The organism is Brevibacterium gallinarum (assembly GCF_014836885.1).
Lineage (GTDB): Bacteria > Actinomycetota > Actinomycetes > Actinomycetales > Brevibacteriaceae > Brevibacterium > Brevibacterium gallinarum.
On the sequence record NZ_JACSPY010000008.1, the window covers coordinates 112165 to 159693 of the forward strand.

At 67.8% G+C, this 47529-nt stretch carries 45 protein-coding genes (1 of these 45 only partly in view); 23 read left to right on the forward strand and 22 right to left on the reverse strand.

The annotated features are described in order from the left end of the window. The 3 genes in view from nagA to H9634_RS09630 are tightly spaced (each overlapping or abutting the next) and all read left to right on the forward strand, a layout consistent with a single transcriptional unit that may run on beyond the window. On the forward strand, positions 1-720 hold the 3' portion of the coding sequence (gene nagA / locus H9634_RS09620; RefSeq protein ID WP_191726448.1) for an N-acetylglucosamine-6-phosphate deacetylase. Its footprint begins 522 nt before the window's first position; only the last 720 of its 1242 coding nucleotides appear in the window; the start codon falls outside the window, past its left edge; the stop codon is at positions 718-720. Further along, positions 720-1505, forward strand: coding sequence for a glucosamine-6-phosphate deaminase (locus tag H9634_RS09625; RefSeq protein ID WP_191726449.1), 786 nt, complete (start codon positions 720-722; stop codon positions 1503-1505). The genes nagA and H9634_RS09625 overlap by 1 nt, the downstream gene beginning before the upstream one ends. After that, positions 1505-2152 carry an HAD-IA family hydrolase gene (locus H9634_RS09630; RefSeq protein ID WP_191726450.1) on the forward strand — a complete coding sequence of 216 codons (648 nt, stop codon included), beginning with the start codon at positions 1505-1507 and terminating at the stop codon, positions 2150-2152. The genes H9634_RS09625 and H9634_RS09630 overlap by 1 nt, the downstream gene beginning before the upstream one ends. A gap of 136 nt (positions 2153-2288) precedes the next feature. On the opposite strand, the gene H9634_RS09635 is transcribed toward H9634_RS09630, so the two are convergent. Next, the gene (locus H9634_RS09635; protein ID WP_191726451.1) at positions 2289-3410 is read right to left on the reverse strand and encodes a pirin family protein; all 1122 of its coding nucleotides are present in this window, start codon (positions 3408-3410) and stop codon (positions 2289-2291) included. Positions 3411-3564: 154 nt separating this feature from the next. Continuing rightward, positions 3565-4104 (reverse strand): YceI family protein, encoded by a 540-nt coding sequence (locus tag H9634_RS09640; RefSeq protein ID WP_191726452.1) that lies wholly within the window; start codon positions 4102-4104, stop codon positions 3565-3567. Between the two features lie 189 nt (positions 4105-4293). Between H9634_RS09640 and H9634_RS09645 the strand changes: the two genes are divergently transcribed. Then, entirely contained in the window at positions 4294-4770 is a 477-nt protein-coding gene (locus tag H9634_RS09645) for a fluoride efflux transporter FluC (RefSeq protein WP_318245063.1), read from the forward strand. After that, a complete protein-coding gene (locus H9634_RS09650) occupies positions 4767-5159 on the forward strand; it encodes a fluoride efflux transporter FluC (protein WP_191726454.1) in 393 nt (130 codons plus the stop codon). The genes H9634_RS09645 and H9634_RS09650 overlap by 4 nt, the downstream gene beginning before the upstream one ends. Here H9634_RS09650 and H9634_RS09655 read toward each other — a convergent pair. From H9634_RS09655 to H9634_RS09685, 7 genes are all read right to left on the reverse strand, one after another. Next, a complete protein-coding gene (locus H9634_RS09655) occupies positions 5104-6318 on the reverse strand; it encodes a phenylacetate--CoA ligase family protein (protein WP_191726455.1) in 1215 nt (404 codons plus the stop codon). The genes H9634_RS09650 and H9634_RS09655 overlap by 56 nt on opposite strands. A gap of 25 nt (positions 6319-6343) precedes the next feature. After that, positions 6344-7195 carry an ABC transporter ATP-binding protein gene (locus H9634_RS09660; protein WP_191726456.1) on the reverse strand — a complete coding sequence of 284 codons (852 nt, stop codon included), beginning with the start codon at positions 7193-7195 and terminating at the stop codon, positions 6344-6346. After that, entirely contained in the window at positions 7192-8382 is a 1191-nt protein-coding gene (locus H9634_RS09665; RefSeq protein ID WP_175293888.1) for an ABC transporter substrate-binding protein, read from the reverse strand. Before H9634_RS09665 ends, H9634_RS09660 begins: the two co-directional genes overlap by 4 nt. A gap of 159 nt (positions 8383-8541) precedes the next feature. Next, positions 8542-9606: a branched-chain amino acid ABC transporter permease gene (locus H9634_RS09670; RefSeq protein WP_225210789.1), complete on the reverse strand. Its 1065-nt coding sequence runs from the start codon at positions 9604-9606 to the stop codon at positions 8542-8544. A gap of 3 nt (positions 9607-9609) precedes the next feature. Further along, a complete protein-coding gene (locus H9634_RS09675; RefSeq protein WP_175293889.1) occupies positions 9610-10482 on the reverse strand; it encodes a branched-chain amino acid ABC transporter permease in 873 nt (290 codons plus the stop codon). Then, positions 10479-12533 carry an AMP-binding protein gene (locus tag H9634_RS09680; RefSeq protein ID WP_191726457.1) on the reverse strand — a complete coding sequence of 685 codons (2055 nt, stop codon included), beginning with the start codon at positions 12531-12533 and terminating at the stop codon, positions 10479-10481. The genes H9634_RS09675 and H9634_RS09680 overlap by 4 nt, the downstream gene beginning before the upstream one ends. Further along, positions 12530-13447, reverse strand: a complete 918-nt coding sequence (locus H9634_RS09685; RefSeq protein WP_318245064.1) for an ABC transporter ATP-binding protein — start codon at positions 13445-13447, stop codon at positions 12530-12532. The genes H9634_RS09680 and H9634_RS09685 overlap by 4 nt, the downstream gene beginning before the upstream one ends. Before the next feature lie 219 nt (positions 13448-13666). Between H9634_RS09685 and H9634_RS09690 the strand changes: the two genes are divergently transcribed. The 6 genes from H9634_RS09690 to H9634_RS09715 all read left to right on the forward strand — a co-directional run bounded on the left by H9634_RS09690 (position 13667) and on the right by H9634_RS09715 (position 21938). Further along, complete coding sequence (locus tag H9634_RS09690; RefSeq protein ID WP_191726458.1) at positions 13667-14452, forward strand: IclR family transcriptional regulator; 786 nt, start codon at positions 13667-13669, stop codon at positions 14450-14452. After that, positions 14445-16289 (forward strand): acyl-CoA synthetase, encoded by a 1845-nt coding sequence (locus H9634_RS09695; protein ID WP_191726459.1) that lies wholly within the window; start codon positions 14445-14447, stop codon positions 16287-16289. The genes H9634_RS09690 and H9634_RS09695 overlap by 8 nt, the downstream gene beginning before the upstream one ends. Before the next feature lie 48 nt (positions 16290-16337). Continuing rightward, the gene (gene fabG / locus H9634_RS09700) at positions 16338-17099 is read left to right on the forward strand and encodes a 3-oxoacyl-ACP reductase FabG (RefSeq protein WP_191726460.1); all 762 of its coding nucleotides are present in this window, start codon (positions 16338-16340) and stop codon (positions 17097-17099) included. A gap of 167 nt (positions 17100-17266) precedes the next feature. Continuing rightward, complete coding sequence (gene adhP, locus H9634_RS09705) at positions 17267-18295, forward strand: alcohol dehydrogenase AdhP (RefSeq protein WP_191726461.1); 1029 nt, start codon at positions 17267-17269, stop codon at positions 18293-18295. Between the two features lie 219 nt (positions 18296-18514). Further along, complete coding sequence (locus tag H9634_RS09710) at positions 18515-19642, forward strand: SPFH domain-containing protein (RefSeq protein WP_191726462.1); 1128 nt, start codon at positions 18515-18517, stop codon at positions 19640-19642. A 790-nt stretch (positions 19643-20432) separates the two neighbouring features. After that, entirely contained in the window at positions 20433-21938 is a 1506-nt protein-coding gene (locus H9634_RS09715; protein WP_404801683.1) for an NCS2 family permease, read from the forward strand. A gap of 57 nt (positions 21939-21995) precedes the next feature. Here H9634_RS09715 and H9634_RS09720 read toward each other — a convergent pair whose 3' ends face one another. Continuing rightward, positions 21996-23036 (reverse strand): ketopantoate reductase family protein, encoded by a 1041-nt coding sequence (locus tag H9634_RS09720; RefSeq protein ID WP_191726463.1) that lies wholly within the window; start codon positions 23034-23036, stop codon positions 21996-21998. A gap of 306 nt (positions 23037-23342) precedes the next feature. Here H9634_RS09720 and H9634_RS09725 point away from each other — a divergent pair, with 306 nt between their 5' ends. Together H9634_RS09725 and H9634_RS14900 are read left to right on the forward strand one after the other, a co-directional pair. Further along, on the forward strand, positions 23343-24617 hold the full coding sequence (locus H9634_RS09725) for an amidohydrolase (RefSeq protein ID WP_191726464.1): 1275 nt from the start codon (positions 23343-23345) through the stop codon (positions 24615-24617). Between the two features lie 93 nt (positions 24618-24710). Then, positions 24711-26837, forward strand: coding sequence for a threonine/serine exporter family protein (locus H9634_RS14900; RefSeq protein WP_191726465.1), 2127 nt, complete (start codon positions 24711-24713; stop codon positions 26835-26837). Positions 26838-26846: 9 nt separating this feature from the next. Here H9634_RS14900 and H9634_RS09735 read toward each other — a convergent pair whose 3' ends face one another. Beyond that, entirely contained in the window at positions 26847-27515 is a 669-nt protein-coding gene (locus tag H9634_RS09735) for a uracil-DNA glycosylase (RefSeq protein ID WP_191726466.1), read from the reverse strand. A gap of 111 nt (positions 27516-27626) precedes the next feature. Here H9634_RS09735 and mmsB point away from each other — a divergent pair, with 111 nt between their 5' ends. The 9 genes from mmsB to H9634_RS09780 all read left to right on the forward strand — a co-directional run bounded on the left by mmsB (position 27627) and on the right by H9634_RS09780 (position 35619). Further along, on the forward strand, positions 27627-28523 hold the full coding sequence (gene mmsB / locus H9634_RS09740) for a 3-hydroxyisobutyrate dehydrogenase (RefSeq protein ID WP_191726467.1): 897 nt from the start codon (positions 27627-27629) through the stop codon (positions 28521-28523). An 84-nt stretch (positions 28524-28607) separates the two neighbouring features. Continuing rightward, positions 28608-30074 (forward strand): aldehyde dehydrogenase family protein, encoded by a 1467-nt coding sequence (locus tag H9634_RS09745; RefSeq protein ID WP_191726468.1) that lies wholly within the window; start codon positions 28608-28610, stop codon positions 30072-30074. 165 nt (positions 30075-30239) lie between these two features. After that, entirely contained in the window at positions 30240-30494 is a 255-nt protein-coding gene (locus H9634_RS09750) for a DUF3263 domain-containing protein (RefSeq protein ID WP_165883619.1), read from the forward strand. A gap of 3 nt (positions 30495-30497) precedes the next feature. After that, positions 30498-31103, forward strand: a complete 606-nt coding sequence (locus H9634_RS09755; protein WP_191726469.1) for a LytR C-terminal domain-containing protein — start codon at positions 30498-30500, stop codon at positions 31101-31103. A 250-nt stretch (positions 31104-31353) separates the two neighbouring features. Then, positions 31354-31557 (forward strand): cold-shock protein, encoded by a 204-nt coding sequence (locus H9634_RS09760; RefSeq protein WP_191726470.1) that lies wholly within the window; start codon positions 31354-31356, stop codon positions 31555-31557. 271 nt (positions 31558-31828) lie between these two features. Next, positions 31829-33454 (forward strand): chaperonin GroEL, encoded by a 1626-nt coding sequence (groL, locus tag H9634_RS09765; RefSeq protein WP_191726471.1) that lies wholly within the window; start codon positions 31829-31831, stop codon positions 33452-33454. Positions 33455-33688: 234 nt separating this feature from the next. Next, positions 33689-34432: a sulfite exporter TauE/SafE family protein gene (locus tag H9634_RS09770; RefSeq protein WP_225210790.1), complete on the forward strand. Its 744-nt coding sequence runs from the start codon at positions 33689-33691 to the stop codon at positions 34430-34432. 110 nt (positions 34433-34542) lie between these two features. Then, entirely contained in the window at positions 34543-35376 is an 834-nt protein-coding gene (locus tag H9634_RS09775) for a hypothetical protein (protein WP_191726472.1), read from the forward strand. Between the two features lie 3 nt (positions 35377-35379). Next, positions 35380-35619 (forward strand): RNA-binding S4 domain-containing protein, encoded by a 240-nt coding sequence (locus tag H9634_RS09780; protein ID WP_191726473.1) that lies wholly within the window; start codon positions 35380-35382, stop codon positions 35617-35619. An 87-nt stretch (positions 35620-35706) separates the two neighbouring features. Here the strand turns inward: H9634_RS09780 and pspAB are convergent, their stop codons facing one another. The 10 genes from pspAB to H9634_RS09830 all read right to left on the reverse strand — a co-directional run bounded on the left by pspAB (position 35707) and on the right by H9634_RS09830 (position 45690). Beyond that, the gene (pspAB, locus tag H9634_RS09785; RefSeq protein WP_191726474.1) at positions 35707-36306 is read right to left on the reverse strand and encodes a PspA-associated protein PspAB; all 600 of its coding nucleotides are present in this window, start codon (positions 36304-36306) and stop codon (positions 35707-35709) included. A 47-nt stretch (positions 36307-36353) separates the two neighbouring features. Further along, a complete protein-coding gene (gene htpX, locus H9634_RS09790) occupies positions 36354-37256 on the reverse strand; it encodes a zinc metalloprotease HtpX (RefSeq protein WP_191726475.1) in 903 nt (300 codons plus the stop codon). Between the two features lie 40 nt (positions 37257-37296). After that, positions 37297-37599, reverse strand: a complete 303-nt coding sequence (pspAA, locus tag H9634_RS09795; RefSeq protein ID WP_191726476.1) for a PspA-associated protein PspAA — start codon at positions 37597-37599, stop codon at positions 37297-37299. A 2-nt stretch (positions 37600-37601) separates the two neighbouring features. Further along, on the reverse strand, positions 37602-38399 hold the full coding sequence (locus H9634_RS09800; RefSeq protein WP_191726477.1) for a PspA/IM30 family protein: 798 nt from the start codon (positions 38397-38399) through the stop codon (positions 37602-37604). A 223-nt stretch (positions 38400-38622) separates the two neighbouring features. Next, the gene (locus tag H9634_RS09805; RefSeq protein WP_191726478.1) at positions 38623-38913 is read right to left on the reverse strand and encodes a WXG100 family type VII secretion target; all 291 of its coding nucleotides are present in this window, start codon (positions 38911-38913) and stop codon (positions 38623-38625) included. Between the two features lie 162 nt (positions 38914-39075). Further along, positions 39076-40743 carry a trypsin-like peptidase domain-containing protein gene (locus H9634_RS09810; RefSeq protein ID WP_191726479.1) on the reverse strand — a complete coding sequence of 556 codons (1668 nt, stop codon included), beginning with the start codon at positions 40741-40743 and terminating at the stop codon, positions 39076-39078. Then, complete coding sequence (locus H9634_RS14905; protein ID WP_404801684.1) at positions 40727-42523, reverse strand: sensor histidine kinase; 1797 nt, start codon at positions 42521-42523, stop codon at positions 40727-40729. The genes H9634_RS09810 and H9634_RS14905 overlap by 17 nt, the downstream gene beginning before the upstream one ends. Positions 42524-42568: 45 nt before the next feature. Then, positions 42569-43330: a response regulator transcription factor gene (locus H9634_RS09820; RefSeq protein ID WP_175293912.1), complete on the reverse strand. Its 762-nt coding sequence runs from the start codon at positions 43328-43330 to the stop codon at positions 42569-42571. Between the two features lie 73 nt (positions 43331-43403). Beyond that, complete coding sequence (locus tag H9634_RS09825; protein ID WP_191726480.1) at positions 43404-45062, reverse strand: FMN-binding glutamate synthase family protein; 1659 nt, start codon at positions 45060-45062, stop codon at positions 43404-43406. A 76-nt stretch (positions 45063-45138) separates the two neighbouring features. Beyond that, complete coding sequence (locus tag H9634_RS09830; RefSeq protein WP_191726481.1) at positions 45139-45690, reverse strand: CGNR zinc finger domain-containing protein; 552 nt, start codon at positions 45688-45690, stop codon at positions 45139-45141. A 183-nt stretch (positions 45691-45873) separates the two neighbouring features. Between H9634_RS09830 and H9634_RS14910 the strand changes: the two genes are divergently transcribed. Continuing rightward, positions 45874-46899, forward strand: a complete 1026-nt coding sequence (locus H9634_RS14910) for an EamA family transporter (protein ID WP_318245065.1) — start codon at positions 45874-45876, stop codon at positions 46897-46899. Between the two features lie 12 nt (positions 46900-46911). Here the strand turns inward: H9634_RS14910 and H9634_RS09840 are convergent, their stop codons facing one another. Further along, complete coding sequence (locus tag H9634_RS09840) at positions 46912-47424, reverse strand: MFS transporter (RefSeq protein ID WP_225210791.1); 513 nt, start codon at positions 47422-47424, stop codon at positions 46912-46914. Positions 47425-47529 lie beyond the last annotated feature (105 nt).

Genomic DNA, 47529 nt, shown 5'->3' on the forward strand with positions numbered 1-47529 from the left:
CAGACGCCGAGCACGCAGCTCATCGACCGCTTCGCCGAGGCCGGCGACGGCTGGCTGCGCTACATCACCATCGCCCCGGAGCTGCCCGGTGCACTCACCGCGATCCAGCACGCCGCAGACCGCGGCATCCGGATGGGCGTCGGGCACACCATCGCCGACTACGCCACCACCCGCGCGGCCTTCGACGCCGGAGCGACGATCCTCACCCACGCCTTCAACGCCATGCCCGGCATCCACCACCGCGACCCCGGCCCACTCATCGCCGCCCTCGACGACGACCGGGTCACCATCGAGCTGATCCTCGACGGCGTGCACGTCGTCGAACCGGTCGCAGCGCACCTGTGGCGGTCCTGCCCCGGACGCCTGGCGCTCATCACCGACGCGATGTCAGCCGCCGGATTCGGCGACGGCTCCTACCGCCTCGGCGGGCTCGCCGTCACCGTCGCCGGCGGGGTCGCCCGCCTGACCGGCACCGATACGATCGCCGGCTCCACGCTCACTCTCGACGCTGCGCTGCGCCGGGCGGCACACCTCGGGGTCGGACTGCAGGAAGCCGTCGGTGCGGCCACCCACGTCCCGGCGGCCAGCCTCGGGCTCGGCGACAGGCACGGGCTGCTTGCGCCGGGACAGTCGGCTGACTTCGTACTATGGGATGACGACATGCACATTGCCGGCGTCTGGCGCGACGGCTGCCAGCTCAGCAGGGGAGAGATCCGATAATGCAGATTGTGACCGCCGAGGACAGTGCCTCCCTCATCTGCCAGGCCGCCGACCAGATCGAGGCGCTCGTGTCTGCGAACCCCGAGGCGGTCATCGGGATCGCGACCGGCTCGACGCCCGAACCGCTGTACGCCGAACTCACCGCCCGCGCCGGCCGCGGTCTCGACCTCAGCTGGCTGCGCATCACCTGCCTCGATGAGTACATCGGCCTGCCGGCCCAGCATCCGCAGAGCTACCGCCACTACATCGCCGAGCAGATCCTCACCCCCTGGGGCATCGACCCGGCCCACACGGTGCTGCCGGAAGGCGACGCCGCTGACCCGCACGCCGCAGCCGCGGCCTTCGAGGACGGGATCCGCCGGCTTGGGGGCGTCGATATGCAGATCCTGGGCATCGGACCCAACGGCCACATCGCATTCAACGAGCCCGGCTCGGCCCTCGACTCCCGCACCCGGGTCGTCGAGCTGACCGCCGATACCCGGCAGGCGAACTCCCGGTTCTTCGAGCGCCTCGACGAGGTGCCCCGCCAGGCGCTGACACAGGGCATCGGCACGATCCTCGAATCCCGTGCCGCGATCATGCTCGCCTTCGGCGCAGGCAAGGCCGAGGCGGTGGCGGCGATGATCGACGGTCCCGTCGACCCCGCCGTGCCCGCCAGCGCGCTGCAGCGCCACCCGAACGCCACCGCCTACCTCGACACCGCCGCGGCAGCCGGCTCTTCGGCTGCCAGCGCCACCGGCGCCTCGGGCGCGGACTCGTCAGACGACGCCGCGGAGCGACGCTGATGCTGCTGCGCTGCGAGGCGATCCTCTTCGACATCGACGGCACGCTCGTCGATTCGACCGCCTCGGTTGAACGCGTCTGGCGGGCCTGGGCGCCTGAGTACGGCCTCGATGCCGACACGATCCTGCGCACCAGCCACGGCAGGCGCAGCCAGGACGTCGTGCCCGACTATCTGCCGGCCGCGCAGGTGCCTGCCGCGCTGCGCCGGCTCGGTGAGATCGAGGTCGGCGACACCGATGGCGTCGTGGCGCTGCCGGCCGTGGCCGAGGTGCTGGCCGGCCTGCCGGCTGCGCGCTGGGCTGCCGTGACCTCGGGGGAGCGCCATGTCATGGTGCCGCGGCTGCAGCGGGCCGGGCTGCCGGTGCCCGAGGTGCTCGTCACCGCCGATGACGTCTCCTCCGGCAAACCCGATCCGGAGGGCTACCTCGCGGCAGCACGCGCGCTCGGGGTCGATCCTGCGCGCTGTCTGGTCGTCGAGGACGCCCCTGCCGGCATCGCCGCGGGCCAGGCGGCTGGTGCTCAGGTGCTGGCGGTCGGCACCTCGCATCCGCGTGCAGAGCTCACCGCCGCCGAGGCGGTGGTCGCCGATCTGACCGGCTGCCGGTTCACCGTCGGTCAGGCGGGCATCGAGGTCGAGATCACCGGCTGAACCTGACCAGGCGCAGCCTGGCAGGAGCCGGTCGCTCTCGCCGCAGAGCGTACCCGCCGCATGGGGGGGACCCAGTTGGGCAGGGGTTTCCCCGTGCGGAGGCTCAGCCGCGTGGGGTCTTGAGCCGCACGGAATCTCAGCCGCGTGGGCGCAGGCGGGCGTTGGGCAGGCGCGGGGCCGGCAGCGGGTCGGGGGTGTCGGCCGGGAACGGCCCGAAGTCCATGTCAGCGGGCACCGCAGCATCTGACTGGTCCGCGCGGCCGGTGTCCGATGCGCCAGCCTCACCGGTGTGCGCGGGGCTCTCCTCGCGGCCGATCTCTGCCTGCCATTCCTGCCGGAAGGCGATGATCTCGTCATGGCTGCGGCCGACGAAGTTCCACCACATGACGATCTGCTCACCCAGCGGCGGACCGCCGATGAGCACGGCGCGCACCGGCTCATCACCGCGGGCAGTGACGGTCAGGCGCGTGGCACCGGGCGGGATGTAGGCCAGTTCGCGGGCAACCACCCGGCGCGCGGTCTCCTGCTCGCCCGCCTCAGATGCCGCCTCCCCGGCACCAGCGGACTCGACTGCCGCCTCGGCGCCGGTCGCGCAGATCTCAGCGTCACCGGTGTCGATGAGCACGCCGTGCTCGCTGTCGGGGTCGAGCTCCAGCTCCAGCGTCGCACCCGGTTCGACATCGAGCTGCGCGGCGACTGCCGGCGTGCGGGTCTCCACCGGTGAGGTCAGGCCCGCGCAGCTGCCCAGGAACGTCGAGACCCGGCCGCCGGGCACAGTGGCGGAGTCGGCGACATGATGCTGGGAGCCCGGCGTGCCGAAGCGCTGTGCACTCGGCAGCGCGTACCACAGCTGCACGCCGTGCAGGATCCGCTCCTCGGGCCGGGAGAACTCCGAATGCGAGATCCCGGAGCCGGCGATCATGAGGTTGACCTCGCCGGGGCGCACGGTGTTGGCGAAGCCGGAGGAGTCGATGTGCTCGATCTCCCCGGCGAAGAGCAGCGTCACCGTCGCCAGGCCGGTGTGCGGGTGCCGGGGCACGGCCATCCCGCCGGTGGCGGTGACGTCATCGGGGCCGAAGTGATCGGCGAAGCACCACGGTCCGATGAGCGAGCGGCTGCGCTGCGGCAGGGTGCGGTGGACGGTCATCGCCCGCGGCCCGCCGAGCGGCACCGCCCGGGCGCCGAGGATCTCGACGCCGCAGGCCTCCTCGGCGCCGGTGCAGATGTGCTCACGCGGGTCGGTCTCTGTATTGCTCATCTCAATCCTCTCCGGGCCACCGGCATCCGTGCGCCAGTCGTGTGCTCTCAGTGTAGGGAGACAGCACGGCCCTGGAACAGGGTCTGCTCCAGGGCCGTGGCAGTCATGTGCGCGGTGCGCGCCGGAAGCGCCGGGCGCCGCGCATGGGCGGGCTTCAGTCCTCGCTGCGGACGAAGGCGGCGTCGATCGAGATCGTCACCTTGTCGCTGACGAGCACGCCGCCGGCCTCCAGGGCGGCATTCCACGTGATGCCGAAGTCCTTGCGCGAGATCTGGGTCGTGGCCTCGAAACCAGCGCGGGTGGCGCCGAACGGATCGACAGCCGCACCGCCGAACTCGACGTCGAAGGTGACCGGGCGGGTGGTGCCCTTGATCGTCAGGTCGCCGGTGAGCGTGAACTCCTCTTCGGTGCCCTCGATGCCGGTGGAGACGAAGGTCATCTGCGGGTGCTGGGCGGCGTCGAAGAAGTCCTCGCCGGTGACGTGGGCGTCGCGGTTCTCATCGCCGGAGTCGAACGAGGCGACCTGCACGGCGGCCTCGACGCGGGAGTCGGCGATCGAGTCGCCGACGGTCAGGGTGGCGTCGGCGTCGTTGAAGCTGCCGCGCACCTTGCTGATGCCAGCGTGGCGGACGGTGAAGCCGATGAGCGTGTGCGACATGTCGAGCTTCCAGATGCCAGGGGTCAGAGTCGTCATAATGCTCCTTCATGTGGTTCGGGTTCGGACCGCCGGCAGGTGACCGGCTGAACATGCTCCACTGTACGCACCTATAGTTTAACTTTCAACTAGATGTGCTGTGAGGTGCGCAACACCGCCGGCGCACTGGGATACCCTGAGGCAGTCACCGCACCCGTGCGAGCGCAGCTCAGCAGAAGGAGGCCAGCCGTGTCAGCTCCCGCGCCGGAACTCACCTGGCGTCTGCTCCTCGCCGTCTTCATCGGCACCGCACTCGGCAGCCTGCTGCGCTGGGGTGCCGGCGAGCTCCTGCTGCTGAGCGGCATCGACGGAGCAGCACTGGCGGCGACGACAGCGGTGAATCTGCTCGGCAGCTTCTGCCTCGGCGCACTGCTCGAAACCCTCACCCGCCGCCAGCCGCACACCCCCGCCGCCCGCCTGCGGCTGCTCCAGCGCGGCCTGGGCATCGGGTTGCTCGGCGGCTTCACCACCTACAGCGCATTCGCTCTCGGCACGACGGCCCCGGCGCTGTCCGCGCTGCTCGGCGGCAGGCTGGCCACCGTTCCCGAGGCGGCGGTGTCGTTCGGCTGGGCGCTCACCGGCGTGTTCGTGACGATCGTCGGGGGAGTGGCGGCCGCTGCCTGCGGCATCGGTCTGGCCGCCCGGCTGTCAGGACGGCACCGATGACCATCCTCCTGCTCGCCGCGGCGGCCGGTCTGGGCGGCACCGTGCGCTATCTGCTCGATGTGTGGCTCAGCCACCTGCGCTGGGGTGCGATCCCGCTGGCCACCCCGCTCATCAACATCACCGGGTCCTTCGCCCTCGGACTGCTCACCGCACTGGCCGCCGGGACGGCAGCCACCGCCTCGGGCCCGGCCTGGCTCACCGTGCTCGGGGTGGGATTCCTCGGCGGCTGCACCACCCTGAGCACCGCCAGCGTCGACACCGCCCGGCTGCTGGCGGCCCGGCGGATCCGTGCGGCACTCGGCGCGCGGATGGTCGGTGACAGGAACTCGGTCGTCAGTCCCAGCTGCGGGTGTCGACGAGGGTCTGCCCGTCGTCGGGCAGCTGACTGACGAGCTGCACCTCGGCGTTGAACCGCAGACCGGCCCGGATCTCCTCGGCCGAGGCGGTGCGCACCGCCTCGGCCGCGGCACCGGCAGCCGGGACGATCTCGCAGCGGACATCGTCGCGGTGTGCGGTGCGGGAGATGACGAAGCGATACGCCGCGACCCCGTCGACGCGGTCCATCACCGCAGCGGCCTGGCGCGGGTGGAGGAACATGCCCCGGACCTTGACGGCCTGACCGACCCGGCCGAGCACCCCGGCCAGCCGGCGCCGGCCCTGCTCATCGGTCACCGGCGTCCCGGACTCATCAGCCACCCAGGCGGAGAGATCCCCGGTGCCGAAGCGCACGAGCGGTGCCTCGGCACGGATGAGCGAGAGCACCACCTCGCCCTCGCCGGCATCGAGCCGTGACCCGGTGGTGATGTCGCACACGGCGACATCGACACCGGCCGCCGTCACCATGCCCGCGCCCTGCCCGTCCTCGTAGGCGATGAGCCCGGCCTCGGCCGAACCGTAGGCCATCCGCACCTGCGGGACCCACTCCTGCAGCGCGGAACGCAGCTGATGCGGCAGCGGCTCAGCCGTCACGAGCGCCCAGCGAACCGGGAAGCTCTCCGGACTGCCGCCGGCGGCAGCGCAGACGTCGATGAGCGCCTTGAGGTAGCTCGGCAGTCCGACATAGCCGCGGATGCCCAGATCCATCAGCGCCTGCACCTGCAGCTGCTGACTGCCGATGCCCGCCGGCAGCACGGTGGCCCCGGCAGCGGTGATCGCCTCATCGAACATCACCCCGGCAGGCGAGAGGTGATAGCCGAAGCAGTTTGCCACGACATCGCCGGGCTGCAGCCCGGCTGCGTTCAGTGCCTCGCCCCAGCGCCACGGGTCGGGTCCCGGCGGCTGCGCCTCGTAGATGGGGCCGGGGGACTGGAAGATCCGCCGCGGGGTGAAGCGCGGGCTCAGATGGGCGCGGCTGGCCAGCAGCTCGTCCTTGCTCTGGACCGGCAGTGCGTCGAGATCCGCGGGGCTGTGCGCGCTGGCCGGGTCGAAGTGATGTGCTGCCAGCCGGTCGGCCAGCGCTGGGTTGGCGTCGGCTGCCGCCTGCAGCCGGCGGCTGAACTCAGCGGATGCGTGCGGCTCTGCCGGCACACGGGTGTCCTGGGCGTTCATGATCTTTCCTGCTTTCCAGCGGCTGTCAGAGCCAGCGCTTGCGGCGCTTGTAGTGTTTGACGTCGCGGTAGCTCTTCTTGCCGTCGCCGCCGATGCCGAGGTAGAACTCCTTGACATCGGGATTCTCCGCCAGCGCGCGGGCCTCGTCTTCGAGCATGATGCGGCCCTGCTCCATGATGTAGCCGTGATGGGCCACCGACAGCGCGGTCTGCGCGTTCTGCTCGATGACGAGCACCGTCAGACCCGTTTCGGCGTTGAGCCGGCCGATCGTTGCGAAGATCTCCTCGACGAGCAGCGGGGCCAGGCCGAGGGAGGGCTCATCGAGCATGAGCAGCTTCGGCTCGGCCATGAGCGCCCGGCCGATCGCGAGCATCTGCTGCTCGCCGCCGGAGAGGAACCCGGCGGTGCGGGTGCGCATGTCATGCAGCTTGGGGAAGAACTCGTAGACGAAGTCGAGCTGGGAGCTGATGCTGCCGTTCTTGGTGTACCCGCCGGCTGAGAGGTTCTCCGCCACCGTCAGGTGCGGGAACACATGCCGGCCCTCCATGCACAGGCTCAGCCCCTGCCGGACACGTTCGGGCGCGTCCATCCGGGTGATGTCCTGGCCGTTGAAGGTGATGGACCCGGAGCTCACCTCGCCCTGCTCACTGGGCAGCAGCCCGGACACGGCCTTGAGCGTGGTGGACTTGCCGGCGCCGTTGGAGCCGAGCAGTGCGACGATCTGGCCTTCGGGCACGCTCAGCGACAGCCCGCGCAGCACCAGGATGACGTCGTCGTAGATGACTTCGATGTTGTTGATCGCCAGCAGCGCACCGTCCGGTGCGCCGGCCCCCGGCCCCGGGCGTGCGCCCGGGGCCGTCAGCTCGTCGGTGGTCATGGGGTGACTCCCGACTCGATCTCCTCCATCTTGCCGTCCTTGACCTCGTAGAGGTTCGAGGAGGTGGAGCCGCGGTGCGAATCGGCGGAGAACTCGACGGTGCCGTCGCCGATCACCTCACCGGTGTCGATGCCGCCCATCGTCTCCAGCGACTCGCGGATGTTCGCTCCGGTCAGGTCGTTGCCTTCGCTGATGGTGTGGCGGATGCCCTCGGCCATGACGTGCATCGTGTACCAGCCCTGCACGTAGCTGGTGATCTTCGACTCGGGATCCTCGCCCTTCTCCTCCAGGTAGGAGGTGATCTGCTCGTGTCCGGGCTTGCCGGCGTTGAGCGGGGCGATCGGCTGGATCATGACATGGCCGTCAGCGGCGTCCCCGGCCGAGGTGATGAAGAGTTCGTTGGCGCACCAGTTGAGGCACACGATCTTCTGGTCCCCGCCTTGCGCCTGCAGGTCCTTGGCCAGCTGCGCGGCAGGGGAGGAGACGTTCTGGATGACGATGTACTTCGCGTCGCTGATCTGGCTGAGCAGGCCGGCGTAGTTCGTCGTGCCGGCAGGCATCGCGTAGGACTTGTAGTCGATGTCGAGGCCCTGCTCATCGACCCACGCCTGGCCGTCTTCGACCGGTGAGGTGCCGAACGGGGAGTCGTGGTGCAGCACCGCCACGCCTGCCTGCCCGCCGGCGTCCTCGGAGATCCAGTTGAGCGCCACGCGCATCTGGTCGGAGTAGGTCGGAGCGACGAGGAAGTTGTACGGCGACTCCTCCGGGTCGGTGAGGTCCTCGGCGAAGGAACCGGACATGAACGGCAGCTCGTCGTTGGCCACGCGAGTGCGCAGTGCTTCGGTGTCGCCGGTGCCCCAGCCCTGGATCGCGACGGCTTCGTCGTTGACGTAGCGGCGGTAGAGCTCCTCGGCCTTCGGGATCTCGTAGGCGTAGTCATTCGACTCGGCCTGGATCTCCCGGCCCTCGATGCCGCCGTTGGCATTGATGTAGTCGACGTAGGCGAGCATGCCCTCGTTGTACGGCGCGCCGACGTCGCCGGTGGCCCCGGACTGATCGGCGATCATGCCGATGACGATCGGCTCGTCGGAGTCGGCGCTGGCTGAGCCGCCCCCGCCGCATGCGCTCAGCAGCAGCAGGGACACAGCCGAGACGGCGATGCCCGAGGTGACGGTGGTGCGTTTCATGATTCCTCCTGAGGTTGTGCACCGGTCCAGTGGTGCGGCTGCTGCGCAGCGGGTGTGATGAGCGGACGTCGGTTCGGTTGGTGGTTGCGTGTCTTCGTTCAGTGGCTGGGAGCCTGTGGTCAGTGATTGAGTGGGCGGTCGGTGAGCAGGTCGGTGCGGTCAGTAGCGGAACGGCCAGAAGCCGAAGAAGTCCTTGATGCGCTGCCAGATGCGGTTGAGGCCGCGCGGTTCGGCGATGAGGAAGATGATGATGACCAGGCCGAAGATCGCATGCTCGAAGGCCGGCAGCTGGCGCTGCAGCATCGGCAGCACACCGCCGAGCGCATCGGCGACCATGCGGACCATGACCGGCAGGAAGGACATGAAGATCGCCCCGTAGATGGAGCCGGCGATCGAGCCCATGCCGCCGACGATGATCATCGCCAGGTACAGGATCGACACGTCGATGGTGAACTTCTCCCACGAGATGATCTCCGTGTAGTGCGCCAGCAGCGCACCGGCCAGACCGACGTAGGCATTGGACACCGCGAAGGCGGTGAGCTTCGTGCGGGTGAGGTTGACGCCCATGGCCGAGGCGGCGATGTCCTGGTCGCGCACGGCCATGAAGGAGCGCCCGACACCGGTGCGGAAGAGATTGGTGGCGGTGATCGCCACGAGGATCGTGATGATGAGCAGGATGACGTACCACTGCTGCTCGAAGCTCGAGCGCTCGATCCGGAACCCGAAGACCTCCAGCCGGTTGACGTCGACGAAGCCCTGCCCTTCGGTCAGCCAGTTCCAGCGGCGGACGATGAAGATGATGAGCATCTGCGAGGCCAGGGTCGCGATCGCCAGGTACAGGCCCTTGAGCCGCAGCGCCGGCAGGCCGATGATGACGCCGATCACCGAGGTGAGCACGACCGCGCAGAGGATGGAGACCGGTGCCGGCATGCCGAGCCGGTCGGTCAGGATGACCGAGGTGAAGGCGCCGGCGGCGAGGAAGCCGCCCTGGCCCAGTGAGATCTGCCCGGTGTAGCCGACGAGGATGTTGAGCCCGATCGCGCCGACGGCGGCGATGAGGGCGGTGTTGGCGATGGACAGCCAGTAGTTGTCGAAGACGAAGGGCACGAGGATCGCGATGACGGCGACGAGCGCCATCCGGATCATCTGCGGGCGGGTGTGCCACAGCCGCATCTCCGAGGTGTAGGACCGGTGGTGGCGGCCGGTTTCGATAGCTGCAGACATGGATCAGACCCTTTCGATCCGCTTCTCGCCGAACACGCCGTAGGGCCGGACGAGCAGGATGAGCACGAGTACGATGTACGGGATGACCTCCGCCAGGCCGGGATCGAGGTAGCCGGAGACGAACGCGGTCAGCAGCCCGATGGTCAGACCGCCGACGATGGTGCCGGGCACCGAGTCGAGGCCGCCGAGGATGACGACGGGGAAGACGAGCAGGCCGAAACTGACGATGTTCATCTCCACAGCGGTGACATCGGCGAGCAGGATGCCGGCGATGAGCGCGCTGATCGCCGCCAGGCCCCACGACATCGCGAACACGCGGCGCACCGAGATGCCGACGGTCATCGCCGCCTGCTGGTCATCGGCGACGGCGCGCATGGCGATGCCGTGCTTGGACTTCTGGAAGAACAGCGTCAGCAGAGTCAGCACGATCGCGGCGATGAGCAGCACCCACAGCCGGTTGGCCGGCACCGCACCGCCGAGCACGGACACGGAGTTCGTGGGGAACAGGGCGGGCATCGCCCGCGGCTGGGTGCCGTAGAACATCTGCACGAGCGCGCTGAGCAGCCCGGCCAGACCGATCGTCACCATGATGATGGAGATGTGGCTCTGCCCGACCATCGGCCGCAGGATGAACCGCTCGACCACACCGCCGACGATGACGGCGATGACGATGCCGATGATGAGCGCGACGATGAGCGGCAGCTGGAAGATGACCCAGGCGGTGTAGAAGGTGTAGGCGCCCATGAGGAGGAACTCGCCCTGCGCGAAGTTGATGACGCCGGTGGCCTTGTAGATGAGCACGAAGCCCAGCGCAGCCAGCGCCAGGATGGCGCCCTCGGAGAGGCCGAAGATGACAAGGGTGATGAAGGTGCTCACTGTCGACCACTCCAGACTTTTCTGCGTCCCCGGCCGGCGGGAACGGTGTAGGACTCAAGATCGAAGATCCGCAGCGGGATCGACCGTTCGACGACGGAGCCGTCCTGGTAGGTGATCGCCGCGGAGATGGTGACTTCATCGACCTCCGAGGCCAGCGCCTCGATGATCGAGCCGTAGCGTTCGGCGATGACGGAGCGGCGGACCTTGCGGGTGCGGGTGATCTCATCATCATCGGGATCGAACTGCTTGTGCAGCAGCACGAACCGGCGGATCCGGATGGTTGCGGTGAGATCCTCGTTCGCCCGGGCGATCTCCTCGGCGATGAGCTCGTACACCTCGGGCTTGGAGGCCAGGTCGGTGTAGGTCGTGAACGACAGCTTCTGGTGCTCAGCCCATGCCGAGACCGTCGCCGGGTCGAGCGTGACGATCGCGCACATCGGATGCTCGGCGTCCACCGCCTCGGGATCGGTGACCCCGGTGCCGGCGAAGACGACGGACTCCTCGATGTAGGGGGAGAACTTCAGCTTGTTCTCGATGAAGGCATGGGAGTACATCGTGCCGTCGGCGGCGGTGACGACGTCCTTGAGGCGGTCGACGACGACGAGGTGGCCGGCCTCATCGAGGTAGCCGGCGTCACCGGTGTGCAGCCAGCCCTGCGGGGTGACAGTCTCAGCGGTGGCGGCGTCGTTGAGGTGGTAGCCGCGGAACACCGAGGACGAGCGCAGCATGATCTCCTGCTTGTCGCCGAACTGCAGTTCGGTGCCCGGCAGCGGTTCGCCGACCGAGGTGTAGGAGACCCCGTCGTCGCGGTGGACGACGGCGATGCCGCAGATCTCGGTCTGGCCGTAGATCTGCTTGAGGTTGACGCCGATGGCGTGGAAGAACTGGAACACGTCCGGGCCCAGCGGCGCGCCGCCGGTGTAGCAGCGTTTGATGCGGGTCAGCCCGAGCTGTTCGCGCACCGGCCGGGTCGCTACGGCATCGGCGATCGAGCCGATGAACCTGTCCCAGCCGCTCAGCCGCCTGCCGGAGGTGCGCTTGCTCGCCAGCCGGTCGGTGATGTCGTATCCCCAGCCGAAGATCGCACGCTTGATCGGGCCGGCCTCGTCGATGCGCACCTGCACCTCGGAGAGCATCGACTCCCAGATCCGGGGCGGGGCGAACATCACGTCGGGGCCGATCTCGCGCAGGTCCGCTTTCTGGGTGGTGGCGTCTTCGGGGAACGAGATCGTCAGACCGCAGTACAGTCCGCAGGCCACTGCCAGCATCTGCTCGCCGATCCAGGCGAACGGCAGGATCGAGACGTACCGGTCCTTGGCGACGATCGGGTCGATGCTCGTGAGGTGCTCGGCCATCGACAGCAGGTTGGCGTGCGAGAGCTCGGCGAGCTTCGGCTTCGAGGTGGTGCCCGAGGTGGTGCAGATGACGGCGAGGTCGTCGGGGTGGCCGGCGGCGATCTGCTCATCGAGCCAGCCGGGATTCTCGGCAGCCCACGCGCGGCCGGCGTCTTCGACGTCGGTGAAGTCGAGCAGGATCTCGTCGGTGTACTGCTCCAGGCCGTGCGGGTCGTAGAACACGATGTGCTCGAGTATGGAGTCGGCGCCGAGCTCGGCGTGCAGGCGCAGCAGCTTGTCGACCTGCTCCTGGTCCTCGGCGACGACGACGCGGGCGCCGGCGGTGTGCAGGATGTGGGTGAGCTCGCTGCCGAGTGAGGTCGGGTAGATGCCGACGACGCTGGCGCCGAGGGACTGGCAGGCCAGTTCGGCGATGAGCCATTCGGGCCGGTTGTCGCCGAGCACGGCGACGATGTCACCGCGCGTCACGCCGAGGGTCACGAGCCCGTGGGCGAAGTCGCGGACGCGCTCGCGGTAGAGCGCCCAGCTCATCGGCTGCCAGATCCCGTAGCGCTTCTCCTGCATCGCCACCCGCTCGGGGTGGGCGGCGGCGAGCGCATCGAGGTACTGCGGCATCGTCTTGGTGATGCTGTGCGGCGGCCGGTCGGCGGTGAAGCCGGAGCGGTTGGCGGTGCCGGTCGGCGGTGCGGCGGTCATCGGACTGCCTCCGTTCCCAGGTAGGCCTCGATGACCTGCGGATCGGCCATCACCTCGGCGGGGGTGCCGTCGGCGATGACGCGTCCGAAGTCGAGGACGGTGACGCGGTTGGAGATATCCATGACGACGTTCATGTCGTGTTCGATGAGAACCATCGAGACGCCGGCGAGTTCGTGGACGTCGAGGATGTAGCGGGCCATGTCCTCCTTCTCCTCGGCGTTCATGCCGGCCATCGGCTCATCGAGCAACAGCAGCGCCGGCTGCAGCGCCAGCGCCCGGCCGAGCTCGACGCGCTTCTGGATGCCGTAGGCGAGCGTGCCGACCGGCTTCTTGCGGTAGGCCTGCAGCTGCAGCAGGTCGATGATCTCCTCGACGATCTCGCGGTGCTCGATCTCCTGGCGGCGCGCCGGGCCGAGCCACAGCATCGCCGAGAGCACGTTCTGGCGCATGTGGATGTGCCGGCCGAGCATCATGTTCTCCAGCACGGTCAGGTGCTCGAAGAGCTCGATGTTCTGGAAGCTGCGGGCGACGCCGAGGCGGGCGACCCGGTTCGGCGACAGGCGGGTGAGCGTCCGGCTGGCGTATTCGTGCGGGCTGGCGTCGGTTGCCAGGCGCTCGCGCTCCTCGGGTGAGTGCTCACCGAGGTGGCGGCCGGTCTCACCGACGACGTAGCGCAGCACGATCTCGCCCTCGGTCGGCTTGTACAGCCCGGAGACGCAGTTGAGCAGGGAGGACTTGCCCGCGCCGTTGGGGCCGATGACGGCATGGATGGTGCCGGAGGTGACGGCGAAGCTGACGTCGGAGAGCGCGCGCACACCGCCGAAGCGCAGCGAGAGATCCGAGACCTGCAGCAGCGGCTGGCCCGGCGGCATCGTGCTCCCGTTGAGGGAGTGGCGGTAGGCGCGTGTTCGCACGTGATCTCCTTGCGTCGTTGCGAAAGCGAGAGTGAGACAGACCGCTGTGATCGGCGTCACTGTTGAGATAGACAATAGGTTTTCAGTATGTGAAAATCAATACTCTCAAGAGAAAAACTTTTCAGTCATCCGGTTCTGCATGTCACGTCGGCATGTGGCAAGCTGACACTCAGGCATGCGGTGACCGCCGGTGCCTCAGCTCAGGAAGGGGGGCCGCACATGGCCGGTGAGGGCAATGGCGATGGAGCCACTGGCAGCACCAGCGGCAACGGCTCAGCCCGTGGGGGACTCGGCACGATCCGCAATGCGGTCCGGCTGCTCGACCTGCTTGCCGAGGGCCCGCCGCTGCACCACCTGACGGATCTCGCCGCCCGCTCGGGCATGTCGGTGCCCACCGTGCACCGGCTGCTGCGCTCACTCGTGCAGGCCGACTACGCCGTGCAGGACCCGGCGACCTCCCGCTACGGCCTCGGCCCGCAGCTCACCCGCCTGTCGAAGCACTACCTGGCGCGCAGCGCGATCCTCGCCGCGCTCGCCCCCTTCGTCGTCGCGCTGCGCAACCAGCTCGCCGCCACCATCAGCGTCTACGTGCTCGCCGGCCGCGAGGTCATGTGCATCGACCAGGTCGACGGCGATGACCGCGGGCCCTTCCGCCGCTCACCGCGCGCACTGCCGGCCCTCGACACCGCCGCCGGGCGGGTGCTCGCCGCCCACGCCGCGCCCGAGGTGTGGGCTGAGGTGCTGTCCGCGGCCGCGCCTGAGACCGTGGAGCTGGCGCAGGCTTACCGTGATGAATGGGCGGCGTCGAACCACATCCACCTGCCGGCCGTCGTCGCCGACCACGTCGACGAGGTCGCCGTGCCGCTGCGCGACGCCGAGGGCACCGTCGTCGCAGCCCTGGCCGCCGACGTGCCCACCGGCGCCGATGAGGCCCATGTGCGCACGGCGGCTGCTGCCCTGGAGCGCACCGCGGTCTCGTGCGGAAGGAGCATCGGCAATGGCTGAGGCGCCTGCGACCTTCACCGGCATCGACCCCGCCGCGCTCACCGCCGACTGGCAGCCGGTCATCGACCTCCTCGACTGGACCGCGGATCCCACCGGTGTCTGGCAGCCCGGCCCCTACGGCGGGCAGTGGCTCCCCGGCGGCCGGATCGACCCGCTGCACAACCTCGTCACACGCCATGCAGGCGCCAACGGCTCGAAGATCGCACTGCACTGGGAAGGCGAATCCGGTGAACGGCTCTCCTTCACCTACGCCGAACTCGCAGCAGAAGTCGCTGCCGTCGCCACCGCGTTGCGCGGCCTCGGGGTCACCGACGGCGACATCGTCGCCTTCCACACCGGCTGGCTGCCCGAAACCGTCTTCGCAGTGCTCGCCTGCATCGACATCGGGGCCCGCTGGTCGATGCTGCCGATCTCCCTGCCGGCCGAGGCGCTGGCCACCCGGCTCGGTCAGCTGCAGCCGAGCCTGCTCATCACCCAGGACGGCGCCTGGCGCCACGGCACCGTCATCCCGCTCAAGGTCCGCGCCGATGACGCCCTCGCCTCAGCCGAGAGCGTCGAGCACACCATCGTCATCCGCCGCACCGGCCTCAACGTGCCCTGGTTCCACGGCGACCACTGGTTCGACGACCTCACCCACGCCGCCCGGCCGGCCGCCCGCCGTGCTGACACCACCACCGAGGCAGACGCGACCGGCCGGCCGATCGACGCGCACCTGTGTGCCGGCCACCTCGCCGCCCCCGGTGCGCCGAGCCTGACGACCTGGCATTCGCTGGCCGCCGTCTTCGCCACCGCGGCAGCCTTCCACGGTGCCGTGCGCACCGGCGGCACCTTCTGGTGCGCCGGCGACGTCTCCTGGGCGGTTTCGCAGTGGCACGGCCTCATCGGCCCGCTGCTGCACGGCGACACCATCGTCGTCTACGAAGGCACCCTCGACGTCCCCCACCACCAGCGGGCCTTCGAGATCATGAACCGCTACGACGTTTCGACCTTCGTCACCACCCCGTCGGTCATGCGCACGATGCGCTCCTGGCACGACGACGTCACCGCTGCCGGCAGGGTCGCCGCCCTGTGCCGCGTCGTCACCGCCGGCGAACCGGTCGAACCCGAGCTGCGCCGCTGGATGCAGCGCGCGTTCGTCGAAAACGGCTGCGAGGTCGTCGACGGGTGGGGCCAGATCCTGCTCAGCGGCATCGTCTTCGTCCACGGCGGCAGCTGCCAGCTCGGACGCGGCGTCATCGCCGTCACCGATGCCGACGACCGGCCGGTCGAACCCGGCCACACCGGCGAGCTCATCGTCACCGCTCCGCTGCCCGGCATGGTGAGCACCGCCTCGGGAGCGGGCGCCGAGGAGACGATCCGCGCGCCCTTCACCCGCCGCCCGAACCTCGGGTTCGCCAGCGGCGACCTCGTCCTCGTCGAACCCGACGGCGGCTTCACCTTCCAGGGTCGCATCGACCCGGCGGTCTCCGTGTCCGGCCAGCTCGTCTCGCTCACCGCCGTCGGCCAGCTGCTCGAAGACCACCCCTTCGTCGACGTCGCCCGGGCCGTCGCCGTGCACGACCCCGAACACGGCCGCAGTGTGTGGGCCGCCGTCGTCACCAGCGAACCCGCAAGCCGCCAGCTGGCCGTCGACCTCATGAGCTCCGTGCGCGAGATGCTCGGCGGACTCGCCCGCCCCCGGGCGATCGTCTTCGTCGACACCCTCGATGCCGACCTCGACCGGCAGCTGCTCGGCCGGGCGCTGGCCGGGCTCGTGCCCACCGGCGCCGAATGGGGGCAGCTGCGCTGGGCCGATGTCATCGCCTACTGCCGCCTGCAGGACCGCCGCTCTCGCTAGACTTGTCACTGCCGACACGCACTCCACCCGAAAGGCGGATGACACATCATGGCAGGACTTCTCACAGGACGCACAGCACTCGTCACCGGAGGCACGCTCGGCATCGGCCGCGGCATCGCCGAGACACTCGCTGAGCACGGCGCCACCGTCGCCGTCACCGGTGTGACCGACGAGGAGGTCAGGAACGCACAGGCCGACGGACTCAGCGCCTACGTGCTCGACGTGCGCTCCCGCGACAACTGCGAAGAGGTCATCGCCTCCTTCGTCGACGACCACGGCAGCCTCGACCTGCTGTCCTCCAACGCCGGGGTCTACCCGCAGGCCCGCATCGACGAGATGACCGACGAGGACCTCGAATCGATCTTCGCGATCAACACCTTCGGCACCATCCACATCGTCCAGGCCGCCCTGCCGGCCCTGCGGAAGTCGGAAGCCGGGCGCATCGTCGTGACCTCGTCGATCACCGGCAACTACACCGGCTTCCCCGCCTGGTCGCACTACGGGGCGACGAAGGCCGCCCAGATGGGCTTCGTGCGCTCGGCTGCGATCGAACTGGCCAAGGACGGCATCACCGTCAACGCGGTGCTGCCGGGCAATGTGCTCACCCCGGGGCTTGAGGACATGGGCGAGGCCTATCTCAAGCAGATGGCCGCAGCTGTGCCTCTGGGTTACCTCGGCGAGCCCAGCGACATCGGCCACACCGTGGCCTTCCTCGGCTCCGACGGCGCGCGCTACATCACCGGCCAGGGCATCGTCGTCGACGGCGGACAGATCCTGCCCGAAAGCCCCGAGGCCCTCGCCGAGGCCTGAGCCCAGACCCAGCCGCCGGCCACCGGTGCCCACCACCTCGGGCGCGGCATCCCAGCAGACGGGATGCCGCGTCCGAACTGTATGCCCGCAGATGCGTGAGCGGTAATGTGACAAGTGCCCGCTGCGGCCAGACCCCGGCCGCGTCCCCATCAACTGAGGAGTGAACCATGGGCACCATGAAAGCCGCCGTCGTCACCGAATTCGGCTCAGACCTCAACGTCAGCGATGCCACCGACATCCCCACCCCCGGACCCCACGACGCACTCGTCAAGCTCATCTCCACCGGCGTGTGCCACACCGACCTCCACGCCGCCCACGGCGACTGGCCGATCAAGCCGAGCCCGCCGTTCATCCCCGGCCACGAGGGCGTCGGCCGCGTCGAAGCCGTCGGCGATGAGGTCACGACCGTCAAGGTCGGCGACATCGTCGGCAACGCCTGGCTGTGGAGCGCCTGCGGTGACTGCGAGTTCTGCCGCACCGGCTGGGAGACGCTGTGCGAGAAGCAGCAGAACGGCGGCTACTCCGTCAACGGCTCCTTCGGCGAGTACATGCTCGTCGACGCCCGCTACGCCGCCCACATCCCCGACGGCGCGGACCTCAACGAGATCGCACCCGTCCTGTGCGCCGGTGTGACCGTGTACAAGGGCCTGAAGATGACCGAGGTCAAGCCCGGCCAGTGGGTCACGATCTCCGGCATCGGCGGGCTCGGCCACATCGCCGTGCAGTACGCCGTGGCGATGGGCATGCGCGTGGTCGCCGTCGACATCGCCGATGACAAGCTCGCCCTGGCCAAGAAGCACGGCGCCGAGGTCGTCGTCAACGCGATGACCGGCGACCCGGCCGCCGAGGTCGTCGAGGCCACCGGCGGCACCCACGGCGTGCTCGTCACCGCCGTGCACCCCGACGCCTTCGGTCAGGCGATCGGGATGGCCCGCCGCGGCGGCACGATCGTGTTCAACGGACTGCCGCCCGGGGACTTCCCGGCGCCGATCTTCGACATCGTGCTCAAGGGCCTGACGATCCGCGGCTCGATCGTCGGCACCCGCCAGGACATGGCCGAAGCGCTCGACTTCTACGCCCGCGGCCACATCCACCCGACGTATCACGTGCGCCGGCTCGACGAGATCAACCAGGTCTTCGACGAGATGGTCCACGGCAAGATCGACGGCCGCGTCGTCGTCGCCTTCGACGACTGAGACCAGCCGCACCGGCCGGCACTGCGGTGCGGTCGGTGCGTGACCCGTTCCCGAGGCGGGCGTGCGGTGGACACCGTGCGCCCGCCTCGGTCGTGGAGGAGGGGGGAGACGATTCCGATGTGCGGGAACTGTTACACGATCGTCGTCTCCGCGTGTGGGCGCCGGCGATAGGCTGGGAGTCACACCTCTCGCCCCCAACCCAACAGGACTGGAGCACTTATGGACATCGGCGCGATCATCGGGATCCTCGTCGCCATCGGCGTTGTCATCGTCATCCTCATCGTCGTGGCAGCTCTGCTGTTCGGCGGCCTGCGCTCGAGCATCTTCTTCACCGTGCACACGCAGGAGAACGTCATCGTCGAGCGGTTCGGCAAATTCAAGAAGGTCGCCAAGCCCGGCCTCAACACCAAGGTTCCGTTCATCGAGACGACGACCAAGCCGATCTCCCTGCGCGTCCAGCAGCTGGAAGTCAACATCGAGACGAAGACGAAGGACAACGTCTTCGTCATGGTGCCGGTGGCTGTGCAGTACCTCGTGAGCGAGGACAAGGTCGTCGACGCCTACTACCGGCTGGCGAACCCGGAGGAGCAGATCCGCTCGTACGTCTTCGACACCGTCCGCTCAGCCCTGTCGACCCTGACGTTGGATTCGGCCTTCGAATCCAAGGACGACATCGCCACCAGTGTCGAGCACCGGCTGTCGGCGCAGATGGCCGGCTATGGCTTCCGCATCGTCAACACGCTTGTCACCGACATCTCCCCGGACCAGCGGGTGCGCGATTCAATGAACTCGATCAACGCCGCCCAGCGCGACCGGGTCGCCGCCCAGGCACTGGCCGAGGCCGACAAGATCAAGCGCGTCACCCAGGCTGAGGCTGAAGCCGAGTCCAAGCGCCTCCAGGGTGAGGGCGTGGCCGGGCAGCGCAAGGCGATCGCCACCGGCATCGCCGAGCAGTACGAGATGCTGCGCCGGGCCGGCATCGAATCGACTGCCGAGCAGCTGCTGCTCATGACCCAGTACTTCGACACCATGCAGGACGTCGCCCGCAACGGCCGCTCGAACGTCCTCATGCTGCCGAGCAACCCCGGTGCGCTCGGCGACCTCACCACCGAGATCCGCAATGCGCTGCTGACCTCGCACGAGTCCGAGCGGGCGATCGCAGGCTCCGAGCACGACTCCCGCCAGGAGCGTCTCGAGGCCCAGCGCCGCGAACGCGACGAGGCCGACCGTGCCCGCCGCGCCCGCGAGCAGTCCGCCCAGCAGCAGGCCCGTCGGGCAGCCGAGCAGGCCCGCCAGCAGCAGCGCCGCGACCTCCCCGAGCCACCGGACTTCATGCCCGGCATGTGAGGGACAGGCTCACGCATCGGACGTGTGTTCCGGCGCAGCTCCAACACCACCTCGTCACACCCCGCCTGGCAGCAGCCAGGCTGGGTGTGAGTGGTAAGGGGTGGGGCGGTGATTCTGTTCGCTTTCGCCCACTTGCGGGATGAGCAGGTTTCGCTTCATCTCAGCAGCAGGTTCTTGACGACGACTGAGGCCGCTGCCCAACTGGACGTGTTTCGCCCGATGAGAAAGGATCCGGTTGAAACGCCGGCGGATCCTCAATAAGCTGCTGTGGTCGGCCGAGATTCTCAAGGAGACTGAAAGAGCTCTGGTCGAGAAGATCGGGCGCGACTCGGTAAGAGCTGATTTCTCGTGTTGCGAAGATGAACGCCGCCTTCGAAGGTGCCGAGGTTCCTGCGGATGAGGCGCTTGTTTCTTGGATTACCTGCGACGAGAAGGACTGTGCGGTCCAGGCCAGCGCTGTCACCGGTGACGCTGATGTGCTGGTGACAGTCAACATCCTCGATCTCCCAGCTGCGTCGGTTGAACCCTGTGGAATAGTTGTGCTGCACCCGGATGAGTTCCTGACAGAGCTCTATCATCGCCGCCCACGCGAAATCCAGCGACAGCTATCTGCCACTCAGCTCCATGATGCATCCGCCGGATTGATCGACAGTCTCCTCGTCTGCCGCTCCACCCCCGCGCCATTCGGCAGGTCAGAGGCGTACACTTGGACATCGTCCGCGTCGAGGTGCGCCCTCGTGAGCGTCGGGCAGATTCAGTCACCACACACGAAAGGGCACGCGGCACCTCCGTGAGCACACAGCACCAGGACACCTCCGCCTCGGGCGCGGCAGGCGGCTTCTTCGGCACCAACGGCACCCTCGATCGCTTCTTCCACATCTCCGAACGAGGTTCGACGATCGGCCGCGAGATCCGCGGCGGCTTCGCGACCTTCTTCGCGATGAGCTACATCGTCGTGCTCAACCCGCTCATCATCGGTGCCTCGATGGACTCCACCGGCCACTTCCTGGGCGGAGGAACCGAACCGAACCTGCCGGCTGTCGCCGCGGCCACCTCGCTCGTCTCCGGCGTCCTCACGATCCTCATGGGCCTCGTCGGCAACTTCCCGATGGCGGTGTCCTCCTCACTCGGACTGTCGGCCTTCCTCACCTACAGCATCGTCGTGCTGCCGGGCATGACCTGGGCTGATGCGATGGGCCTGGTCGTCATCGAAGGCGTCATCCTCCTCATCCTCGTGCTCACCGGCTTCCGCGCCGCGATCTTCAACGCCGTGCCCAGCCAGCTCAAGACCGCCATCAGCGTGGGCATCGGCCTGTTCATCGCCCTCATCGGCATGATGAACGCCGGCTTCCTGTCCAAAGGCGAGGGCGCGGCCCTCGAACTGGGCACCGGCGGGTTCCTCTTCGGCTGGCCGGTGCTCATCTTCCTCATCGCCCTGCTGGGCCTGTTCGTCATGTGGTCAGCGCGTGTGCGCGGGGCGATCCTCTACTCGATCCTTGGGGCCACCGCGCTCGCCCTCATCGTCGAGGCGGTCGTCGGGATCGGCCCGAAGACCGGCGCCGACGGCGAGGTCGCCAACCCCTACGGCTGGGGACTGACCGTGCCGACGCTCAACCAGGAGTGGCTGAGCCTGCCGGACTTCTCGCTGCTCGGCAGCTTCAATCTGCTCGGATCCTGGCAACACATCGGCATCGTCGCCGCCTCACTGGCGGTCTTCACCCTGCTGCTGGCGAACTTCTTCGACCTGCTCGGCACGATGGTCGCGATCTCGAAGGAAGGCGACATCGTCGACTCCAGCGGTGAGATCCCGCAATCGAAGCGGATCATGGTCGCCGACGCCTTCGGCGCGATCGGCGGCGGCCTCGGTTCGATGTCGTCGAACTCCGGTTTCATCGAGTCGACCGTCGGCGTGGGCGAAGGCGCGCGCACCGGCCTGGCCAATGTCATGGCCGGCTTCATGTTCCTCCTCACCATCATCGCCGCCCCGCTCGCCGCGGTGATCCCCACCGAGGCCGCCGCCCCGACGCTCGTGCTCGTCGGCTTCCTCATGATGCAGCAGGTGCTGCGCATCGACTGGGCTGATGTCGAGATCGCGATCCCGGCATTCATGACCGTGGTCCTCATGCCGTTCTCGTACTCGATCACCAACGGCATCGGGGCCGGCTTCATCAGCTACGTCGTCATCAAGGTGCTGCGCGGCAAAGCCGGCGAGGTCCACCCGCTCATGTTCGTCACCGCGGCGCTGTTCGTCGTCTACTTCGTCTCCGGGCCGATCCAGAACGCCCTCGGCGGCTGACACCAGCGACAGCCGGCCGCGCCGGTTGCCGTCTGCTTCCCGCCGGCTGCTGCCCGGTCAGTCGAGCAGCACGCGGGTGAGCACCGCCAGGCGCTCCTGCGGGTCGGCAGGGATCTGGCCGCCGAGGTCATCGCCTGCCGCCAGCGCTCGGCACCACCGCATGACGAACGCGTTCTTGGCCACCGGCACCCCCAGCGTGTTGCCGATGCGCACGATCTCACCGCCGAGGTAGTCCGTCTCGATCGAACCGGTCCCGCGCGCCAGTGACTGCCACGACGAGGAGGCGAACTCCTCGACACCGGCGACCTCGCCGAGCTCGATCCTGTCCTCGAGCCCGAAGGCCTTCGGACTCGACCCGACGTGCTCGATCCCGGCTGCGGCATAGACAGCCTTCGCCTCAGTCCTGAGCGCTTCGTTGAGCTCGCCGTATGCGATGCCAGGCCCGAGGATCGAGTCGAGCCCATTGGCCAGATTCGTCAGCAGCTTGCCCCAGATGTGCGGCCACAGCTCATCGGCACTGCCGAGCGCCTCGGCGGCGAACCCAGCCGTGCGCGCATCGGCGACGAACTGCCGGGCGGTGGCCACCGCCTCGGGATCGGCTGTGACCGGACCGGCGAAGTACGCGCCGTGATCAGGCTGCATGCGCGTGATGACCTCGCCGGGGGAGAGGAACAGTGCCGGCATCCACACCGTGGCTGCGACCACCGTGCGGAAGTGCCGGGGTGCCTGCCGGGCGGCCTCGGTGCCGTTGAGCAGCAGGACGATCGGCAGCAGCTCGCCGGCGGCGCCGATCACCGTGCCCGAGGCGCCGGTCACCGGGCGGTCGGCCCACTGCGGCAGGGCGGTGAGCGCCTGGTTCGTCTTCGTCGCCAGCACGAGCACGTCGCCGGTGCGCAGTTCGACCTCCTCCGGGCTGCGGGCGAGCTCGGGCCGGGCGCTGATGGTCCCTGATGGGGTGCGCATCTGAAGTCCGCCGGCGGCGATGGCGTCGGCGTGCTCGCCGCGGGCGATGACGGTGATGGACAGGCCGGCGTCGCTGCCGGCCGCTGCCAGGGTGCCGCCGATCGCGCCGGCCCCGATGATGACGTACCTGTTCATGCGTCCACGCTACCAATACCGGCGGCAGCGGGAGCCGTGGGAAAGTTAGCAAAGTTATTCACGGTTTCACCTCCGGATTCCATGAACAACTTTGCTAACTTTCCCACGCAGCTGCTGTGTGGAGGGTGGGGAGAGGCTGCAGTGAGGGTCGCTGTTCGGCTGTTTGGGGTGGTGATGATGGTGGCGGCCTTTCCCGGCAGTCGACTGTGGCTGCCCCGGCCGTGGGCGCCAGCGGTTCCCGTTAGGCTGGGGGGAGTGGCCTGCAGCACCCGCGCCGCCCAGCCCGCACCGCCGTGAAGGAGCCCTATGTATCAGCCCGTCGCCGTTCCGCCGCGCCACACCGTCGCCCTGACCGGAGCGCGGCTGCTGCCGATCGCCGATGCTGAAGGCAACCCGGCGCCCGAGATCGCCTCCGGCACGATCGTCCTCGACGAGGGCACCATCACCGCGATCGGCCCCGATGCCGAGGTCGAGGTGCCTGCAGGTGCCGAGGTCATCGACGCCTCGGGGACGGTCATCGCACCTGGCTTCGTCGAAAGCCACGCCCATATGGGCGTCCACGAGGACGGCGAGGGCGGCGAGAGCAACGACGTCAACGAGATGACCGGCCCCGACGGTTCGGCCCTGCGCGCCCTCGACGCGATCAACCCCGCTGACGTCGGCTTCAAGGACGCGCTGCGCGGCGGGGTCACCACCGCCGTCATCAAGCCCGGCTCCGGCAACCCGATCGGTGGGCGGACCGCTGCGCTCAAGACCTGGGGGAGGGTAGTCGACGAGATGCTCATCAGCCAGGACATCTCGGTCAAGTCGGCGATGGGCGAGAACCCCAAGCGCATCTACGGCGAGCGCAAGCAGACCCCGGCCACCCGCCTCGGGGTGGCGAAGATCCAGCGTGAGGCCTTCGTCAAGGCGCGCAACTACATCGCCAACCGGGCTGCCGCCGCCGAGGTGGGGGTCCCCTTCGATCGGGACCTGGGCTTGGAGACGCTGGCCGATGTGCTGACCGGCCACCTTGTGTGGGATCAGCACTGCCACCGTGCCGACGACATCGCCACGGCGGTCCGGCTGGCCGAGGAGTTCGGCTACCGGCTCATCATCAACCACGGCACCGAAGGCCATCTCATCGCCGACTACATTGCTGAGAAGGGCCTTGATGTCATCGTCGGCCCGCTCATGACCTCCCGGTCGAAGGTCGAGCTGCGCCACCGCACCCTGGCGACCCCGGCAGCGTATGCGAAGGCCGGGGTGCGGTTCGCGCTCACCACCGACCACCCGGTGGTCCCGATCTTCTTCTTCGTCGATCAGGCCCGCTTCGCTGTGCGCGAGGGACTTGACCCCGCGATCGCACTGCAGGCGATGACGATCCACCCGGCGGCGATCCTCGGACTCGATGACCGTGTCGGATCTTTAGCGGTGGGCCGCGACGCTGATATCGTGCAGTGGAGCGCCCATCCGCTCGACTTCGATGCGCGTGTCACCAGCGTCTACGTGTCCGGCCGGCACGTGTACACACACGATTTCGCCAGCGGTGAGGCATTCGTGGCCGACCCGTTCGGCCCCACCCGGATCCACGAGCCGTGAGCACCGACCGTTCGTCCAGCGACGGTTCACGTGAGCATCAGATCCATCAGGTAGAACCGAGATCAGACCCAGTGTGACGGATGAGAAGAACCAGTGGCAGAAGACAGTGATCGCCTACCGCGCCGGCGTCTGCTGCGCCCGCGCAGCCGCAGCACCGGATCTCGTGCCGCGGCAGGCGATGGCGCACGCCATGACTCCCGTCCGGCGGACACCGGTCGGCAGGCCGGAGGACGCGATCTCGGCCCGGAGGCCAACCGGCCGCTGAACACCAACGAATACACCGGCTCGACCGCAGGTGCCGCACTGCGCACCACCGGCGGGATCCCGCAGGAGACCGTTGCCGAGGCCACCGAGAAGGCCCAGGCCGCCCAGAGCACCGGCAAAGCCCAGACCGCCGAGAAGGCCCAGGCCGGCCGGTGGCGCGGGTCCAAGCAGCCGAAGACCCGCACCCCACGCGGCAGGAACGGCAAGCGCGCCCACCCGGCACCAACTGCCAGCCCGGCAGCCCACCCGGCTGCCCGCCCAGCCACCGCCTCGGACCCGGCCACTGCCTCCGGCCCAGCCACCGCCTCGGGCCCGGATGCGAGCCCGGTCGACCCCTCCGAAGCCCTCACCCCGCCGGTGGCCCGCGGAGCCGACGGCAGCTACGGCACGGGCCGGTCGGCCTCCACCCAGCGGTTCCGGCGCAACGGCAGCTCGCGCAGCATCGTCGAGAAGACCAACGCCGCCGGCTCATCCTCGAAGCGGATGGCCGAGCGCCTCGCCCGCAAGGCCGTCGGGCAGATCACCGGCGACTCGATGCCGGCGACCGACCCGATCCCGATCGTCGCCACCCTCAAGGGCACCCCCTACCAGGCGCCGGTGATGTCGCAGGCGAAGGGCGAAGAGGAAGCCCGCAAGATCATGGAGCTGGCCGTCGACATCGGCTGGATCATGCTGCGCGCCGGCGCCCCGACCGCCGACGTCGAGGTCTCCGTCATCGCCACCTGCACCGCCCTCGGCCTGCCGACCGCCGAAGTCGACCTGACCTCGAACTCCCTCAACGTGCACTACTCCGACCCCGAGGGCCGGCTGCTCAACGTCATGCGCGTCAGCCGCGAGGAGTCGATCCACTACTCGAAGCTCGCCTCGGTGCACAAGCTCGTCACCGACATCGTCGACGGCAAGGTCGAGTACTTGGAGGCCAGCGAGCGGATCGACGCGATCCGCCAGCAGCGCCGCCCGTTCGCCGGCTGGTTCGTCGCCCTGGCCTGGGGCATGCTCGTGACCTGCTTCGTGCTGCTGCTCGGCGGCTCGGCGGTCTCGGCGGTCATCGGCTTCGGGATGGCGATCGTCATCGATCGCTTCGGGGCGCTGCTCGCCCGCTTCGACGTGCCCCCGTTCTTCACCGCGATGGGCCAATCGACATTCGCCACCGTCCTCGCCATGGCGGCCTGGACATTCGGGTTCATCTCCGCGCCCCAGTATCTTGTGGCCGCCGGCATCGTGCTGCTGCTGCCGACTGCCGGTCTCATCGCCGCGGTGCAGGACTCGCTGACGAACTTCCCGCTCACCGCCTCGGCGAAGGCCGTGGCCGTCGGCACCACGCTGGCCGGCATCGTCTCCGGCATCGCCCTGGGCATCATGATCGGCCGGGCGATCGGACTCTCACCGATCGAGGTGATCGTCACCTCCGGCGGGGTCGAAGCGCTCACCACCATCATCTCGCTCATCGCCGCGATCCTCGTCGGCATGTGCGGTGCGATCGGCATGCAGGCGGCCAAACGCCAGATCGTCATCGCCGGGCTCATCGGCGGTGTGGGCTTCGTCATCTACGTCGGCTGCACGCTGCTGGGCCTGGGCAATGTCGTCACCTGCTTCATCGCCGCCACGGTCGTCGGGCTCATCGTCCGGCCGGTGGCGCTGCGCCGTGGGGCGCCGCCGATCGTGCTGCTGCTGCCGGGCATCTTCCCGCTGCTGCAGGGCCTGTCGATCTTCTCCGCCGCCTACCAGATCGTCCAGCCGCAGGACGCGATCCCGCTGTCGATGGGACTGTCCTCACTGTTCACCGCCGTGACGGCCAATGCCGCGATCGCCGTGGGCGCGGTGTTCGGCGACTTCCTCGCCCGCCCGATCTACCAGCGGGTCAAGGACCGCCGTGAGAAGTCCGATGCCGTCGCCGAGGCGACCGCCGGCGCGCACCCGACCTCCACCTCGGGCACGGGGCAGGTCTCCAGCTGAGACCGCCGGTCAGGGCAGCTGCCAGTCGATCGGCTCGCCGCCGCGCTCAGCCAGCAGCGCATTGGCCCGGCTGAACGGCCGGGAGCCGAAGAACCCGCGCGAAGCGCTCAGCGGCGAGGGGTGCGGTGAGGCGACGATCGGCACATCGCCCAGCCGCGGCGCCAGGGACTGCGCATCGCGGCCCCACAGAATCGCCACGAGCGGCCCGCCGCGGGCGGCGAGCACCTCGATCGCCCGGTCGGTGACCGCCTCCCAGCCCTGGTTCCGGTGCGAGGCCGGCGAGCCGGGGGCGACGGTGAGAACCCGGTTGAGCAGCATGACCCCCTGCGCCTGCCAGGGACGCAGGTCCCCGCTGCTCGGCGGCGGAACCCCGAGGTCGGTGCCGAGCTCTGTGAAGATGTTCGTCAGCGACCGCGGCAGCGGGCGGACGTCCGGGGCGACAGCGAAGGACAGCCCGATCGGGTGGCCGGGCGTCGGGTACGGATCCTGGCCGACGATGAGCACGCGCACGCCGGACAGCGGTTCGCGGAAGGCGCGGAACACATCGTCCCCGGCCGGCAGATACGCCCGGCCGGCGGCCAGTTCGGCGCGCAGGAAATCGCCCATCGCGGTGATCTGACCGGCCACCGGGGCCATCGCCTCAGCCCAGTCCGGGGCCATGATCTTCTCAAGACTCATACCGCCATCGTAGCCAGCAGCGACTTCCACAGCCCCCGGCGTGACCGGCAACACAGGCGGACGCTATGCTCAACACAGCGCGTACACTCGCATCGATCCGAAAGGACTCCAATGTCGACGATCGCATGGATCGGGCTGGGCCACATGGGCCTGCCGATGACGAAGAACCTCATGAAGGCCGGGCACACTGTGCGCGGCTTCGATCTCTCCGAACCTGCCATGAACGCCGCCGCCGAGGCGGGGGTGACCACGTGTGCCTCGGCTGCCGAGGCGCTTGAGGGTGCCGAGGTCGTGTTCACGATGCTGCCCAAGGGCGAGCACTCGCTGGCAGCCTACGGCGGCGATGAGGGCATCTTCGCCACGGCCGCACCCGGCACCCTGCTCATCGACTCCTCGACGATCGACGTCGCCAGCTGCCAGCAGCTGCACGACCAGGCCACGGAGGCCGGCTTCGAGTTCGTCGACGCCCCGGTCTCCGGCGGCATCGCCGGAGCCGAGAAGGGCACCCTGGCCTTCATGGTCGGCGGCGAGGAGGCGGCAGTCGAGAAGGCCCGCCCGTTCATCGAGCCGATGGCCGGCAACGTCATCGCCACCGGCGCGCCGACGACCGGGCAGGCGGCGAAGATCTGCAACAACCTCATGCTCTTCATCAACATGGTCTCCACCTCCGAGGCCGCGGTGCTCGCCGACCGCCTCGGGCTCGACCACTCGGTGTTCTACTCGATCGCGAAGGTCTCCTCCGGTGACTCGTGGCCGCTGCGCACCTGGTACCCGTACCCTGGTGTCGTCGAGACCTCGCCGGCCAATGAGGACTTCGCCCCGACCTTCACCGCCGACCTGGCGCTCAAGGACATCAACCTGGCGCTCGCCGCAGGTGAGGACACCGACACCGACCTGACGCTCGGCACGATCGTCAAGGACATGCTCCAGCAGGTCTCGGATGCCGGATCCGGCGGCAAGGACTGCTCGATCGTCAAGAAACTGGTCGACGGCTCCTTCGACGCCTGAGCTGGCTGCTGCCGCAGCGGGCACACCGCTTTGAACCCCCGCCTCCCCTCATCCTGAGGGCCCCTGTTGTGAAAGGACCACACGATGTCAGATTTCCCGCAGCCCACTGACTGGCACATGCTCATCGGCGGCGAATGGGTCGACGCCCTCGACGGCTCGCGCGCCGATGTCATCACCCCCATCGACCGCAATGTCGTCATCGCCCGCGTGCCCAACGGCAAGGCTGAGGACGCCGACCGCGCCGTCAAGGCCGCCCGCGCCGCCTTCCCAGCCTGGTCTGGTCTGCACTTCAAGGAGCGTCAGAAGATGCTGACGAAGTGCGCCGATGCCCTGGAGGCCAGCATCGAGGAGCTGGCCGAGCTCACCGCGCTTGATACCGGCAACGCCAAGCGCACCCAGGCCCGTCCCGAGGCGACGATGCTCTCGGAGATCTTCCGCTACTTCGGCGGTGTCGCCGGCGAGGTCAAGGGCAATACGCTGCCGGCTGGTGAGCAGCAGCTCAACTACACCCGGCGTGTGCCGCTCGGCGTGGTGGCCGGCATCCTGCCGTGGAACTCCCCGCTCATGATCGCCGGCTTCAAGACCCCGGCAGCACTGGCGGCCGGCAACACGATCGTGCTCAAGTGCGCTGAGGATGCACCGCTGACCATCCTGAAGATGGCCGAGATCTGCTCGCAGTTCCTGCCCGACGGCGTCCTCAACGTCGTCACCGGCAAGGGCTCGGTCATCGGCGAGGCGCTCGTCCAGCACCCGGATGTCGACAAGGTCTCGTTCACCGGCTCGACCTCGGTGGGCCGCCATGTCGCCGAGGCCGCTGCCAGCCGCCTGGCGCACTCCTCGATGGAGCTCGGCGGCAAGAGCCCGAACATCATCTTCCCGGATGCCGACCTGGAAGCCGCACTCGACCAGGTGCTGCTCGCCACCCGCTTCGCCCGCCAGGGTCAGTCGTGCACGATGGGCTCGCGCCTGTTCCTGCACGAGGAAATCTACGACGACTTCCTCGCCAAGCTCGTCGAGAAGGTCAAGGGACTCACGGTCGGCGACCCGCGCGATGAGGCCTCCGACATCGGCTGCGTCATCAACCAGAAGCAGTACGATCTGGTCCAGGAGTACATCGACCACGGCAAGGCCGAGGACGGCGTCGAGGTCGCCTATGACGGCCATGATTCCCTTGAGGTCGGCGAGCCGGGCTTCTACCACGCCCCGGTGATCTTCGCGCAGGCCAAGAACGACTGGAAGACCTCCCAGGAGGAGATCTTCGGCCCGGTGCTCTCCGTCATCCGGTTCTCCACCGAAGACGAGGTCGTCGAGATGGCCAACGACTCCGACTACGGCCTGGCCGCCTACGTCTTCACCGGCGACCTCGGCCGCGGACTGCGGATGGCCGACCGGATCCAGTCCGGCTGGGTGCAGGTCAACCAGGGCGGACCGCAGGTCGTCGGCCAGGCCTACGGCGGCTTCAAGACCTCCGGCATCGGCCGTGAGCTCTCCCTTGAGGGCATGCTCGAAGGCTTCACCCAGATCAAGCAGGTCAATGTCAAGATCGGCTGACCGGCCCACCAGGCCCGCTCGCGGGCCTGCCGCGATGACAGCCGCCGGTGCGGTGCTGCAGCCCAGCACGGCACCGGCGGCTGCTGTGTGACCGGTGCGCCCAGCCTGAAGCACATGCGTGTCATTCTTCGCTAGACTGTGGCTATCCGACAGAAGGCAGGTGGCATGAGCGAGCAGGAGCTCACCGAACTCGAATCCCGCGTACTGCGCTTCGAGCGCCAGTGGCATACCTACGGAGGCGCCAAGGACGGCGCGATCCGCCAGGAGTTCGACATGTCGGCCCCGGCCTACTTCCAGCTGCTCAACACCCTGCTCGACAGCCCCGCGGCCTACGCCGCCGACCCCATCCTCATCAAACGGCTGCGCCGCATCCGCGAGAGCCGTCACCAGCATCGCGCCCGCGCGCGCATGGCGAGGTAGCCGATGGCCAAGTACCCACGTGACGAATTCGACGACCTCCAGCCCACCGGCCGCAAGGGCGCCCACCGCCGAGGCGGGCCGATCTCGCAGGGCGGTGCGATCGCCCTCATAGCTGTGCTTGCCATCGCCGCGCTGCTCGTCGTGTTCGGTGCCTTCAACATCATCCGCCAGTCCGCCTCGAACCCCGAGGAGAACGTGGCGGAGCCGCCGGCCGCCACCGAAGGGGCCGAACCGACCGAGGAGACCTCCGACCCAGCCGTCGACGTCGTCGACAAGACCGCCGAGGTCCACGTCCTCAACGGCTCCGGGGTCACCGGCGCGGCTGCGAAGTTCCGTGAGCACCTCGTATCCAACGGCTGGAACGTCACCGACGTCGGCAACCATGCGACGAATGAGTCCTCCTCAGCGGTGTACTACTCCGATGACGAGTACGAGATGCAGGCCGGTGCGCTGGCCGCTGAGCTCGGTGTCGAGACCGTAGAGAAGTCGACCGAATTCCCCGGCCAGGTGACCTTGCTCATCACCTCCGACATCGCCGATGCGGACCTCGACAGCCTCGGCGGCGACGGCGGTTCGACCGACGGCGCCACCGGCGGCACCGGCAACTGAGTACTCTGATTCCGCATTCGATCGGAAACGCGTGACTCTGCTGCGGTGTTTGCAGGGAACGCCACCCGTGGCATAGGCTGGCGGCAATGTATGAGATACAAGGAAACTTGCCGTAACCGACAGTCTTCCGGGCATACAGTGACCCGCGTCGATCGCGCTGCTGTCGCACGATGGCAGCTGCGTGCCCGGCGCGAACAACGGAGTTCCTTGGATGGGTGCCCCGCTGCAGTACGCATGATATGGAGTAGAAATGACGCAAGGCACGGTCAAGTGGTTCAACGCTGAGAAGGGCTACGGCTTCATCACCGTGGAAGGCGGAGACCAGGACGTCTTCGTCCATTGGACCGCGATCGAGATGGACGGATACCGCTCGCTTGAAGAAGGCCAGCAGGTCCAGTTCACGGTTGGCGAAGGCGGCAAGGGCCCGCAGGCAGAATCGGTCACGGTGCTCTGAGCACTGTCGACCGGCGCTGTCCGCCGATCACCAGAAGAGCCGGGTTGCCCCCGGCTCTTCTCATGTCCGGACTCCCTGCGCCTGCACCGTTCCCGAGGTGTGGGTGCAGTTTTGCACTCTCGACCTGAGAGTGCTAAATCTAGTACTGGTAAATCTCGGCCCCGAGAAGTGAGACAGGCTGCTGTGGAAGGGAATCAGCAGAACCGGCTCTGCCGTCGCGGGCGCTCAGGACCGGGAAGACATGCCACTCCGTTCAGGGAGGACCAGCCATATGGCAAAGCTCATCTCATTCGATGAAGATGCACGCCGCGGACTCGAAACCGGACTCAACACCCTGGCCGATGCGGTCAAGGTGACCCTGGGGCCGCGCGGCCGCAACGTCGTGCTCGAAAAGAAGTGGGGCGCACCGACCATCACCAATGACGGTGTCTCCATCGCCAAGGAGATCGAACTCGAGGATCCGTACGAGAAGATCGGCGCCGAGCTCGTCAAGGAAGTCGCGAAGAAGACTGACGACGTCGCCGGCGACGGCACCACCACCGCCACCGTCCTGGCCCAGGCTCTCGTCCGCGAGGGACTGCGCAACGTGGCCGCCGGTGCTGACCCGCTCAGCCTCAAGCGCGGCATCGAGAAGGCTGTTGCAGCCGTCTCCGATGTGCTGCTCGAGACCGCCAAGGACGTCGAGACCAAGGAGCAGATCGCTGCGACCGCTGGCATCTCGGCAGGCGACCCGGCCATCGGCGAGCTCATCGCCGAGGCGATCGACAAGGTCGGCAAGGAAGGCGTCGTCACCGTCGAGGAGTCGAACACCTTCGGCCTGGAGCTCGAGCTCACCGAGGGCATGCGCTTCGACAAGGGCTACATCTCCGGGTACTTCGTCACCGACGCCGAGCGTCAGGAGACGGTGCTGGAGGATCCCTACATCCTCATCGTCAACTCGAAGATCTCGAACGTCAAGGATCTGCTGCCGGTGCTGGAGAAGATCCAGCAGTCGGGCAAGCCGCTGCTCATCATCGCCGAGGACGTCGAGGGCGAAGCCCTGGCTGTGCTCGTGGTGAACAAGATCCGCGGCACCTTCAAGTCCGTGGCCGTCAAGGCACCGGGCTTCGGCGACCGCCGCAAGGCGCAGCTGGCCGACATCGCCATCCTCACCGGTGGCCAGGTCATCGCCGAAGAGGTCGGCCTCAAGCTCGAGAACGCCACCCTCGACCTGCTGGGCACCGCCCGCAAGGTCGTTGTCACCAAGGACGAGACCACCATCGTCGAAGGTGCCGGTGACGCCGACGAGATCCAGGGCCGCGTGCAGCAGATCCGCACGGAGATCGAGAACTCCGATTCGGATTACGACCGCGAGAAGCTGCAGGAGCGCCTGGCCAAGCTGGCCGGCGGCGTGGCAGTCATCAAGGCCGGAGCTGCGACCGAGGTCGAGCTCAAGGAGCGCAAGCACCGCATCGAGGATGCTGTGCGCAACGCCAAGGCCGCAGTCGACGAGGGCATCGTCGCCGGTGGCGGCGTGGCACTCATCCAGGCCGGCAAGACCGCTTTCGAGAAGCTGCAGCTCGACGGAGACGAAGCCACCGGTGCTGCGATCGTCAAGGTCGCCATCGACGCTCCGCTCAAGCAGATCGCCACGAACGCCGGCCTCGAGCCCGGTGTGGTGGCCGAGAAGGTCCGCAACCTCGAACCGGGACACGGCCTCAACGCCGCCACCGGCGAGTACGAGGACCTCATGGCTGCCGGCATCAACGACCCGGTCAAGGTGACCCGCTCTGCACTGCAGAACGCCGCCTCGATCGCCGGTCTGTTCCTCACCACCGAGGCCGTCATCGCCGACAAGCCGGAGAAGGCTCCGGCGATGCCCGGTGGCGAACCGGACATGGGCGGCATGGGCTTCTGAGCCGCTGAGAACTGAACGGCCGGCCTGGTAGCCGGCTCGTCAGCACCCGGCCAGGCGGGGTGGAGGAGTCTGACTCCTCCACCCCGCCTGCTGCCATTCACCCCACCCCTGTCAGCGCCCTGACTTGCAGCGCAACGCACGTCGCGTCGGCCGCGCCGGGCCGCATCGGACCGCATCCCAGCTGGCATCGCACCGCCCGCTGCTGCGCTGATGAAGCGCTAAGCTGAGCTCATCATGCCCGTCATCACCTTCATCCTGCTCGCCGTCTTCATCGGCGCACTGTCCCAGCGTGTGACGGGGATGGGATTCGCCCTCGTCTCCGGTCCGTTCCTCGTGCTGCTGCTCGACCCGCTGTCCGGGGTCGTGCTCGTCAACATCGTCGGCTTCATCTCCTGCGCGATCATCTTCGCCCGCACCTGGCGCGAGGTGCATTGGAAGACGCTGAAGATCCTCGCTGTGTCCTCGGTCATCGCCACCATCCCCGGCGCGTGGCTGGCGTCCGTCATGCCGACCGCTCCGCTGCAGACCCTCATCGGTGCGATCGTCGTCGTCGCGCTGGCCACCTCGATCGTCATCGGCCGCGTCGGCAAGGTCCTGCCGGTCACGCCGGCCGGCATCGCCACCTCCGGCGTGGCCGCCGGCCTCATGAACGCCGCCGCCGGTGTCGGCGGGCCGGCCTTCAGCACCTACGCGGTCCTCACCCGCTGGGAGCAGCGCAGCTTCGCTGCCACGATGCAGCCGCTGCTGGCCATCGCCTCGGTGATGTCGATCACCGCCAAGGTCGCATTCGACCGCAACGCGATTCCGCACCTCGGGCTAAGTCAGTGGCTCATGGTCCTCGCCGCACTGGCCGCCGGTCAGATCATCGGCGAGCTGACCGCCGAGCGCATCCCGGTCAGAGTCGCGCGTATCGGCATGATCACCATCGCACTGGCCGGCGGTGCTGCCACCCTCGTCAAGGGGCTGGCGGGCCTGTGAGCTGACCCCGGGGCGCCGTACTCACGCCTGCTCCTCAGAGTGCACTAAGGTTCGCCGGTGATAATGGGGCAGTCAGCTGCACTCGTGATGGAAGAAGGATCGGACGGGGCATGGGATACGTCTTTCTCGGTTTGCTCATCATCGTCGGCTCACTTATGTTCTTCGGCTCCCGGCGCCAGAAGCTCCGCGAGCAGGAGCAGCAGGCAGAAGAGCTCAGCTTCGTCACCCAGTCGGCAGCCGAGGACGTCACGTCTTTCGGAGAGGAAGTCGCTGATCTCGACATCGTCACCTCCGGCGCTGACCTCGACGAGGGCGGCCGCCAGGACTACCAGCGCGCACTCGACGCCTATGACACCGCCAAGGAAACCCTGGATCGTGTGCAGAAGCCCGAAGACATCCGGCACGTGACCGAAGCGCTTGAAGACGGCCGCTACGCCGCCAAGTGCGTCCGCGCCCGCGTCAACGGCGAGCCGCTCCCGACCCGCCGCCCGCCGTGCTTCTTCAACCCGCAGCACGGCCCCTCGGCTGAGGAGATCGACTGGGCTCCCGTCGGCGGCCAGCCGCGTCCGGTGCCTGTGTGCGCCGCCGACGCTGAGCGCATCGCCGTCGGTGCTGAACCGGCCGTGCGCAAGGTTGCCACTGCTGACGGGCTGGGCCGCCGCGCCTACTGGGAGGCCGGCCCGAGCTACGCCGAATACAACCGCGGCTACTTCAACTCCTACGCTGGCTCCGGTCTGCTGCCCGGTGTCCTGATGGGCGCGATGCTCTTCAACGGTTTCGGCCACGGCTGGGACGGCTCCTATGCTGACGGCTTCAACGACGGAATGAATGCTGACGCCAGCGGGATGGACGGCGGCGATGCCGGCGGCTTCGACGGTGGTGGCTTCGATGGTGGCGGCCTCGGCGACGGGGGCGGGTTCGGCGACTTCTTCGGCGGATTCTGATCCGTGGAGGCGATCGAGATCCGCTCAGGCGATATCCGCCTCGGTCAGCTGCTCAAACTCCACGGCGTTGCCGAGCACGGGGTCATGGCCAAGGACATGATCGCTGCCGGCGATGTCCTCGTCAACGGCGAAGTCGATACGCGTCGCAGCGCCAAGATCGTCACCGGCGACGTCGTCGCCGTCCCCGCTGCCGGCGTCGAGTTCACCGTCGCCCAGGCTCCGGAGCCACCAATCGTCAGCTGACCGTCCGGTAGCGTCGGCGTCCGGTTCGTGATGGTGCGTGCAGACTCAAAGAACGTCGAGTCTGCACGGACTGCACTCGGGCCCTCATCAGCGGGGCAGCTCTGGACCAGCCATCCGGTCCATGCCCGGGGCATCCCACAGCGGCGACCACTTCGTCAGATCCTCCTCAAGTGGAACCTCGCCCTCGAGCAGACCTTTGAGTTGGATTTCCAGGGCGTTGTCCCGCCGATGCTGACCGACCTGTACGAAGGGGTAGAAGGTGCCGCGCTTGTACAGGTAGACGATCGCGGCCCCACGTCCCTCAGCGTCACGGAAATACAGCGCGGTGCACAGCAGCATCGTGTCGAAGCCCTGGTTGACCAACGCTGAGTTGATCGCGTGCATGTTCGTCGCCAGATTCGAGATGTTCGCCTGGGCGTCGCTGATGACTTGCCAGGTGAAGCCGTAACCGTCGTTGACCTGCTCGACGTCGCAGTCGGGATCCTTGGCGATGAGCTCACGGCTTTCCTGCTCAGCTTCGGCAAAGGCGCGGCCTTCGACTTCGCGAAAGCAAACGGCACCGACGCCGGTGGGCGCGAATGTCGAGGACGACTGCAGGGTCAGCGCCACATTCGGCAGCGCGAACAGGTCATCGAGGTTGGCTCGCTTCGGCTTGCTGCGGCCCAGAATCGCGTCGAGGAATCCCATGGTCTCAGTTTACGAGTCCAGGCCCAGGTGCGGAACAAGCGGTGAGGTCATGACGGCTGGGAGAGCTGTCCGGAGATCTTGTTCAGCTGCTCCAGGCGCTTCTCGAGGGTCGGATGGGTGGAGAACCACTGGCGGACGTCGCGGCCGTTGATGGCCGGGACGAGGGCGAGGTGATTGGCGCTGGCGGTCTTGCGCAGATCCTGCGAGGGGATCTGCGTCATCTGACCGCTGATCTTCACCAGAGCCGAGGCGAGTGTCGATGGCTGGCCGGTGAGGATCGCGGCAGCACGGTCAGCGGCCAGCTCCCGGTAGCGGGAGAGCACTCGGATGAGCACGAAGCTGAGTGCGTAGACGACAGCACCGACGATCATCATCGCCAGCATCACCGGCAGACCGTTGTTGTTGCGGCTGCGCCCACCGGTGTAGAAGCCTGCGCGCACCATGAGCGAGGCGACGACGCCGGTAACACCGGCAACCGTCATGACGGTGACATCGCGGTGGGCGACGTGGGAGAGCTCATGCGCCAGGACGAGCTCGACTTCCTTGGGCTCTAGGGTGTCGAGAAGGCCGCGGGTGACGCAGACGACTGAATGTTTCGGCGACCGACCGGTGGCAAAGGCGTTGGGCACCGGTGAATCGGAGTACGCCACCCGCGGTTTGACGGTGTCCGACAGCTGGCACAGCCGGTCGACGATGACATGCAGTTCGGGTGCCTGTTCGGGTGTGACGACCCGGGCGCCCATCGCTTTCAACGCAATCGAGTCGGAGAAGTACCACTGGAAGAAGAAGGCGCCAGCGCTGACGATCACCGCGATGACGACTCCGCCGGAACTGCGACCCAGGATGTACCAGATCGCCACCATGAGCAGCACGAAGATGAGGCCATTGAGGAACATGGCCGTGCTCATCCGGAATGTCAGCCCGTGGTCTTTGACGAAACGGTTCTTCATAGTCCTTCTGCCTTGCTGCTGTGCCGACGGCTGGTCCTGCTCAGCCCTGAGGGCCGAGGGAGTCTAGGTCTGGGATCAGGCCAGAACCGTCGACCAACTGACGGATCTCGTCGATGCTCGCATCAGCGAACGGGACGACGATGTCGGAGGTGCCGAGGAAGTCATCTGCCACGGGAGTGCCGTGGGAGAGGATGTACGAGCGCAGGTCGTGGAGCGCGGCGCTCGTCTGCTCCTCATCACCGGACTGAACGGCCAGCTCGACCTTGTCGTCGTAAGCCTGGAGGGCATCCTGTTCGACATCGGCGACGTCGAACTGGCCTTCGCCCATGATGCGCACGATCATGATCAGCCCTCCTGCCGGGGATTCTCAGCCGAGGCCTGCGAGTCGGCGGTCTCTGCGTCGACAGGGGCTTGGCGGGTGATCTCCGGGCGGTTCGACTGACCGCTGGGCAGACCCTCGCGCAGACGGGCGAGTTCCATTTCGACATCGCTGTCGCTGGAGAGCGCGTTGAGCTGGGCGTCGATGTCGTCATGCGGGGCGCCGGTCGGATCGTCGAGCGCACCGGAGGCCAGCAGTTCGTCCATCGCGCCGGCGCGAGCCTGCAGCTGCGCGGTCTTGTCCTCCGCGCGCTGGATCGCCAGACCGACATCGCCGAACTCCTCGGAGATTCCCGAGTATGCCTCGCTGATCTTGGTCTGGGCTTCTGCTGCGTTGTAGTTGGCCTTGAGAGTCTCCTTGCGGGTGCGGAAGGAGTCGACCTTGGCCTGCAGGCGCTGCGAGGCCGTCGTGAGCTTCTGCTCCTCGGCCTGCAGGTTCTGGTGCTGGGTCTGCAGGTCGCCGATCTGCTGCTGCAGACCGGACTTGCGGGTCAGCGCCTCACGCGCGAGATCCTCGCGACCGACTTCGAGGGCTTTCTGTGCCTGGGACTGCAGCTTGTCCTGCTGCTTCTCCAGCTGACCGATCTGCAGCTCGAGACGCTTGCGGCTCGTGGCCACATCGGCGACACCGCGGCGCACCTTCTGCAGCAGCTCGAGCTGCTTCTGGTACGAGTAGTCCAGTGTCTCGTTGGGATTCTCGGCTTTGTCCAGGGCCGAGTTGGCCTTGGCGCCGAAGATCATCTTGATGCGTTTGAAAATGCTCATCCCAGGGAGTCTCCTTCGAGCTCAAGCTCAGTTCTGCGTTCCCCCTCACTCTACTGCGTGAAATTGGAAAAAGCTTGAGTCGGATCGGCCTGAATGCCAGGCCCTGGGCGGGCTCCGGGGGCCTGGGATGGCGCAGCGCCGCCGGCGCGCTGCAGCCGGATTCATCTGCCGGGTCATCCCGGTCTCCTCCAGCTGCCTGCCGGCGCACCGGCGGCGCATACTGTCAGCGCGAGAACCGCTTGCGGTTGGCCTCCTCCACCTCTGAGTACTGCACTCCGGCAGCTGAGAGTGCGTCGCGGATGCTCTCGATGCTCTCCTGCACCTGCCGTTGCACGACCTCCCATTCGCCGGCCAGCTGCTGGAAGCTCTCAGCGGCACCACCGCGCCACGAGTTCTCCAGACTGCGCAGGTGGCTCATGAGGCTGGCCGCCTCATTGTGCAGGACCGTGCATGATTCCCTCGTCCGCGTGACAGCGGCTTCGATCTCCTGGGCATCGACCTGAATGACAGCCATCCCCGGCTCCTTTCCTGTGGTGAGAATTGCTGTCTCCCATTCCACGGCAGAGCATCACCGGCCGCCACACGAAGACGGCCGGGTGTGGACAGCGTCTCGTGTCCACACCCGGCCGTGCACCGTGTCAGCTGCTGTTCACAGCTGACTGCCTGACACTGCCTGTCATTTCGCCAGCAGCGTCGTGTCGATCTCCTGCTCCTGACCGCCGCGCACCACGGTGATCTTGACTGTCTGGCCCACCGCATGGGAGCGGATGAGCGCCTGCAGTGCGACTGCGTTGTTCACCTGGGTGCCGTTGACCGCGGTGATCTCGTCATCGGCTTGGATCCCGGCCTGCTCGGCAGCCGAACCGCCCTGCACCTCGGTGACCTTCGCAGCACCTCGGGCGATCCCGTTGTGATCGACCTGCGAGTCCTGCACCGCCACACCGAGCGCGGCGTGCTCGGCCGTGCCGTTCTGGATGAGCTGGTCGGCGATGTTCTTGGCCTGGGCAACCGGGATGGCGAACCCGATGCCGATCGAACCGGCCTGCCCGCTCTGCTGGGAATCGCGCAGTGTCGCTGCCGATGAGTTGACTCCGATGAGCTTGCCGTTGCCGTCGACGAGCGGACCACCGGAGTTGCCCGGGTTGATCGCGGCATCAGTCTGGATGGCGTTTGTGATCGTCAGAGCTCCCTGCGGGTCCTCGGCGTCCTCACCGATGTTCTCCGTGGTCACCGGCCGGTTGAGGGCGGAGACGATGCCGGTGGTGACGGTGTCGGCCAGGCCGAGCGGGTTGCCCAGTGCCATGACCGGGTCGCCGACGCGCAGCTGGCTGTCGTCGCCGAGCGGCAGCGGGGTCAGGCCTTCGGGGCTCTGCCGCAGCTTGAGCACGGCGATGTCGGTCTCGGGGTCGCGTCCGGCGATGTCCGCTTCGACGGTGTCGCCGTTGTTGAAGACGACGTTGACCTGGCCGCCGGGCGTATCGGCTGCGGCGATGACGTGGTTGTTCGTCACGATGTGGCCGGCGCCGTCATAGACGAAGCCCGAGCCCAGTCCGCGCACCTCCCCGTTGACGCCGACCCGGATCGCAGCGACCGACTTCGAGGCGGTGTCGGCGATCGCCGCCCAGTCGGGGGTTTCCTGGGTGCGCTGCGGGGTGTTCTGCGGATCGGTCTGGGACTCCTGCTCCTGCCCGCTGAGAGCCTGCATCCCGTACATGGTGCCGGCGCCCAGCGCGCCGCCGAGCAGCACCGCGAGCAGTGTGAACAGAGTCAGTGCACCCCAGCCGGGGCCGCGTCGCTCCCGGCGAGCCGGGGCGGAGAGGGGACCGCCGGCTAGAGGACCGCCGGCAAGAGGGCTGCCAGCGTGGTTGCCGCCTGCATGGGTGCCGCCAGGAGGCGGCGTCTGCTCGCCACCGGAGCCGTAGCTCGGCGCACCAGTGCCCACCGCGTTGCCCGCGGCCGTCGGCCCGCTGGCCGCGTTCGCACCGGTTTCAGTTCCGCGCCCAACACCGTGCCCAGCGCCAAGCCCAGCGCCGGGCTGGTGTGCCTGCGGTGCGCTCGCCGGTGGCTGCGGGAATGTGCGCGGGGGCTGGCTGGGCTGCGGCTCGGCGGCCGGCGGGAAGGGCCGGCCGGCCGGTGTGCCGGCGTCAGCACCATGGCCCGAACCGTGTCCGGAACCGGCCTGCTGGCCCGGTTGGGAGCCGTAGGCAGCCGTCGGAGAGGCGGGGCGCAGGGGGTCGTCGCTGGTGGGGAAGGTGCGCCGGGTCTGCTGGGAGTGGCGGCCAGGCTGTGCCGGTCCGGTGGGGCGCTCGTAGCCGTCGGCGGGGTGCTCAGGCGTGTGGCTCATCAGTGTCCTTTCCTTGCGCTTCGGACGCAGCGGGGGTGTCGAGTGGGATCGGCAGGTCGACGCGGAAGGTCGCGCCGCCGCCGGGAGTGGGGTGCACGGTGATCCGGCCCTGGTGGGATTCGACGATCGCCTTGACGATCGACAGGCCCAGGCCGGAGCCTCCGGTGTCGCGGTTGCGGGAGGCATCGAGGCGGTAGAACCGCTCGAAGATGCGCGGGACGTCCTCAGCGTCGATGCCGTCGCCGTGGTCGCGGACCTCGAAGCGGACCCGGCCTGCGGGGAACCCGGCGAGCTTCTCGCTCACGCTCACACCCCCGGCTGCGGAGACGTCTGGGACGATTGTCTGCGCCGTGCCCGAGGCGGTGGCTCCGGTTTCGGAGGCGGCGGTGCTGCCGGTGGCCGGCCCGGTCTTGGGGTCGGTCCTGTCGGTCTTGTCGCGTTTGAAGATCCGCACCGGGCCGGTGACGAAACCGGGCGCCTTGGGCTTCGGGACCACCGCCTCGGGAGCGGGAGGCTCGGCGGGCACTCCGACGACGCCGACGGCGAACTCGATCGCCGTCTGCGGTGGCGTGTGCCGCACGGCGTTGCCGGCGAGGTTGACGATGACCTGGCGCAGCTTGGCCTCGGAGCCGTAGATGACCGGGATGTTCTCATCGGCGTCGTTGCCGTCGAGGCCGATGAAGCTGATGTCGCGATCCGGATCCTGGGCGGCGGCATCGGCGGCGGCGTCGCGGACGATCGCACAGATGTTGACCGGGCCGAGCTCTGCCTCGCGGCGCTCATCGAGGCGGGCGAGGACGACGAGGTCTTCGACGAGCACGCCCATCCGCTTGGCCTCGGCTTCGATGCGGTCCATCGCCTGGCCGATGTGCTCAGGGTCCTTGAGTGCGCCCTGCCGGTAGAGCTCGGCGTAGCCGCGGATCGTCACGAGCGGGGTGCGCAGCTCATGGGAGGCATCCGAGACGAACTGGCGGATGCGCTTCTCCGACCGGGTCTGGCCGTCGAAGGAGTCCTCAATGCGGCCGAGCATCGTGTTGAGCGCTGCTGAGAGCCGGCCGAGCTCAGTGTTGCGCGGGTATTTCGACACGCGCTGGGAGAGGTCGCCGGCGGCGATCCGCGAGGCGGTCTCCTCGATGTTCTTCAGCGGCCGGAAGGTGTTGGTGATCGCGAAGTAGCCGACGCCTGCCACCAGTGCCAGGGCGAGCAGGCCGATGCCGACCATGGTGTTGCGGGCGCGTTCGCTGATGTCGTCGACGTCCTTGTCGAAGGGCACGGCGACGGCGACGAGCCACGGGGTGCCCTTGACCTGGAGTGCGAGCACCCGCCAATGCGAGGAGGTGCCCTCGACGGTGAAGGGGTGGCCGGCGCGCTCGTTGACGAGCGACTGGTTGATGTCGGGCAGGTACGGCACGTTCGTCGGGTCCGGGGCGACCGGCTCGAAGGCGGTATTGCCGTCGGAGGAGTAGAACTGCACGTAGTAGGAGCCGGGCAGCAGATTGCGCAGCGACTCCTCCTGCGGATTCGACTGCACCTGGTCCCCGCCCTGCAGGGGTGCGGGCAGGAACACCTGCTCAGCGGCCTGGATCGCCAAGGCGTCCGAGGCGCTGATGAGCCGCTCATCGGTGCGCTCGATGAGGCTGGCGCGGATGTTCTCGAGCACCCATGCGCTCGTGCCGGTGAGCACGAGCAGCATGAGCGTCATCATGATCGTCAGCAGCTTGGTGGTCAGCGACCATTCTTCCCAGATGACGGTCTGCTTGCTCTTGCGGTGACGATTCACAGGCGTGACGATTCTCAGCTCGATAGGGGGTCAGGTGTCAGGTGCTCACTTGGTCTCAGGTGTGCGCAGCATGTAGCCCACGCCGCGCTTCGTCTGGATCATCGGGCGCCATTCGGCCTGCACCGGGTTGCCGGCTTCGTCGGTCTCCGGGGCGGTGTCGATCTTGCGGCGCAGGTAGGAGATGTAGGACTCGACGATGCCGGTGTCGCCGCCGAAGTCGTACTCCCACACGTGGTCGAGGATCTGCGACTTCGACAGCACGCGGTTGGCGTTGAGCATGAGGTAGCGCAGCAGCTTGAACTCAGTGGGCGAGAGGTCGACGAGGATCCCCCCGCGGCGCACCTCATGGGTGTCGTCGTCGAGTTCGAGGTCACCGACCTGCACGACTGCGCCCTCGTCCTCTTCGAGGCTGTGGGTGCGGCGCAGCACCGCGCGGATGCGGGCGACGACCTCTTCGAGGCTGAAGGGCTTGGTGACGTAGTCATCGCCGCCGACGGTCAGGCCGGTGATCTTGTCGGAGGTGTCGTCACGGGCGGTGAGGAAGACGACCGGGATGTGCCGGCCGGTCTGGCGCAGCCGGCGGGTGACGGTGAAGCCGTCCATGTCCGGAAGCATGACGTCGAGGACGAGCAGGTCCGGTTCGTTCTGCTCGGCCAGGCGCAGAGCCTCAGCGCCGTTGCCGGCGGAGATGACGTCGAAGCCGGCGAAGCGCAGGCTGGTGGACAGGAGTTCGCGGATGTTGGGCTCATCATCGACGACCAGCAGGGTGGCCTCAATGTCTTCGTGTTCGAGATGTCCTGAAGTCATGGCCTCATCCTGACATACGAGTCTGGAAGTTTTCTGGACGCCGTCTGGATGCAAATGTGATCTAAGTCACACTTCATTCGGCGGGTTTGTCATCCGTTTCGACATCGGGGTGGACGGTCTCGCCCTCGTCCTCCTCCTGATGGACCCAGTTGGGTCCGAAGAACTCGGCGGTGGCCTCGTTCCAGTCCTCCAGCCACCCGCGCGGTGGCGCCTCGAGCAGCTCGCCTTCCTTCATCCAGTTGAAGACGTGCGCGTAGGACATCACCTCGGTCTGGGAGACGCGCTTGCGCAACATCTTCGGCGAGAGCTGATCCGGGCGGGCGACACCGAGCGTCGAGAGCATCTGCTTGGCCTCATCGACGGTGGCCTTGTGGTAGTTGTACACCGCCTCGGACTTCGAGGGCACGTGCAGCGAGCGGGCGAGCTTGGGGTCCTGCGTGGCGACACCGGTGGGGCAGTGGTTGGTGTGGCAGCGCTGCGCCTGGATGCAGCCGACGGCCATCATCATCGGCCTAGCGGCCAGGCAGAAGTCCGCGCCCTGGATGAGCCGGCGGACGATGTCGTTGCCTGAAGCGATCTTGCCGGCCACCCCGAGCTTGATGTGCTTGCGCAGCCCGACGCCGACGAGGGCGTTGTGCACAACGTGCAGGCCCTCGGTCAGCGGGGTGCCCATGTGGTCTTCGTATTCCAGGGGTGCGGCACCGGTGCCGCCCTCGGAGCCGTCGATGACGATGAAGTCGGGCAGAATGCCGGTCTCCAGCATCGCCTTGCACATGCCGAGCACGTCACGGCGCATGCCGACGCACAGTTTGAACCCGATCGGCTTGCCCCCGGAGAGCTCGCGCAGCTGGGCGATGAACTCCATGAGCTCGCGAGGAGTCTGGAACGCTGAATGGGCAGGCGGGGAGATGCAGTCCTCGTCGAGCGGAACGCTGCGCGCCTCAGCGATCTCCGGGGTGATCTTCTCCGCCGGCAGCACACCGCCCAGACCGGGTTTGGCGCCCTGGGAGAGCTTGACCGAGATCGCCTTGACATGCGGGTGGCAGGCCTTCTCCTCGAACTGCTCGGGATTGAAATTGCCCTCGGCATCACGGCAGCTGAAGTACCCCGAGCCGAACTCCCAGATCAGATCGGCGCCGCTTTCGAGGTGGTACTTCGTCAGCCCGCCCTCTCCGGTCTCCTGAGCGAACCCGCCGCGGGCCGCTCCCTGGCTCATCGCCATGACGGCGTTCTTCGACAGAGAGCCGAAGCTCATCGAGGAGATGATGAACAGCGAGGAGTCGTACGGCTGGCTGCACTGCGGTCCACCGAGGCGCACCCGGTGCTCGCCCTCCGGGATCGGGCCGGGCTGAGCGGCATGGATGAGGTACTCGTAACCCGGTGCGCGCACCTCGAGCTCGGTGCCGAAGGACTTGACCGAGTGCGTGCCGTTGGCGCGTTCGTAGATGAGGTCGCGGACATCGCGGTCGAACGGCTTGCCGTCGTAGTTGCGCTCGACGAAGTACTGCTGGACCAACGGGCGGATGGTCTCCATCATGTACCGGCCGTGGCCGATGACAGGGAAGTTGCGCAGCACCGCGTATCGGTACTGCACCACGTCGTAGATGGCCACGAGCAGCAGGAGTCCGGCGGCTAAGACGAGGATCCACCACCACGGGCTGAGCGCCAGCGCCATTGCCGCACCGACCGCCATGACGAAGAGTATGCCGATGAAGATACCGATCGCGATCATGTTCTTTAGCCTACGACTAAAGCAGAGCAACCTGAACTAGCAACGTGCCCTGCTTTTCACGCGGCCGGCGTGCAGGTCAGGCCGGCTGCTCTTCCTGTCGCTTGCGGTACGCGGCCACGTGGGTGCGGTTGGCGCAGTTGCCGGTGTCGCAGAAGCGCTTCGAGCGGTTACGTGAGAAGTCGACGAACACGGCGTTGCAGTCCTCGGCCGCGCACACCTGCAGGCGGGAGAGCTCGTGCTCGCGGATGAGGTCGATGAGCGCGAAGGCGATGTCGATGGCGAAGCGGTCCGGCAGCGGCGCGGTCTGGGCGGTGCCGTGCAGGTGCCAGTCCCAGCCGTCATGGCGCACGAGCTGGGGGAGTGCGTTGCAGCGCAGCAGTGTCGAGTTCACCGCCGCGACGACGTCCTCGATCGCATCGGAGTCGAAGACGGTCTCGAAGTCCTCCCGCACCGCATGGGTCAGTTCGACGTCGGTGCTCGTCGCCGAGATCGGGGCCGAGAAGTCGTGCCGACGGGCGAACTCCTCGATGGCTCCGGCATCGGCCAGCAGCTCCTGGTCGTTGCGCCCGGAGTTGATGAGGTCGACGAGCATGAGTAGGACGGAGCGGTTTTCATCGGTGAGAGACATGCTGGCCACAGTGTAGCGAATACGGCCTGTGAGCAAGCTCACGCGAAATCTGTCTCGTCATGACCATCGTCGCGTTGACTCGTGAGCTCTGCCTGCTGTTCACTTGAAGATGTGTCAGTGCGTCATGAGTCAAAGTGCGAACACTCATGACATGCCATTCAGTTCCACGTGGGGAGGGAAACCGTGAATCGTCAGGCTGTCTCAGGCCTTGTGCTCATCCTGCTGTCCGCCTTCTGCTATGCCGCAGCCGCACCGATCGGCAAGGTCATGTATGCCGGCGGCTGGACCCCGGAGGTCGTCGTGTTCCTCCGCGTCCTCGGCACCGGCCTCGTCCTCCTCATCCCCACGCTCATCGCCATGCACGGCCGCTGGCACGCGTTCGCCCGCTGGCAGACCTGGCGCGACGTCATCACCTTCGGGATCGTGTCCGTCGCCGGAGTCCAGCTGCTGTTCTTCATGTCGGTCGAGCACCTCGATGTCGCCATCGCGCTGCTGCTGGAGATGACCGCCCCGCTCATGATCGTCGTGTGGGTGTGGCTGCGCAGCCGCATCCGCCCCAGCTCGCTCACCTTCGTGGGCATGGGCCTGGCGATGTTCGGCCTGGCCTTCATCCTCGACCCGCGCGGCGCGCAGCTCCACCTCGGCTCGGTGCTGCTGGCCCTGGGCGCAGCCGTCTGCCTGGCGTGTTACTTCCTCGACTCGGCCAAGGCTGAGATGTCGGTTCCGCCGATCGCGCTCGTCGGATTCGGGATGTTCGTCGGCGCTGCCGCCGTGGGCGCCTACGCCTTCGCCGGTCCGCGCGCCCAGCAGCTGACCACCGCGCCCATGTCGCTGGGCTCAGTGCCGGTCACCTGGTGGCAGGCGATCGCGCTCATTGTCCTCGTCACCGCTGGCGCCTACGTCACCGCCGCCTTCGGCATCCGCATGATCGGCGCGACGGTCGCCAGCTTCGTCAACCTCATCGAGGTGCCGTTCTCCGTCGTCATCGCCTGGCTGGTGCTCGCCGAGCTGCCGGTCTACGCGCAGGCCGTCGGTGGTGTGCTCCTGCTCGCCGGTGTCGTGTTCATCAAGATCGGCGAGAGCCGCACGGCCGCCCGCGAGGTCATCGTCTCCGATGTCCCGGTCGCTTCGCTTCCGGTCATCGAGCATGTCGCCGTGCCCGAGGCGGTGCGCGCTCGCAGTGCCGCTCCCGAGGCGGTTGGCGCCTGACCTCCGGCCGGTTCAGTCGGCATCGTCGTCGCGTTCGGCAGGTGGCCTCCGGTCATCGAGATACCGGTTGGCCACCGGGATCCAGGACACGGCGACGCCGATGAGAACTGCGGCGATGCCTGCCACGGTCAGTCGTGCGCTGACGTCGGCTGCTGCGCCGATGATCGGGTTGACGGCGATCCCGACGAGGCTGCCGAACGAGCTGGCGATGTTGAGTACGGTCGCCCGGCGTGCTTTCGGTATCACCTGATTCGCCACCGCCAGGGTGATCGGGCCGCGGGCGTGCATACCGATAACGACGAGGACGAAACCGCTGATGACGCATACACTGTGGGGCACCGCCATGAGCCCGAATCCTGCTGCCCCGCAGCCCATCGCCAGCAGCAGGGCGCGCTTCCTGCCGATCGCTGCCTCGATCCAGCCGGCCCAGTGGTTGTAAAAGGCCGCAGCCAGCTGCGCACCCGCAGCGATGAATCCCCACGCGGCCACCGGAACCCCGGAAGCTGCGAACAGCGGCTGATTCAAGGTGAAGACCGCATGGAACAGCACGAAGTGTCGCGCGTCAGACTTAGTGGCAGGGCCGTTATGTAGGTCCTGAAGGAGAGTCAGACATGGGTAGACCACCCTCGA

What these genes read in the sequence shown, in the direction of transcription:
- H9634_RS09625 (WP_191726449.1), top strand. Translation starts at nt 720, where the DNA reads ATGCAGATTGTGACCGCCGAGGACAGTGCCTCCCTCATCTGCCAGGCC.
- H9634_RS09630 (WP_191726450.1), top strand. Translation starts at nt 1,505, where the DNA reads ATGCTGCTGCGCTGCGAGGCGATCCTCTTCGACATCGACGGCACGCTC.
- H9634_RS09635 (WP_191726451.1), bottom strand. Translation starts at nt 3,410, where the DNA reads ATGAGCAATACAGAGACCGACCCGCGTGAGCACATCTGCACCGGCGCC.
- H9634_RS09640 (WP_191726452.1), bottom strand. Translation starts at nt 4,104, where the DNA reads ATGACGACTCTGACCCCTGGCATCTGGAAGCTCGACATGTCGCACACG.
- H9634_RS09650 (WP_191726454.1), top strand. Translation starts at nt 4,767, where the DNA reads ATGACCATCCTCCTGCTCGCCGCGGCGGCCGGTCTGGGCGGCACCGTG.
- H9634_RS09655 (WP_191726455.1), bottom strand. Translation starts at nt 6,318, where the DNA reads ATGAACGCCCAGGACACCCGTGTGCCGGCAGAGCCGCACGCATCCGCT.
- H9634_RS09660 (WP_191726456.1), bottom strand. Translation starts at nt 7,195, where the DNA reads ATGACCACCGACGAGCTGACGGCCCCGGGCGCACGCCCGGGGCCGGGG.
- H9634_RS09665 (WP_175293888.1), bottom strand. Translation starts at nt 8,382, where the DNA reads ATGAAACGCACCACCGTCACCTCGGGCATCGCCGTCTCGGCTGTGTCC.
- H9634_RS09670 (WP_225210789.1), bottom strand. Translation starts at nt 9,606, where the DNA reads ATGTCTGCAGCTATCGAAACCGGCCGCCACCACCGGTCCTACACCTCG.
- H9634_RS09680 (WP_191726457.1), bottom strand. Translation starts at nt 12,533, where the DNA reads ATGACCGCCGCACCGCCGACCGGCACCGCCAACCGCTCCGGCTTCACC.
- H9634_RS09690 (WP_191726458.1), top strand. Translation starts at nt 13,667, where the DNA reads ATGGCCGGTGAGGGCAATGGCGATGGAGCCACTGGCAGCACCAGCGGC.
- H9634_RS09695 (WP_191726459.1), top strand. Translation starts at nt 14,445, where the DNA reads ATGGCTGAGGCGCCTGCGACCTTCACCGGCATCGACCCCGCCGCGCTC.
- fabG (WP_191726460.1), top strand. Translation starts at nt 16,338, where the DNA reads ATGGCAGGACTTCTCACAGGACGCACAGCACTCGTCACCGGAGGCACG.
- adhP (WP_191726461.1), top strand. Translation starts at nt 17,267, where the DNA reads ATGGGCACCATGAAAGCCGCCGTCGTCACCGAATTCGGCTCAGACCTC.
- H9634_RS09710 (WP_191726462.1), top strand. Translation starts at nt 18,515, where the DNA reads ATGGACATCGGCGCGATCATCGGGATCCTCGTCGCCATCGGCGTTGTC.
- H9634_RS09720 (WP_191726463.1), bottom strand. Translation starts at nt 23,036, where the DNA reads ATGAACAGGTACGTCATCATCGGGGCCGGCGCGATCGGCGGCACCCTG.
- H9634_RS09725 (WP_191726464.1), top strand. Translation starts at nt 23,343, where the DNA reads ATGTATCAGCCCGTCGCCGTTCCGCCGCGCCACACCGTCGCCCTGACC.
- H9634_RS09735 (WP_191726466.1), bottom strand. Translation starts at nt 27,515, where the DNA reads ATGAGTCTTGAGAAGATCATGGCCCCGGACTGGGCTGAGGCGATGGCC.
- mmsB (WP_191726467.1), top strand. Translation starts at nt 27,627, where the DNA reads ATGTCGACGATCGCATGGATCGGGCTGGGCCACATGGGCCTGCCGATG.
- H9634_RS09745 (WP_191726468.1), top strand. Translation starts at nt 28,608, where the DNA reads ATGTCAGATTTCCCGCAGCCCACTGACTGGCACATGCTCATCGGCGGC.
- H9634_RS09750 (WP_165883619.1), top strand. Translation starts at nt 30,240, where the DNA reads ATGAGCGAGCAGGAGCTCACCGAACTCGAATCCCGCGTACTGCGCTTC.
- H9634_RS09755 (WP_191726469.1), top strand. Translation starts at nt 30,498, where the DNA reads ATGGCCAAGTACCCACGTGACGAATTCGACGACCTCCAGCCCACCGGC.
- H9634_RS09760 (WP_191726470.1), top strand. Translation starts at nt 31,354, where the DNA reads ATGACGCAAGGCACGGTCAAGTGGTTCAACGCTGAGAAGGGCTACGGC.
- groL (WP_191726471.1), top strand. Translation starts at nt 31,829, where the DNA reads ATGGCAAAGCTCATCTCATTCGATGAAGATGCACGCCGCGGACTCGAA.
- H9634_RS09770 (WP_225210790.1), top strand. Translation starts at nt 33,689, where the DNA reads ATGCCCGTCATCACCTTCATCCTGCTCGCCGTCTTCATCGGCGCACTG.
- H9634_RS09775 (WP_191726472.1), top strand. Translation starts at nt 34,543, where the DNA reads ATGGGATACGTCTTTCTCGGTTTGCTCATCATCGTCGGCTCACTTATG.
- pspAB (WP_191726474.1), bottom strand. Translation starts at nt 36,306, where the DNA reads ATGGGATTCCTCGACGCGATTCTGGGCCGCAGCAAGCCGAAGCGAGCC.
- htpX (WP_191726475.1), bottom strand. Translation starts at nt 37,256, where the DNA reads ATGAAGAACCGTTTCGTCAAAGACCACGGGCTGACATTCCGGATGAGC.
- pspAA (WP_191726476.1), bottom strand. Translation starts at nt 37,599, where the DNA reads ATGATCGTGCGCATCATGGGCGAAGGCCAGTTCGACGTCGCCGATGTC.
- H9634_RS09800 (WP_191726477.1), bottom strand. Translation starts at nt 38,399, where the DNA reads ATGAGCATTTTCAAACGCATCAAGATGATCTTCGGCGCCAAGGCCAAC.
- H9634_RS09805 (WP_191726478.1), bottom strand. Translation starts at nt 38,913, where the DNA reads ATGGCTGTCATTCAGGTCGATGCCCAGGAGATCGAAGCCGCTGTCACG.
- H9634_RS09810 (WP_191726479.1), bottom strand. Translation starts at nt 40,743, where the DNA reads ATGAGCCACACGCCTGAGCACCCCGCCGACGGCTACGAGCGCCCCACC.
- H9634_RS09820 (WP_175293912.1), bottom strand. Translation starts at nt 43,330, where the DNA reads ATGACTTCAGGACATCTCGAACACGAAGACATTGAGGCCACCCTGCTG.
- H9634_RS09825 (WP_191726480.1), bottom strand. Translation starts at nt 45,062, where the DNA reads ATGATCGCGATCGGTATCTTCATCGGCATACTCTTCGTCATGGCGGTC.
- H9634_RS09830 (WP_191726481.1), bottom strand. Translation starts at nt 45,690, where the DNA reads ATGTCTCTCACCGATGAAAACCGCTCCGTCCTACTCATGCTCGTCGAC.